The organism is Streptomyces sp. NPDC008079 (assembly GCF_042957385.1).
Lineage (GTDB): Bacteria > Actinomycetota > Actinomycetes > Streptomycetales > Streptomycetaceae > Actinacidiphila.
Genome location: NZ_JBIBIC010000005.1, coordinates 115,344 through 173,014, shown reverse-complemented (window position 1 = coordinate 173,014; position 57,671 = coordinate 115,344). Strand labels below are relative to the sequence as shown.

The 57,671-nt window shown below is 71.8% G+C and carries 38 protein-coding genes and 4 pseudogenes (1 of these 42 only partly in view); 22 read left to right on the top strand and 20 right to left on the bottom strand.

All coding sequences use genetic code 11. The features are described from left to right. Nucleotides 1-301: 301 nt before the first annotated feature. Complete coding sequence (locus ACFZAM_RS14225) at nucleotides 302-679, bottom strand: VOC family protein (RefSeq protein WP_188284292.1); 378 nt, start codon at nucleotides 677-679, stop codon at nucleotides 302-304. Nucleotides 680-802: 123 nt separating this feature from the next. Here ACFZAM_RS14225 and ACFZAM_RS14220 point away from each other — a divergent pair, with 123 nt between their 5' ends. From ACFZAM_RS14220 to acs, 6 genes are all read left to right on the top strand, one after another. Continuing rightward, nucleotides 803-1,993 (top strand): sensor histidine kinase, encoded by a 1,191-nt coding sequence (locus ACFZAM_RS14220; protein WP_223187657.1) that lies wholly within the window; start codon nucleotides 803-805, stop codon nucleotides 1,991-1,993. Continuing rightward, complete coding sequence (locus ACFZAM_RS14215) at nucleotides 1,990-2,745, top strand: response regulator (RefSeq protein WP_391045869.1); 756 nt, start codon at nucleotides 1,990-1,992, stop codon at nucleotides 2,743-2,745. The genes ACFZAM_RS14220 and ACFZAM_RS14215 overlap by 4 nt, the downstream gene beginning before the upstream one ends. Next, entirely contained in the window at nucleotides 2,742-3,299 is a 558-nt protein-coding gene (locus ACFZAM_RS14210) for a hypothetical protein (protein WP_391045867.1), read from the top strand. Before ACFZAM_RS14215 ends, ACFZAM_RS14210 begins: the two co-directional genes overlap by 4 nt. Further along, nucleotides 3,296-5,143, top strand: coding sequence for a cation acetate symporter (locus ACFZAM_RS14205; RefSeq protein WP_391045865.1), 1,848 nt, complete (start codon nucleotides 3,296-3,298; stop codon nucleotides 5,141-5,143). The genes ACFZAM_RS14210 and ACFZAM_RS14205 overlap by 4 nt, the downstream gene beginning before the upstream one ends. Before the next feature lie 183 nt (nucleotides 5,144-5,326). Next, nucleotides 5,327-5,974: an acetate uptake transporter gene (locus tag ACFZAM_RS14200; RefSeq protein WP_188284288.1), complete on the top strand. Its 648-nt coding sequence runs from the start codon at nucleotides 5,327-5,329 to the stop codon at nucleotides 5,972-5,974. Then, nucleotides 5,971-7,962, top strand: a complete 1,992-nt coding sequence (gene acs, locus ACFZAM_RS14195) for an acetate--CoA ligase (protein WP_355341642.1) — start codon at nucleotides 5,971-5,973, stop codon at nucleotides 7,960-7,962. The genes ACFZAM_RS14200 and acs overlap by 4 nt, the downstream gene beginning before the upstream one ends. 108 nt (nucleotides 7,963-8,070) lie before the next feature. Here the strand turns inward: acs and ACFZAM_RS14190 are convergent, their stop codons facing one another. Together ACFZAM_RS14190 and ACFZAM_RS14185 are read right to left on the bottom strand one after the other, a co-directional pair. Further along, entirely contained in the window at nucleotides 8,071-10,326 is a 2,256-nt protein-coding gene (locus ACFZAM_RS14190) for an alpha-L-rhamnosidase C-terminal domain-containing protein (RefSeq protein ID WP_391045862.1), read from the bottom strand. An 80-nt stretch (nucleotides 10,327-10,406) separates the two neighbouring features. Further along, on the bottom strand, nucleotides 10,407-12,614 hold the full coding sequence (locus ACFZAM_RS14185) for a hypothetical protein (RefSeq protein WP_391045860.1): 2,208 nt from the start codon (nucleotides 12,612-12,614) through the stop codon (nucleotides 10,407-10,409). A 277-nt stretch (nucleotides 12,615-12,891) separates the two neighbouring features. Between ACFZAM_RS14185 and ACFZAM_RS14180 the strand changes: the two are divergent. Then, nucleotides 12,892-13,035: pseudogene (locus ACFZAM_RS14180) on the top strand (transcriptional regulator); the annotation flags it as partial. A gap of 9 nt (nucleotides 13,036-13,044) precedes the next feature. Here ACFZAM_RS14180 and ACFZAM_RS14175 read toward each other — a convergent pair. The 3 genes from ACFZAM_RS14175 to ACFZAM_RS14165 all read right to left on the bottom strand — a co-directional run bounded on the left by ACFZAM_RS14175 (nucleotide 13,045) and on the right by ACFZAM_RS14165 (nucleotide 14,547). After that, nucleotides 13,045-13,947 (bottom strand): SAM-dependent methyltransferase, encoded by a 903-nt coding sequence (locus tag ACFZAM_RS14175; RefSeq protein WP_391045858.1) that lies wholly within the window; start codon nucleotides 13,945-13,947, stop codon nucleotides 13,045-13,047. Between the two features lie 62 nt (nucleotides 13,948-14,009). Beyond that, nucleotides 14,010-14,357 (bottom strand): VOC family protein, encoded by a 348-nt coding sequence (locus ACFZAM_RS14170; RefSeq protein WP_355341654.1) that lies wholly within the window; start codon nucleotides 14,355-14,357, stop codon nucleotides 14,010-14,012. Between the two features lies 1 nt (nucleotide 14,358). Beyond that, the gene (locus ACFZAM_RS14165) at nucleotides 14,359-14,547 is read right to left on the bottom strand and encodes a ribbon-helix-helix protein, CopG family (protein ID WP_355341781.1); all 189 of its coding nucleotides are present in this window, start codon (nucleotides 14,545-14,547) and stop codon (nucleotides 14,359-14,361) included. A gap of 97 nt (nucleotides 14,548-14,644) precedes the next feature. Between ACFZAM_RS14165 and ACFZAM_RS14160 the strand changes: the two genes are divergently transcribed. Further along, nucleotides 14,645-15,559 (top strand): EamA family transporter, encoded by a 915-nt coding sequence (locus ACFZAM_RS14160; protein ID WP_355341784.1) that lies wholly within the window; start codon nucleotides 14,645-14,647, stop codon nucleotides 15,557-15,559. Between the two features lie 94 nt (nucleotides 15,560-15,653). Here the strand turns inward: ACFZAM_RS14160 and ACFZAM_RS14155 are convergent, their stop codons facing one another. Further along, nucleotides 15,654-16,202 carry a DUF1062 domain-containing protein gene (locus ACFZAM_RS14155; protein WP_391045855.1) on the bottom strand — a complete coding sequence of 183 codons (549 nt, stop codon included), beginning with the start codon at nucleotides 16,200-16,202 and terminating at the stop codon, nucleotides 15,654-15,656. A 485-nt stretch (nucleotides 16,203-16,687) separates the two neighbouring features. Here ACFZAM_RS14155 and ACFZAM_RS14150 point away from each other — a divergent pair. From ACFZAM_RS14150 to ACFZAM_RS14130, 5 genes and pseudogenes are all read left to right on the top strand, one after another. After that, nucleotides 16,688-19,021: pseudogene (locus ACFZAM_RS14150) on the top strand (GH92 family glycosyl hydrolase); the annotation flags it as partial. Nucleotides 19,022-20,112: 1,091 nt separating this feature from the next. Then, nucleotides 20,113-24,024: a GH92 family glycosyl hydrolase gene (locus ACFZAM_RS14145; protein ID WP_391045853.1), complete on the top strand. Its 3,912-nt coding sequence runs from the start codon at nucleotides 20,113-20,115 to the stop codon at nucleotides 24,022-24,024. A 238-nt stretch (nucleotides 24,025-24,262) separates the two neighbouring features. Further along, a complete protein-coding gene (locus ACFZAM_RS14140) occupies nucleotides 24,263-25,798 on the top strand; it encodes a carotenoid oxygenase family protein (RefSeq protein ID WP_391045851.1) in 1,536 nt (511 codons plus the stop codon). 67 nt (nucleotides 25,799-25,865) lie between these two features. Further along, nucleotides 25,866-26,030 carry a hypothetical protein gene (locus tag ACFZAM_RS14135; protein ID WP_391045849.1) on the top strand — a complete coding sequence of 55 codons (165 nt, stop codon included), beginning with the start codon at nucleotides 25,866-25,868 and terminating at the stop codon, nucleotides 26,028-26,030. Between the two features lie 271 nt (nucleotides 26,031-26,301). Continuing rightward, the gene (locus tag ACFZAM_RS14130; RefSeq protein WP_391045847.1) at nucleotides 26,302-28,119 is read left to right on the top strand and encodes a hypothetical protein; all 1,818 of its coding nucleotides are present in this window, start codon (nucleotides 26,302-26,304) and stop codon (nucleotides 28,117-28,119) included. 109 nt (nucleotides 28,120-28,228) lie between these two features. On the opposite strand, the gene ACFZAM_RS14125 is transcribed toward ACFZAM_RS14130, so the two are convergent. Together ACFZAM_RS14125 and ACFZAM_RS14120 are read right to left on the bottom strand one after the other, a co-directional pair. Next, nucleotides 28,229-29,059 carry a M55 family metallopeptidase gene (locus tag ACFZAM_RS14125; protein ID WP_355341672.1) on the bottom strand — a complete coding sequence of 277 codons (831 nt, stop codon included), beginning with the start codon at nucleotides 29,057-29,059 and terminating at the stop codon, nucleotides 28,229-28,231. Beyond that, nucleotides 29,056-30,003: an isoaspartyl peptidase/L-asparaginase gene (locus tag ACFZAM_RS14120; protein WP_391045845.1), complete on the bottom strand. Its 948-nt coding sequence runs from the start codon at nucleotides 30,001-30,003 to the stop codon at nucleotides 29,056-29,058. Before ACFZAM_RS14120 ends, ACFZAM_RS14125 begins: the two co-directional genes overlap by 4 nt. Nucleotides 30,004-30,332: 329 nt before the next feature. Between ACFZAM_RS14120 and ACFZAM_RS14115 the strand changes: the two genes are divergently transcribed. The 4 genes from ACFZAM_RS14115 (at nucleotide 30,333) to ACFZAM_RS14100 (ending at nucleotide 35,658) form a co-directional block, all read left to right on the top strand. Further along, complete coding sequence (locus ACFZAM_RS14115) at nucleotides 30,333-30,992, top strand: TOPRIM nucleotidyl transferase/hydrolase domain-containing protein (RefSeq protein ID WP_391045843.1); 660 nt, start codon at nucleotides 30,333-30,335, stop codon at nucleotides 30,990-30,992. Nucleotides 30,993-31,122: 130 nt separating this feature from the next. After that, nucleotides 31,123-32,022, top strand: a complete 900-nt coding sequence (locus ACFZAM_RS14110; protein ID WP_391045841.1) for a response regulator — start codon at nucleotides 31,123-31,125, stop codon at nucleotides 32,020-32,022. 40 nt (nucleotides 32,023-32,062) lie between these two features. Further along, nucleotides 32,063-33,778 (top strand): ABC transporter transmembrane domain-containing protein, encoded by a 1,716-nt coding sequence (locus tag ACFZAM_RS14105; protein ID WP_391045839.1) that lies wholly within the window; start codon nucleotides 32,063-32,065, stop codon nucleotides 33,776-33,778. Beyond that, the gene (locus ACFZAM_RS14100) at nucleotides 33,775-35,658 is read left to right on the top strand and encodes an ABC transporter transmembrane domain-containing protein (protein WP_391045838.1); all 1,884 of its coding nucleotides are present in this window, start codon (nucleotides 33,775-33,777) and stop codon (nucleotides 35,656-35,658) included. Before ACFZAM_RS14105 ends, ACFZAM_RS14100 begins: the two co-directional genes overlap by 4 nt. A 34-nt stretch (nucleotides 35,659-35,692) precedes the next feature. On the opposite strand, the gene ACFZAM_RS14095 is transcribed toward ACFZAM_RS14100, so the two are convergent. Then, nucleotides 35,693-36,892 (bottom strand): cytochrome P450, encoded by a 1,200-nt coding sequence (locus tag ACFZAM_RS14095; RefSeq protein WP_391045836.1) that lies wholly within the window; start codon nucleotides 36,890-36,892, stop codon nucleotides 35,693-35,695. Between the two features lie 281 nt (nucleotides 36,893-37,173). Here ACFZAM_RS14095 and ACFZAM_RS14090 point away from each other — a divergent pair, with 281 nt between their 5' ends. Beyond that, entirely contained in the window at nucleotides 37,174-38,628 is a 1,455-nt protein-coding gene (locus ACFZAM_RS14090; RefSeq protein WP_391045834.1) for a SpoIIE family protein phosphatase, read from the top strand. 65 nt (nucleotides 38,629-38,693) lie between these two features. On the opposite strand, the pseudogene ACFZAM_RS14085 reads toward ACFZAM_RS14090, so the two are convergent. The 5 genes and pseudogenes from ACFZAM_RS14085 to ACFZAM_RS14065 form a co-directional block, all read right to left on the bottom strand. Then, nucleotides 38,694-40,238 (bottom strand): annotated as a pseudogene (locus ACFZAM_RS14085) (glycoside hydrolase family 3 C-terminal domain-containing protein); the annotation flags it as partial. A gap of 657 nt (nucleotides 40,239-40,895) precedes the next feature. Further along, nucleotides 40,896-42,242 (bottom strand): annotated as a pseudogene (locus ACFZAM_RS14080) (discoidin domain-containing protein); the annotation flags it as partial. Between the two features lie 279 nt (nucleotides 42,243-42,521). Then, nucleotides 42,522-43,373, bottom strand: a complete 852-nt coding sequence (locus ACFZAM_RS14075; protein WP_355341694.1) for an alpha/beta fold hydrolase — start codon at nucleotides 43,371-43,373, stop codon at nucleotides 42,522-42,524. Beyond that, entirely contained in the window at nucleotides 43,370-44,269 is a 900-nt protein-coding gene (locus ACFZAM_RS14070) for an acyl-ACP desaturase (protein ID WP_391045832.1), read from the bottom strand. Before ACFZAM_RS14070 ends, ACFZAM_RS14075 begins: the two co-directional genes overlap by 4 nt. Before the next feature lie 108 nt (nucleotides 44,270-44,377). After that, nucleotides 44,378-45,613 (bottom strand): hypothetical protein, encoded by a 1,236-nt coding sequence (locus ACFZAM_RS14065; protein WP_391045830.1) that lies wholly within the window; start codon nucleotides 45,611-45,613, stop codon nucleotides 44,378-44,380. A gap of 264 nt (nucleotides 45,614-45,877) precedes the next feature. On the opposite strand from ACFZAM_RS14065, the gene ACFZAM_RS14060 reads away from it, so the two are divergent. Then, nucleotides 45,878-47,500 carry an XRE family transcriptional regulator gene (locus ACFZAM_RS14060; RefSeq protein WP_391045828.1) on the top strand — a complete coding sequence of 541 codons (1,623 nt, stop codon included), beginning with the start codon at nucleotides 45,878-45,880 and terminating at the stop codon, nucleotides 47,498-47,500. Between the two features lie 93 nt (nucleotides 47,501-47,593). Here ACFZAM_RS14060 and ACFZAM_RS14055 read toward each other — a convergent pair whose 3' ends face one another. From ACFZAM_RS14055 to ACFZAM_RS14045, 3 genes are read right to left on the bottom strand one after another with little or no spacing between them, the layout of a single operon-like run. Further along, complete coding sequence (locus tag ACFZAM_RS14055) at nucleotides 47,594-48,514, bottom strand: ABC transporter permease subunit (RefSeq protein WP_391045826.1); 921 nt, start codon at nucleotides 48,512-48,514, stop codon at nucleotides 47,594-47,596. After that, nucleotides 48,511-49,515, bottom strand: coding sequence for a sugar ABC transporter permease (locus ACFZAM_RS14050; RefSeq protein WP_355341711.1), 1,005 nt, complete (start codon nucleotides 49,513-49,515; stop codon nucleotides 48,511-48,513). Before ACFZAM_RS14050 ends, ACFZAM_RS14055 begins: the two co-directional genes overlap by 4 nt. After that, on the bottom strand, nucleotides 49,515-50,816 hold the full coding sequence (locus tag ACFZAM_RS14045; RefSeq protein WP_391046202.1) for an extracellular solute-binding protein: 1,302 nt from the start codon (nucleotides 50,814-50,816) through the stop codon (nucleotides 49,515-49,517). Before ACFZAM_RS14045 ends, ACFZAM_RS14050 begins: the two co-directional genes overlap by 1 nt. A 677-nt stretch (nucleotides 50,817-51,493) precedes the next feature. On the opposite strand from ACFZAM_RS14045, the gene ACFZAM_RS14040 reads away from it, so the two are divergent. The 3 genes from ACFZAM_RS14040 (at nucleotide 51,494) to ACFZAM_RS14030 (ending at nucleotide 56,216) form a co-directional block, all read left to right on the top strand. After that, the gene (locus ACFZAM_RS14040) at nucleotides 51,494-53,542 is read left to right on the top strand and encodes an NB-ARC domain-containing protein (RefSeq protein ID WP_391045824.1); all 2,049 of its coding nucleotides are present in this window, start codon (nucleotides 51,494-51,496) and stop codon (nucleotides 53,540-53,542) included. Between the two features lie 490 nt (nucleotides 53,543-54,032). Then, the gene (locus tag ACFZAM_RS14035; protein ID WP_355341720.1) at nucleotides 54,033-55,034 is read left to right on the top strand and encodes a beta-ketoacyl-ACP synthase III; all 1,002 of its coding nucleotides are present in this window, start codon (nucleotides 54,033-54,035) and stop codon (nucleotides 55,032-55,034) included. Between the two features lie 261 nt (nucleotides 55,035-55,295). Continuing rightward, nucleotides 55,296-56,216, top strand: coding sequence for a zinc-binding dehydrogenase (locus ACFZAM_RS14030; RefSeq protein WP_355341723.1), 921 nt, complete (start codon nucleotides 55,296-55,298; stop codon nucleotides 56,214-56,216). A 76-nt stretch (nucleotides 56,217-56,292) separates the two neighbouring features. On the opposite strand, the gene ACFZAM_RS14025 is transcribed toward ACFZAM_RS14030, so the two are convergent. Continuing rightward, nucleotides 56,293-56,934 carry a hemerythrin domain-containing protein gene (locus ACFZAM_RS14025; protein ID WP_391045822.1) on the bottom strand — a complete coding sequence of 214 codons (642 nt, stop codon included), beginning with the start codon at nucleotides 56,932-56,934 and terminating at the stop codon, nucleotides 56,293-56,295. A gap of 184 nt (nucleotides 56,935-57,118) precedes the next feature. Next, nucleotides 57,119-57,671: the 3' portion of a phosphotransferase gene (locus tag ACFZAM_RS14020; RefSeq protein WP_391045820.1), read on the bottom strand. The gene runs 455 nt beyond the window's last position; the window shows 553 of its 1,008 coding nt (coding positions 456-1,008); the start codon falls outside the window, past its right edge — the gene reads right to left on this strand; its stop codon occupies nucleotides 57,119-57,121.

The following is a 57,671-nucleotide window of genomic DNA, read 5'->3' as shown; positions in this document are numbered from 1 at the left end:
CCGGCGCGTCCGCTACGCCTGATCACCACGGTACGTCTACTACAGACCCCTACCCGATCACGGCGGTTGCAGGGCTCACGTAAAGCGACGGCCAAGCCTGCCGGATCGCCGCGTGGCGTCTGTCACACAGGGTGATGCGGTGTCACCGGGCGTGTGCCCGGCGCCCGGACGCGCGGAATCGGCGCCCGGACATGCGGAATCCGCCCGGAGACGCGGAATCCGCGCCGAGACGCGGAATCAGCGGCCGGACACGCGGAATCCGTACTCGGACCCGCGGACGCGGTGTCCGATCAGCCGGGACTCAGTGCTTGATCAGGCAGAAGGGGTGCCCCGCGGGGTCCGCGTAGACGCGCCAGCTCCGGGTCCCGGCGCCGTCGTCGAGCAGGATCGCACCCCTGGCCAGCACCTTCTCCTCGGCCTCGGCCAGATCGGGCACGCCGAAGTCGAGGTGGAACTGCTGCGGGGAGGCGGGCTCCGGCCAGCGCGGCCTGCGGTATTCGGTGACCCGCTGGAAGGCCAGCACCAGCCCGGCCGCGGTGTGCAGTGTCGCCCAGCCGTCGCTCAACGACCAGCGCGGATCGGGCCGGTCGACCGTACCGCCGAGCAACGACTTGTAGAACCTGGCGAGTTCCGCCGGATCGGAACAGTCGAGCACCACGCACTGCAATTCGGCAATCATGAACAGAGCGTAGGGGGCACGGCGGCTCCGGCGCGCGACGGCGGGGCCGAAACCGGCGGTACGGCCCCCGCACGACGGAATCTTGCGAACGGAACCTGTCTCACGCCGTCACACCTGGCGATAATGCGGGGCATGGGGTCAGTGATCACCGTGGTGTCGGTCGCTCTGGTGGTCGCGGGCGCCGCGGCGGCCCTGTTCTGGCTGGTTCGCGGGCGCAGGGGATTCGGTACGCCCGCCGACCGGGCCGCCTTCGCCACCCTGCACTCGGCGTCACTGGCCGCGCCCCCGCTGCGCAACGGCCTCGACCCCGAGTCGGCCCGCAGCGCCGCCCGCCATCTGCGGGCGCTGCTCGGCACACCCGCGCTGGCCGTCATCGGCGACGGCGAACTGCTGGCCTGGGAAGGTCCGGGCCGCAGACACGCGGCGCAGGCCGTGGAACACGCGCGGGAGGCGATGGACGCCGGGCGGCCGTGGGTGGTCCCGGCCGAGGAGATCCACTGCGGCGACGACCGGTGCCCGATCCGCAGCGCCGTCGTCGTACCGCTGGTGGTGGACGGCCTGGTCGTCGGCGCGCTGTCGGTGTACGCGCGCCAGGTGTCGGCGGGCCTGGTCAGAGCCGCGGGCGAGGTCGCGCACTGGGTCATCTCGCAGTTGGAACTCGCCGAGCTGGACCGCTCGCGCACCCGGATGATCGAAGCCGAACTGCGCGCGCTGCGGGCGCAGATCTCCCCGCACTTCGTCTACAACTCGCTGACCGCCATAGCCTCCTTCGTCCGCACCGACCCCGACCAGGCCCGTGAACTGCTCCTCGAATTCGCCGAGCTGACGCGCTACAGCCTGCGCAGGCACGGCCAGTTCTCCACCCTCGCCGAGGAGTTGCGGTCCGTCGACCGCTATCTGCGCCTGGAACGCGCCCGGTTCGGCTCCCGGCTCCGCGTCGATCTGCTCATCGCGCCCGAAGTGCTGCCGGTGGCCGTACCGTTCCTCTGCCTCCAGCCGATCGTTGAGAACGCCGTACGCCACGGACTCGGACCCAAGTCGACGCCGGGGCGCATCACCATCAGGGCCGAGGACGCGGGCGCGGAGTGCCGCATCAGTGTGGAGGACGACGGCGTGGGCATGGACCCCGAGGAGGTCAGGATGCGGCTCGCCGGGGAGGACGACGGCGACTCGCTCGGCCTGGGCAATGTCGACGAGCGGCTGCGTACGGTCTTCGGCGACGAGTACGGCCTGGTGGTGGAGACCGCCCCCGGCGCCGGGACGAAGGTCAACGTCCGGGTGCCCAAGTACCGGAACGGAGTACGCGCATCGTGAAACCGTTGCAGGTCCTGGCCGTCGACGACGAACCGCCCGCCCTGGAGGACCTGACGTATCTGCTGCGCGGCGACCGGCGGGTCGGCCGGGTGCTCAGCGCGGGCAGCAGCGACGAGGCCCTGCGGCTGCTGGAGGACGAGTCGGTCGAGGCCGTCTTCCTCGACATCCGGATGCCGGGCCTCGACGGCCTCGACCTGGTCCGGGTCCTCGGCCGCTTCGCCCGGCCGCCCGCGGTCGTCTTCGTCACCGCCTACGAGGACTTCGCCGTCGACGCCTTCGCCCTCAAGGCCTGCGACTACCTGCTCAAACCGGTCGGCAGGGAACGGCTGGCCGAGGCGGTCCGCCGCGTCGCCGCCGTCATCGAGGGCAACACATCGGGAGCCGCGCCCGCCGGCCGCTCCGACGAGCGCATCCCGGTCGACCTCGGCGGAGTCACCCGCTTCATCCGCCGCGAGGACGTCGCGTACGTCGAGGCGCAGGGGGACTACGTACGCCTGCACGCGGGCGGCCACGCGCCACTGGTCCGGATAGCGCTCGCCGTCCTGGAGGAGCGCTGGGCGCAGCACGGCTTCGTCCGCATCCACCGCGGCTACCTGGTCTCGCTCCGCCACGTGGAGGAGCTGCGCTCGGACGCCGGGCACTGGACGGTACGCGTGGCGGGCGGTGAACTCCCGGTCAGCCGACGCCACTCCAGGGAACTGCGGGACCTGCTGATGCAGTGGTCGCCCGCGCCCGGCGAGGGGCCGTCATGAGCGGTACGCAACCGCCACCGCCGCGCCGGGTCGCGGTGACCGCGCCGCGCCGCGACCGTACCGGCGGCTGGTCCGCGCGAGCCGTCGCCGAGGACCTGCACGCGCAGCCGCGCCTCGGCCAGGTCTATGTCCGCTCCCTGGTCAGGGACCAACTGCGGCTCTCGCTCGGCGTGCTGGCCGTCCTCGCGGTCGTCATCGGCGGTCTGCCCGCCGCCTTCGCGCTCGCGCCGGGGCTGCGCACCGTGGACGTCCTCGGGGTCCGGCTCGCCTGGCTGCTGCTCGGCGTCGTCGCCTACCCGCTGCTGGTGGGCGCGGCCTGGTTCCACGTACGGCACGCGGAGCGCGTCGAGCGGGACTTCACGGATCTGCTCAACGCCCCGGACACGCCGCCGGGTTCGGCCCCGGCACCCGCGGCCCCGACGGACACCGCCTTTGACCCGGCGGCGCAGGCCGCGCCCACCGCCCCTGACCCGGCACCCGCGGCCCCGACGCCCACCGCCCCTGACCCGGCGACGGGACCCGCGCCCAGCGCCCCCGGCCCGGAGGCCGGATGAATCCGGCGCTCGGCTTCACCGCCCTCGTCGTCGTCCTCGTGGCGACCGTCGTGGTCGGCTTCTACGGCCTGCGACTGTCCCGCGCCACCTCGGACTTCTACGTCGCCTCCCGCGAGATCTCACCGCTGTGGAACGCCTCGGCGATCGGCGGCGAGTATCTGTCGGCCGCCTCCTTCCTGGGCGTCGCGGGCCTGTTGATGGCCTACGGCGTCGACATGCTGGCCTACCCGGTGGGTTACACGGCCGGATATCTGGTGCTGTTGCTGCTGGTCGCGGCGCCCCTGCGCCGCTCGGGCGCGTACACGCTGCCGGACTTCGCCGAGGAACGCCTCGGGTCCACCGCCGTGCGCCGGGTGGCGAGCGTCTTCGTCGCCGTCATCGCCTGGCTCTACCTCGTACCGCAGTTGCAGGGCGCGGGCCTGACCCTCCAGACGGTGACGGGCGCGCCGCGCTGGGTCGGCGCGGTGGTCGTGGCGGTGGCCGTCGTCGGCGTCTCGGCGGCGGGCGGCATGCGCAGCGTCACCCTCGTGCAGGGCTTCCACTTCTGGCTGAAGCTCACCGCCATCGCGGTGCCCGCCGTCTTCCTCGTCCTGGCCTGGCGGTCGGCGGGCACCCCCTCGCTGACCGCGCCCGACGTGCCGCGCTTCCCGCACACCACGGTCGTACGGCTCGACAGCCAGGTCCGCTTCGACGTGGCGACACCCGTGACGGTGACGGTCAGCGGCGCCCTCGACGGTACGGCCTACGGCGCCAAGGGGGCCTCGCACGCGGAGCGACACGGCGTGCCCGTACGGCTGGTGCGCGGCGAGCACACGGCGGAAGGCGGCACCGGCCTGACCTTCCCCGAAGGCGTCCCCGTACCGCACAAGGTCGGCCTCGCACCGGCGACCGGCGCCAGGTGGGCGAGCCCGCTGTCCGGCGCGGGCGGCAGATCCCACCCGCTGTACGCCGTCTACTCGATCCTGCTGGCCACCTTCCTCGGCACGATGGGCCTGCCGCATGTCCTCGTCCGCTTCTACACCAACCCCGACGGCCGGGCCGCCCGCCGTACGACGCTGCTCGTCCTGATCCTGCTGAGCGGCTTCTACCTGCTGCCGCCGGTCTACGGGGCGCTCGGCCGGATCTTCGCGCCGCAACTGCTGCTCACCGGGCAGACCGACACCGCGGTACTGGTGCTGCCGCAGATCACACAGGCCGGTGAGGCGGGGCGGCTGCTGGCGGCGCTGGCGACCGCGGGAGCCTTCGCCGCCTTCGTGTCGACCGCGTCGGGACTCACGGTGTCGGTGGCGGGCGTGGTCTCGCAGGATCTGCTGCGCGGCTCGACCCACGGCTTCCGCTGGGCCTCGCTCGCGGCGGCCGTACCGCCGTTGGCGATGACGGTCGCGACCCCCGGCCTGCCGGTGGCCGACGCGATCGGCCTGGCCTTCGCCGTCGCCGCCTCGTCCTTCTGCCCGTTGCTGGTGCTGGGCATCTGGTGGCGCGGACTGACCGACCTGGGCGCGCTGTTCGGCCTGGTGGCCGGGGGCGGACTCGCCGCCGTCGCGGTCGTGCTGACCAGCGTGCGCGGACCCGGCGGCGGCTGGAGCGCCGCGCTGCTCGAAGAACCCGCGGCCTGGACCGTCCCCGTGGCCTTCGCCGTCATGGTCGTCGGGTCGCTGCTGACCCGCGGCCGGATCTCGCGCGCGGACGTCGACCGGGTGATGCTGCGCATGCACCTGCCCGAAGAGGTCGGCGCGCAGCCGGAACCCGGTCAGCCCGGTCGACTCGGCGTCCCCGCGCCGCGGGAGACGCCCGGCGCGCCGGGACCCGCCGGTGAGCGGTCACCGACCGTTCGCCGTATCTGACCGACCGCTCACCGTATCTGACGGACCGTCCGTCGCCCGGACCCGACCGCTGGGCGACGCCCGCTGTGGGGCTGTGGCCCCCCGACGTCGGCGTTCCTAGCGTGGGAGCGGGCCCAGCACGGCCCGCGGCGGCGTACGTACCGCGCTTCGCGCCGCCATTCCTCACCGAGGAGGGAACCGCAGATGAGCACCCCCGTCACGACCGAACGGCCGCCCGTGGACGGCATCGCCGACCCCGGACCGCTCGGCCTCGCCGCGTTCGCCGCCACCACCTTCGTCCTGAGTTCCTTCAACGCCCACCTCATCGACCAGAATCTGCTCACGGTGGTCCTGCCGCTCGCGCTGTTCTACGGCGGACTCATGCAACTGCTCGCCGGAATGTGGGAGTTCAAGAAGGGCAACACCTTCGGTGCCACCGCCTTCGGTTCCTACGGCGCCTTCTGGCTCTCCTACGCGGCCTATGTGAAGTTCGTCGTCGGCGATCTGCCCCCGGACACGGCCAACCAGGCCACCGGCCTCTACCTGCTGATCTGGGCGATCTTCACCGTCTACATGACGGTCGCGGCCCTGCGGACCAACGCCGCGCTGTTCGCGGTCTTCGTGGCCCTGTCGGCGACCTTCATCGTGCTGACCGTCGCGGAATTCGACAAGTCCGTCACCATCACCAAGGTCGGCGGCTGGATCGGGCTGGTCACCGCCGTGTTCGCCTGGTACGCCTCCTTCGCCGTCGTCACCAACAGCACCTGGAAGCGCGCCGTCGTCCCCGTGCTCCCGCTGTCAGGACTCCCCGTCGGCCGCCGCGGCGGACCGGTGGAGGAGCCCCACTCATGACCGAGGAGACCCTCTCCAACCTGCTCAGAGAAGACCGGCGCTTCCCCCCGCCGCCCGAACTGGCCGCGCGGGCCAATGTCACCGCGGCCGCGTACGAGGAAGCCGCGGCCGACGTCGAGGCGTTCTGGGCCGCCGCCGCGGCCCGGCTGGACTGGGCCGAGCCCTGGACCCGGGTACGCGACTGGAGCCGGGCGCCCTTCGCCCGCTGGTTCGTCGGCGGGAAGCTCAACGTCGCCGACAACTGCGTCGACCGGCACGTGCGCGCCGGGCTCGGCGACCGGGTCGCCTTCCACTGGGAGGGCGAGCCCGGCGACACCCGCACGCTCACCTACGCCGACCTCCAGGAACAGGTCTGCCGCGCCGCCAACGCCCTGCTCTCGCTGGGCGTGCGGGCCGGCGACCGGGTCGCGCTCTACATGCCGATGATCCCCGAGACGGTCGTGGCGATGCTGGCCTGCGCCCGTATCGGCGCACCGCACACCGTCGTCTTCGGCGGCTTCTCCGCCGACGCGCTGCGCGGCCGGATCCTCGACTGCGACGCGCGGGTGGTGATCACCGCGGACGGCGGCTACCGCAAGGGCGCCGCCTCGGCCCTGAAGCCCGCCGTGGACGAGGCCGTGGAAGGCTGCCCCGACGTCCGCAGCGTCCTGGTCGTGCGCCGTACGGGCCAGGACGTGGCGTGGACCTCGGGCCGGGACGTGTGGTGGCACGACCTGGTGGACGCGCAGTCGGCCGAGCACGAGGCCGAGGCGTTCGACAGCGAGCACCCGCTCTACATCATGTACACCTCGGGCACGACGGCCCGCCCCAAGGGCATCCTGCACACCACCGGCGGCTACCTCACCCAGGCCGCCTGGACGCACTGGGCGGTCTTCGACGTCAAGCCGGAGCGGGACGTGTACTGGACGGCCGCCGACATCGGCTGGGTCACCGGCCACTCCTACATCGTCTACGGCCCCCTCGCCAACGGCGTGACCTCGGTGCTCTACGAGGGCACGCCCGACTCCCCACACCAGGGCCGGTGGTGGGAGATCGTCGAGAAGTACAAGGTGACGATCCTGTACTGCGCGCCCACCGCGATCCGCACCTTCATGAAGTGGGGCGACACGATCCCGGGCCAGTACGACCTGACGTCGCTGCGACTGCTCGGCTCGGTCGGCGAACCGATCAACCCCGAGGCGTGGATGTGGTACCGGCGCGCCATCGGCGGCGACCGCTGCCCGGTGGTCGACACCTGGTGGCAGACCGAGACCGGCGCGCAGATGATCAGCCCGCTGCCGGGCGTCAGCGTCTGCAAACCCGGCTCGGCGCTCAGGCCGCTGCCCGGCATCTCGGCGGAGGTCGTGGACGACACGGGCCGTCCGGTGCCGAACGGCTCCGGCGGCTACCTCGTGCTGACCGAGCCGTGGCCCGGCATGCTGCGCACCATCTGGGGCGACGAGCAGCGGTACATCGACACGTACTGGTCGCGCTTCCCCGGCTGGTACTTCGCGGGCGACGGCGCGAAGAAGGACGAGGACGGCGACATCTGGCTGCTCGGCCGGGTCGACGACGTGATGAACGTGTCGGGGCACCGGATCTCCACCACCGAGGTGGAGTCCGCGCTGGTGTCCCATCCGCTGGTCGCCGAGGCGGCCGTCGTCGGCGCCACCGACGCCACGACCGGGCAGGGCATCGTCGCCTTCGTGATCCTGCGCGCCGACGGCGAGAAGGCCGCGCGGGAGGCGGGCGGCGACGACGTGGCCAGGCGGTTGCGGGCGCACGTCAGCAAGGAGATCGGGCCGATCGCCCGGCCCCGGCAGATCCTCGTCGTCGCCGAACTGCCCAAGACCCGCTCGGGCAAGATCATGCGCCGACTGCTGCGCGACATCGCCGAACACCGCGACCTCGGCGACGTGACGACGCTGACCGACTCCACGGTGATGGACACCATCCGTGAACGGCTGCCCGGCGGCTCGTCCTCCGGCGCCCCGGCGGACGAGGAGTAGCGGGGAGCGGCGTACCGCCCCGGATCCGGTCCCGGCCGGTACGCGACGACGGCCCGCGGGGCGGTCTCCCCACCGCCCGCGGGCCGTCGTCACTCAACTCCCGTGCCGCTAGCGCGCCTTGTGCGAGACCAGCGTGTGGTGCCCGGCGCCGACCGCGTCCACGTACACGTTCACCCCGTCACCGCTCACGCGCGCGCCGCCGACCGCCCGCGTGCCGTCCCAGACGGTCCGCCCGTCCAGGGTGACCCGCACCCTCGCGCCGCCGGTCGGCACCGCGAGCCTGCCGGTGGTGCCGCGCGGCGCGTCGGTGGCCAGCGTGAAGCCGCCGCCGTTCGCGCGCCAGGACGCGCTGACCGCGCCGTGCGGCGTGGGCACCTTGCCCTGCGCCCACGTGAGGTCGCCGGGCGTGGGCACGACCGCGTACGAGGCGAAGCCCGCGCCGGTCGGCCGGATGCCCAGCACCTGGTTGGTGAGGCTGACCGTCGGCCCCGAAGCCCAGCCGTGCGCGAGGCTGGTGAACTGCGAAAGGGCGGGCTGTCCCGCCAGGTCGGCCTTCTCCCAGAAGGTGCCGCCCGGGTCCTTCGAGAGCTGGTAGCCCCAGAAGGTACGGATCAGATCCAGGCCGCCGGTCTGCTGCGCGCCGCTCGCGTCGGCCAGACCCAGCCGCGCGCTCGCCTCGAAACCGCTGGGCAGCGGCTCGTAGATCGGCCCGATCGACGCGTTGGGCGTGCTCGGCGCCATCGTCAGCGCGCCGTAGGGACCCCAACTCGTCCGCCGCAGATAGTCCATCGCGCTGCTCGCCTGCCGCTGGTCGGCGACCCCGGTGAGCGCCGCCGCCGCGTTGGCGTCCTGCGGATAGGCGCCGGGGATCTCCCGCGAGAGCCGGTACGCACCGACGGCCGCGTCCCAGAGCTGGTCGTTGACCGCCTTCTTCACCACGGTCGCGCGGTCCGCGTACACCCCGGACGCGGCCTTGTCGTGCCGGGCGGTGGCCAGCTCCGCCATCTCCTGGAGATTGCGCACATACAGCGCGTTCACATACGTCTCGTGCCCGCAGTCGCTGTAGCCGTAGTGGCCGCAGGAGTTGACCGCGCCGAAGGCGATCAGCCCCTGCGGGTCCTGGGCGCGCACCGACTCCAGCCACGCGGTGGCCTTCGTCAGCGCGGGCCACCACCTGTCGAGATAGCCGCGGTCACCGGTGTAGAGCCAGTGCTGGTACTGGTTGTAGACGAACCACGTCACGTACTCGCCGTACGTGCGGATCTCGTCCTGATTGTGCGGCCCCACCAGGCTCTCGCCGGGCATGTACCCGTCCGGCAACTGCTGCGCGGCCAGCGAGGACAGCGAATTGTCCACCGCGTCCGTGTCGTTGGTGCTCAGATACGTGACCGGGACCTGCACCGCCAGGTCGCCCTGCCACACGATGCGGTCCCGCTTGGCGCCGTCGAAGATGACCTCCTTGGCGGGATCGGCGTTCGGCACCTGACTGTCCGCGTGATCGCCCTCGCCCGTCGCGTACGGCCAGCTCTTGGCCGTGTCCGACATCCAGGTGTCGAGCTGCACGGTGTACGCGCCCGCGTACCAGATCTTGTTCAACTCGTCGTCGCTGGACAGGAACCAGCCCTGGTACGCGGCGGGCGACTTCTGCCGCGGCGCCGCGTCGAACTTCACGGACACCGCGCCGAGGTCCACCCAGCCGGGCCCGTCGAGGAACAGCGTCGCGTAGCGGAAACCGCCGCGCAGCTGAGTGTCCGTCAAGGTCGCGGGCAGCTTCGCCGTGTCCAGGGTGATGGTGTGGCTGTCGGCGTCGTAGGTGTACGGCTGGCCGGGATAGCCGTTCCAGATGTTCGCGGTGTCGCAGCCCGGCGCCTGGGCCGCCTCACCGTTGTTGTCGCCCGGAGCGGTGGCCGCGTACTGCACCGACTCGCTGAAGCACACGTGCAGTCGAGGCGGTGTCCTGGACGCGCCCGCCACCTTGACGCTGATCCGGCCGCCGACGTCCCTGCCGAAGTCCAGTGCCAGCAGCGGGGATTGGGTGCGGTCGCCGGTGCTGACCAGCCGAACGGCCCTGCGACCGTTGCCCAGCACCGCCTTCGGGTCGCCCTGGATCGCGCCGCCTCTCGCGGTCGCCGACAGCACGCGGACCGGGGTGACCGTGTGCCCGGCCGGCGCCAGGACGTACGGGCGCCAGTCGCCGGGGCGCGGGGTGTAGCCGTCCTGCGTCCAGGGGTCGTGCGCCTTCGCCGCCGCGGTCGTCGTCGGCGCGTCGGCGCCGATAGCCGAGCCGGGCAGCAGGCCCAGCATGACGGTCCCGGCCGCGACGGCAGCGGCAGCCGCGCGGCTCCTGCGGACATGAATGGGCATACGTCGTTCCCTCTCTGTGTCCCTCTGCGGAAGCGGGTGCGTTCCCGCGCGATCCCTGTGGGGCGCGGGCGGGCGGCCGGTCAGCGGCGGCGCACGGTCACCTTGCGGGTGCCCGCCGCCACGCCCGCGATCCGCACATAGCCGCCGGAGAAGGTCACCCCGGTGCGCCGCGCCGACCCCTGCCAGACCGTGCGGCCGTCGAGGCGTACGACGCAGGTGCGCGCGTCGGTCACCGGGACCGCGATCTCGTCCACGGCGCCGCCCGGCGCGTTCACCGTCAGGTCGAACTCACCGCCGCCGCGCTGCTGCCACGACGCGCCGATCACACCCTTCGCGGTGGTCAACTGGCCCTGTGCGAAACGCTGTTCGCCGGGGTGCGGCTCCACGCGGTGCCCCGCGCCCGCGTCGCCGGTGGGGGAGATGCCCAGGAAGCGGTAGGTCAGCGCCGAGGTCGGGCCCGTCGACCAGCCGTGCGCGGCGCTCATGTACGAACCGGAGTAGTCCGACGTGCCGTCGGTGCGGTAGCCCTCCCAGAACGTACTGGCCGTCCCCGTGGGGCTGTCGAGCATGAAGCCCCACTCGCGGCGGATCAGGTCGAGCGCGGTCGCGTCCTGCCCCGCGGCGAAGTGCGCGTGCACCTCCATGCCGCCGGGGAACGGGTGCACGGAGGAACCGCTCTTCTCCGGCGACAGCGCGCCGACCGCCGTCCAGCGCCAGGCCAGCGAGGCGCTGATGGTCCGCGCGCGGTCCGCGGAGTCCACCAGGCCGAACCACACGGCCAGCGCGTTGCCGTCCTGCGGATACAGCGAGGCGCCGCCGCCGGTCGGCTTGTCGCGGTACAGGCCCACGGCCTCGTCCCAGTAACCGCCGCTCTCCACCGCCGACTTGAGCGCGGCGGCCTTCGCCTTCCACGCGCCCGCCGAGGCCGGGTCGCCGAGCGTCGTGGCGAGCGCGCTCGCGGTCACCAGCGCCCGGTACATGATGGCGTTGGCTTCGAGGTTCTTGCCGTCAGCGTCCGAACGCGCCCAGTCCGCCGCGCTGGTGACGTTCAGCAGCCCGTCACCGTCGATCTTCGCGACGATGTACGTCACGGCCTTCTTGTACGCGTCGTACGCCGTACGCGCCCACGCGGTGTCGCCGCTGAGCTGGACGTAACTCGCCGTGCCGATGAGCGTCCACAGGTGGTAGGCGTCGGAGTTGCCGATGAAGTTCACGGCCGGCCCCGCGTACGGGAGCGCGCCGCCGGCGTCCTGGTGGTTGTAGAGCGTCTGGAGCGAGTCGCGCACGGTCACCAGGTCGCCCAGCGACACATAGTCGGTCAGGACGGAGATGCCGAGGTCGCCCGGCCACACCGTGCGGTCGCGCTTGGCGCCGTCGACCAGCACCGTGCCGCCCGCCTCGCCGACCTTCGCGCTGTTGTCCCAGCCGAGGTCCGGCGGGCCCCAGACCCGGCCCTGGTCGGCGGCGATGATGTTGGTCTGCACGGTGTAGGCGCCCGCGTACCAGACCCGGTTGAGCATGTCGTCGTCGCAGTAGAAGTAGTTGGGGTACGCCGACAGGTCGGCGGCGTTCGGCGCGAAGGTGATCCGTACCGAGACATCGGTCAGGTCCACGGAGCCCGAGGTCTCGTTGACCACCGTCAAGTAGCGGAAGCCGCCGCGCAGTTGGGACACCGGGTGCGCGGTCGCGGCGGGACCCGCGCCCGCGACCGGGGTGTCCTTGTCGGTGCTGATCCGCCCGCCGGGCGTCACCGCGTAGCGCACGGCGGGCTCGTTGTTGCTGCCGCCGTTGGACCCGTCGCTGGACGACGTGCTGACGAAGTTGGACAGCTCGGAGTACGTCAGCCCGACCGTCTGATTCGTTTCACCGCCCGGCCCGAAGCTGAGAGTGACGAATCCGCCGACCTCCTTGCCGAAGTCGAAGGTCACGGAGGAGCCCTTGCCGGTGATCCGGGTGACGGCCTTGGCGCCGCGCCCCTTGGTCACCAGCGCCTCGGGCCGCCGCACGACACCGGTGAGCGTGTAGACGGCGACCGGGCGCACCGTACGGCTGGCGGGGGAGAGGTTGAAGGCGTCCCACTTGCCCGAGGGCGCCTTGCCGCCGGGCCGCGAGGCGGGGACCGAGGCGCCCGCGGGCACCGCCGACGCGCCCTGCGGCGCGGCTCCCGCGGCCGGTTCCGCGGCGACGGCCCGGCCCCCGCCCGCCTCCGTCGCCGCGACGAACGCGGCGGCCAGCCCCGTCGTGACGAGTACGCGCCGTGTCGGTCCCTGCACTTCACTGTGCGGCATGTCTCTCCCGGATGAATCGTTTCAAGATCGCGGACGCGGAAACCCTCACTGATCTTCCTGGGCCGCCGAGCACACTACGTCGGTGTTTCGCGACCCGTCCATACCCGTGCGGGGAGTTGTTGCCCCGGCTGATCGCGGCGGATCCGGGCCGCGGAGCGGTCATGGGGGCTGTGACCAGGGAGGCGGTGGGGGCGGGGGAGGCGTCCCGCCCGGGGGAGAAGCGCGCCCTCTCAGCGGATCAGGCGGATCGAGTGCCGTGGCTCGTCCAGCCGGACCCTGGCACGCGGAGCTGTGGATCGACGACGCGGTGAGCGTAGAGACGTACCCGCGCACCTGGCGCATCCTGCGGGAATCCGCCGTGTACGGCGCCGACGCCCTTCGCGTCATCGGCGCGGCCCGGCGGGACCTGCGGGGGATCTGAGGGAGCCGGTCAGACCGTCGCGACCAGCAGCTCCTCGCCGTTGGAGGTGCGCAGGCCGTCCGGGCGGCCGGCGAAGTACCGCTCGTTGAGGGCGGCGGCCGAGACGTGGCGGGCGTCGGTGAACCCGGCGGCGCGGGCCAGGGCCAGGATCTCGGCGGGGGCGTAGAAGCTGATGAACGGGGTGCCGGAGCCGCGGGCGCCGTTCTCCGCGGCCTGGCGGACGGCGCGCTCGTCGGGTTCCATCAGGTCCAGCGGCGGCATGAACGTCATGACGACGGTGGAGCCGGGCGCGAGCGAGGCGAGGGTACGCAGGGTGGCGGCGTTGGCCTCCTTCGTGAGGTACATGCTGACCCCGGCGGAGGCCACCACCGCGGGCCGTCCGGCGTCGAATCCGGCCGTCCTCAGTCGATCCCACCAGGAACCGGCCGTCTCGAAGTCGACCGGCACCAGGCGCAGCCCGTCGCCGACGCCGTAGCCGAGTTCGGTCAGCCGCCGCCGCTTCCACTCCTGCGGCTCCGGCCGGTCGACCTCGAAGATCCGCAGCCGGTCGGCGAGATCCGGCCTGCGCTGCGCGAAGGTGTCGAGCCCCGCGCCCAGCAGCACGTACTGCCCGACGCCCTCGTCCAGCCGCTCGACGACCAGGTCCTCCACGAAGCGCGCGCGGGCCACGACACCCGCCCGGAAACGGCTGGTGCCCTCCGGGTGCATGTCCCCGCGCTCCCGCCAGCCCGCCTCGGGGTCGGCCAGCCGCAATCCGATCTCGTCCGCCAGCACATGCGGCGGTGGGTCGTGCAGTACATGGACCGCCCGCCACAGCGCGACCCGTACGGCGGTGCTGTCGGGCTCGGCCGCCGCGCCGTCGGCCTCCGGGACGGCGCGGCCCGCCGTCGATCGCTCGTGCCGCTCGCTCATGTCGCGCTCCCTGTCGGTGCTGCCTGTCGCCTGGTGTGGTGCACGGCCCGCCGTGCGGACGGTCAGCTCTTCGCCGGGGCCTGGAGGCTCCACAGCCGGCCGTCCGGGTCCCGTACGGTCATCTCCCGCGTCCCGAAGTGGGTCTCCTCGAACGGCGTGACGACCTCGACGCCCGGCGCGGCCTCGAAGGCGTCCGCGTCGGCCACGGTCAGCACCATCCGCGGCGCCCGCGGCTCCTGGCTCTCCGGGATCTCGGCGATGAAGAGATACGGTCCTTCGCCGTTGCGCAATTGCCCCGAATTGTGATCGGTCGAGAACTCCAGCTCGTAGCCGAGCCCTTGGAAGAACTTGGCCGCCTTGCCCCAATTGTGCGTTTCCAGGAACACGGCCTCGATGCCCCGCGTCGTCATCTCAACTCTCCTTGTCACTCGCTCGCCGCCGCTGGTCGCGGGGCTCCGCCGCCTCGTCGAGATACGCGCGCAGCGCCTCGGCGACCAGCGCCGACAGCGACTTCTCCGACTCGATGGCGTGGTGCTTGACCTGCTTGATCAGCCCTATCGGCAGATACACGTTGAACTGCTTGACGTCGTCGTCGCCCACATCGCCCATGCTAGCAATCTAGTTCCCTAGGTCAAGCTTCCGGGAAAAACCACGCGACGCGCGGCGCCCGATCGTCGATACTCCGCGCGTGGCCACCATGAACATCGGCAGGACCGAACGCGCCCCGTACCTCCGCTTCTCGCCGGCCGCGCGGGCCCGACGCGGCTTCGGCGCGATCCCGCCGACGGCGCTGGTGCTGCTCGGCACCCTCAGCGTCCAACTGGGCTCTGCGGTGGCCACGCACCTGTTCAGCGCGGTGGGCAGCCTCGGTACGGTCGCGCTGCGGCTGTTCTTCGCCGCGGTCGTGCTGACGGCGCTGTGGCGGCCGTCGCTGCGGATGGACCGCCGGGCGTGGGCCGTGGTGATCGGCTACGGCGTCACGATCGGCGTGATGAACCTCTGCTTCTACCAGGCGCTGACCCGGCTCCCGCTCGGGATCGCGGTGACCACCGAATTCCTCGGACCGCTGACGGTGGCCCTGGCCGGGTCTCGGCGGTGGCTGGACGCCTTCTGGGCGCTGCTCGCGGCGGCCGGTGTGCTCCTGCTGGTCGGAGGACGCGGCGACATCGACCTCGTCGGTTTCCTGTTCGCGCTCGCCGCCGCCGCGTGCTGGGCCGCGTACATCCCGGTCGGCGCGGCGCTGGGCCGGCACACCGCCCACGGCAACGGTCTCGCGCTGGGCATGGTCGTCGCGGCCCTCGTGGCCGTCCCGTTCGGTGTGGCCGGCGGCAGTACGGCGCTGGTCCACCCGTGGGTGCTGGCCGCCGGATTCGGCGTCGCGCTGCTGTCGTCGGTGGTCCCGTTCTCGCTGGAACTGGAGGCGCTGCGCAGGATCCCGCCGCGGGTCTTCGGCATCCTCATGAGCCTCGAACCGGCGATGGCCGCCCTCATCGGCCTGATCGTGCTCCAGGAGGCGCTGCGCTGGACGCAGTGGATCGCGGTGCTGTGCGTGGTGGCGGCCTCGGCGGGCGCCGCGCGCGGTGCCCGCCTCGACGTCACGGACGCCCCGTAGGGCCTGCCCGGCGGACCCGTAGGCTTGTCCGGCGGCCCCTGGCGCCCCGTAAGGCCTGCCCGGCGGACCGCACCGAACAGGCCCCCGGCAGGGTTCAGAGCTTGAGCAGGAAGGTGAAGTCGCCACCCGCCTTTCCGCTCAGGCGGTGCGCCGAGACGATCTTCCCCTCGTCGATCAGCCGCTTGACCTCGGCGCGTGAGACGCCGAGCCCGTCGGCGATCAGCCGGACGGGCCGGAGCGGGATGTGCGCCGCGAAGCGCACGGACACCTCCAGGGCCTCGTCGTCCGCGTGACCGGGGCCGGTGATGTCGAGGCGCCAGGCGTCGGTCCAGTCGAGGGCGACGCCGTTGCGGTGCCGGACGGCCGGGTGCCGGAGCAGTTCGGCCGTCAGTCCGGGGTCGTTGGTGTGGAGCCTGTCCAGCAGGTCGGGGCGCAGGGAGCGCACGTTGACCCGCTCGAAGACCGTGAGCTTCGCGGTCTCCCCGCATCCTGCGCACAGGACGAGGAGCCAGACGTCGAGGGACTTGTGGTGCGCGTTGACCCGGAATCTGCCGCTCGCCCGGAAGCGATCGGACGGGCACGAGTGGCAACGGCGCACGACAAGAGGCGGGCAGGTGGGAGCGACCACCCAGGTTTGTGACACGAATGAACACCTGTTCGGTGAGAAAAACCGCAGCGAAAAGGGGCACGGCGCCCGGGGGCGACGTGCGACAGATCAGCGCCAGGGGTGTCTCAACAGGTGTACAACGGGGTTCCTTTGCCACGGCGACAGGTGCGGCAGCACGATAACCGTGCGTGGCGGCACGGTTCCACGGGTTTTCGCGGCCCGGCTCCCGAGGCATCCAGCCACACCGCGAATTCGCCCAACTCGGTACAAAATGCCCGCAAGGCGACCGCGTCCTCTGCCGAGTCGGTGCCGATTCAAGGGATTTGACGGACAAATACCCGCCATTGTGGGGGTATGCACCCCGTCCTTTGATCATCCTGCGCTGCGCCATTGACGCCAGGGGCTCTTCGGGCAAAGATTCCTGACGTCTCATTGGCATGTCCCCGTGCCTCCCACCACCTGTATCCCAGGTGTGCTCTGACAACGTTGTCAAACGAGTAGAGGACAAAATGACTCCACGGATGCCGCGTCTGCGCTCCGCGGCGCTGGCCGCGCTCACCGCGCTGCTCGCCGCCGGAGCGGCGACGCTGCCCGCGCAGACCGCGTCGGCCGACGGCGGTTCCGCCGCCGCCGGCGGCGATCTCACGCACCTGGTCAACCCTTTCATCGGCTCGCAGGACGACGGGAACACCTACCCCGGCGCCGCCGTGCCGTTCGGAATGGTGCAGCTCTCGCCCGACACCGGCCACAACACGGGTTACGACTACAACCAGGACCACATCCGCGGCTTCAGCTCCGTGCACCTGTCAGGCGTGGGCTGCGGGCTCGGCGGCGACCTGCCCGTACTGCCGACGACCGGTGCGATCACCGCCACCGACGACGCCGCCTACGCCGCGAAGTTCAGCCACGCCGACGAGACCGCTTCCCCCGGCTACTACAAGGTCGAGCTCGACACCGGCATCACCGCCGAACTGAGCGCCACCACCCGCACCGGCTGGCAGCGCTACACCTTCCCGGCGACCGACCAGGCCAACGTGCTGCTCAACAGCGGCCAGGCGCTGCACAAGGTGACCAGCAGCACGGTGACCGTGCTCGACGACCGTACGGTGCTGACCGCCATCACCGGCCGCGGCTTCTGCCAGGACACCCAGCCGTACACGGTGTACACCGAGACCCGCTTCGACCGGCCCTTCCAGTCGTACGGGACGTGGAGCGGCAAGACCGTGACGGCGGGCAGCCGTACCTCGACCTCCACCGGGCTCGGCGGCGCCTACGCGCGCTTCGACACCACGAAGGACCAGCAGGTCACCGCGGTCACCTCGCTGTCGTGGGTGAGCCAGGACGGCGCCGCGAAGAACCTCGCGGCCGAGGGGCGCGGCACCTTCGACACGACGGCCGCCGCCGCGCGGCAGTCCTGGCAGGACCGGCTCGGCCGGATCCGGGTGCGGGGCGGCAGCCAGGAGCAGCAGCGGACCTTCTACTCCTCGCTCTACCGCTCCTTCCTCGCGCCGAACGTCGGCAGCGACGTCGACGGCCGCTACACCGGCTGGGACGACAAGGTGCACCCGGCGGGCGGCATCACGTACTACCAGAACTGGTCTCTGTGGGACACCTACCGCACCCAGCAGCAACTGCTGTCGCTGCTCGCGCCGAGCGAGTCCCGCGACATGGCGCTGTCGCTGCTGCGCGTCGCGGACGAGGGCGGACAGCTCCCGCGCTGGGGGTACGCCACCGCCGAGACGAACATCATGACCGGCGACCCGGTGACCCCGTTCCTGGTGGACGCCTACCGGCAGGGCCTGCTCAAGGGCCATGAGGAGGAGGCGTACCGGGCGCTGAAGAAGCACGCGGACACCGTGCCGCCCGCCTCTTCGCCGTCCGCGGGCCGGCAGGCCGACGTCGAGTACCTGGCGAACGGCTATGTGCCGTACGACCCGGCGCGGCCCGGCAAGCCCGGTGACAACGACTTCCAGCACGGCCCGTCCGCGACGCTCGAATACGCGCTCGCCGACGCCGCCCTGGGCGGGATGGCGCGGTCGCTCGGCCACACCGCGGACGCCCGGCGCTATCTGACGCGAGGTCAGAACTACCGGAACATTCTCGACCCGAGCACCGGCTTCTTCCGGGCCAGGAACACCGACGGCGCCTTCGTCGGCCCGGCGGACCCCGCCTCCAGCGTCGGCTTCCACGAGGGCACGTCCTGGCAGTACATGTGGCTCGTCCCGCAGGACGTGCCGGGGATAGTGGATCTGATCGGCGGCAACGCGACCGCCAACGCCCGGCTCGACTCCTTCTTCGCCTACGACCAGTTGGTGAAGGACCCGGCGGGCACCGCGCGCGATGTCTGGGTCAACGGCCCGTACTCGTACTACAACCAGGACAAGTACAACCCGCAGAACGAGCCCGACCTCAGCTCCCCGTACACGTATCTGTCCACCGGGCAGCCGTGGAAGACCACCGACGTGGTGCACGCCGGGCTGACCCTCTTCACGGACGCGCCGAACGGCGTCACCGGCAACGACGACCTCGGCACCATGTCGTCGTGGCAGGTGCTCTCGGCGATCGGCATTTACCCGATGACGCCGGGCACCGACCTGTGGGGGCTGTCCACGCCGGTCTTCGACCGGGTCGACCTGGCCCTCGACCGGCACTACTACCCGAGCGGCAGGATGACGATCACCGCGCCGGGCAGCACCGACACCAACCGGTACATCCAGTCCGCGCGGCTCGGCGGCAAGAGCCTGCGGACCACGTACATCAGCACCCGGGACATCAAGGCGGGCAAGGACCTCTCGCTCACCGTCGGCGCCAAGCCGTCGAGCTGGGGCACCGGCAAGAACGACGGGCCGCCCGCGCCCGCCCACGTGGCGGCGCCCGTACGGCACACCGCCGCGTCGCTCTCCCCGGCCGCGCCCGGCGTCCTCGCGGGCGGCCCCGGGACGGACGTGGACGTCTCCGCCGTCCTCACCGCCCCCGGCAAGGTCTCGGGCACCGTCACGGTCAGCGCGCCGCACGGGCTCACCGCGAGCCCGCGCACGAGCGGCTTCCGCGTGGACTCGGGGACGCTGCCCACCACCAAGGTGGTGCCGGTACGGATCTCCGCCCCGGCGGGCACCCCGGACGGCACCTACCAGGTCACCGTCAAGGTCACGCAGTCCGGCGGCCCCTCGGTGACCAGGACCGTGCCGGTCTCGGTCGCCACCTCGACCTGCCAGGGCGGCAGCGGGTACTGCCCGCAGGACCTGTCCGCGCAGTACGACGTGGACGGCGTCGGCACGGCGGGCGCGACCGGCGCCGACTTCGACGGCACCGGGACCAGCTTCCCCGCGGAACAGCTCCCGGCGCCGGGCCCCGGCGTGCTCGGCGGGCGGGCCTACACCTTCCCCGACACCACCGGCGCCGCGGCCAACTTCGCCACCGCGCACGGCCAGAGCGTCGCTCTCGTGCGGCGCTCCTACTCCGCGCTCGACGTGCTGCTCACCGCGCACCACGGCGACGTCACCGGCGCCGCCACCGTGCACTACTCGGACGGCACGTCCGCGCCCGTCACCCTGACCGCGACCGACTGGGCGGCCGGCGCTCCCCGGCTCGGCGAGGACGCCGCGATCCACGCCGACTCCCGCTACGACAAGCAGGGCGCGCCCGACGGTGTCGGGGTCGACATCTGGCACATCGCGGTCCCGCTGGACAGCGCGAAGACCGCCGTCTCCCTCACCCTGCCCGACGACGCCCGGCTGGCGCTGTACGCGATCAGCGGACGTGACGCGTGACGAGCGACGCCCCCGAACCCGTATCCGAACCCGCACCCGTACCCACAGCGGCACCCGCACCCGTAACAGAACGTCCCGGAGCACGACCCGGAGCCGCAAGCAGAAAGGCAACACCCATGAGACGTGGCCCACTTCGCCGCACCCTCACCAGAACATTGCTGGCAGGCGCGGTATCGATGACCCTGACCGTGCCCGCGTCCGCCGTGGCGCACGCGGACGCGGACGCGGCCAAGTCGGGCGGCGCCCCCGCCTTCACCACCTCCTTCGAGTCCGGCGACACGCAGCCCACGTGGAGCAGCACCGCCGAGACCGACGCCAAGGGCAACCCCCTGGTCTCCGGCGTGACCGCGGGCACCCTCCCGGTGCTGGCCGGCAGCGTCAAGGACAAGATCGCCGAGGTCACGGCCAGTTCGGACAATCCGCCGAACGAGGTCGCGAAGAACGCGGCCGACGAGGACGCCAACACCAAGTGGCTCACCTTCGCGAACACCGGCTGGCTCCAGTACAAGCTGTCCGAGGACGTGACGGTCAAGAAGTACGCGCTGACGTCCGCGAACGACTCGCCCGAGCGCGACCCGAAGGACTTCACCCTCCAGGGCTCCGACGACGGCAGCACCTGGACGACGGTGGACACCCGTAGCGGCGTGAAGTTCAGCGGCCGGTACAAGTCCAACATCTACGACGTCGCCGACCCCGCGCCGCACCGCTACTACCGGCTGAACGTCTCGGCCAACAACAGCGGCGACATCGTGCAGCTCGCGGACCTCATCCTGTCCGACGGCTCCCCGGCGCCGACGCCCGTCGCGGGCATGACCACCGAGATCGGCAAGGGCCCCGCCTCCGGGCCCAACGTGAAGCCGAGCGTCGGTTTCAGCGGCCTGAAGGCGCTCCAGTACTCGGGCACCCACACGAAGTCCGGCGCCGTGCACGCCTATAACAAGCTCTACGACGTGCGCATCCCCGTCAGCCGCAACACCCAGCTTTCGTACGACATATTCCCCGAGCTGACCGGCGGCGACCTGAAGTACCCGAGCACGTACGCCTCCATAGACCTGCACTTCACCGACGGCACGTACCTGAGCAAGCTGCGGACCCCGGCGCTCGACGAGTACGGCACCACGCTCAGCCCGCAGGGCCAGGGCGCGGGCAAGATCCTCTACGCCTCGCAGTGGAATGCCGTGGTCTCCGCGATCGGCAAGGTCGCGGCGGGCAAGACGATCGACCGGGTCCTGCTCGGCTACGACGACCCGGCCGGCAGCTCCGAGGCGGGCGCGTCCACCCAGTTCAAGGGCTGGATCGACGACCTGACGATCGGCGCCGCCCCGGCGCCCACCGCCAAGAGCTACGCCGAGCACGTCGACACCCGGCGCGGCACCAACGCCTCCGGCTCCTTCTCGCGCGGCAACAACCTGCCGCTGACCGCGGTCCCGAACGGCTTCAACTTCTTCACGCCGGTCACCGACGCGGGTTCGACGAGCTGGGAGTACAGCTACGCGGCCCAGAACAACGCCGACAACCTGCCGACGCTGCAGGCGCTCGGCATCAGCCACGAGCCCAGCCCGTGGATGGGCGACCGCGACACCTTCCAGGTGATGCCGTCGGCGGTGTCCGGCACCCCGGACCTGAACCGGAGCAAGCGGGCGCTGGCCTTCGACCACAAGGACGAGGTCGCGCAGCCGCACTACTACGGCGTCACGTTCAAGAACGGCGTGAAGGCCGAGATAGCACCGACCGACCACTCGGCCGTCTACCGCTTCACCTTCCCCGGTGACAACGGCGACCTGCTCTTCGACAACGTGAACAACAACGGCGGCCTGACCTTCGACGCCGCCAAGGGCACCCTGGACGGCTTCTCGGACGTCAACATCGGCGGCGGCGAGGCCGCGACGCGGATGTTCGTGCACGCCGAGTTCGACCGGACCCCCGGCACGGCCACCAAGGTCACCGGACAGGGCCGCGACAACGTCACCGGCTACGCGCAGTTCGACACGTCCAAGAGCAAGACCGTGACGATGCGCCTGGCCACCTCGTTCATCAGCGCCGACCAGGCGAAGAAGAACCTGGACCTGGAGATCCCGCAGGGCACGTCCTTCGACAGCGTCAAGAAGAGCGCCGAGCGGCTGTGGAACGCCAAGCTGGGCAAGGTCGAGGTCCAGGGCGCCAGCGACGACCAGCTCACCACGCTGTACTCGAACCTGTACCGGATGAACCTGTACCCCAACTCCGGTTCCGAGAACACCGGTACGGCCAAGAAGCCGGTGTACAAGTACGCCAGCCCGTTCTCCAAGGCCACCGGCAGCAACACGCCCACCGAGACCGGCGCGAAGATCGTGGACGGCAAGGTCTACGTCAACAACGGCTTCTGGGACACCTACCGCACCGAGTGGCCCGCCTACTCGCTGCTGGAGTCGAAGACCGCGGGTGAACTCGCCGACGGCTTCGTGCAGCAGTACAAGGACGGCGGCTGGATCTCGCGCTGGTCCTCGCCGGGCTACGCCGACCTGATGACCGGCACCAGCTCCGACGTCGCCTTCGCGGACGCCTTCGCCAAGGGCGTGGAGAACTTCGACGCCAAGGCCGCCTACGAGGCCGCGGTCAAGAACGCCACCGTGTTCCCGACCGCGGGCGGTGTCGGCCGCAAGGGCCTGGACACCTCGGTGTTCACCGGGTACACCAACACCTCGGTCGACGGCAGCGTCTCGTGGTCGCTGGACGGCTACATCAACGACTACGGCATCGCCACCATGGCCGCCAAGCTCGCCAAGGACCCGCACACCTCCAAGGCCGACCGGCAGCGCTACCAGGAGGAGTCCGCGTACTTCCTGGGCCGCGCGCAGAACTACACCAACCTGTTCAACGCCGGTGTCGGCTTCTTCGAGGGCCGCAAGGCCGACGGCTCGTGGCGCGTCCCGGACGCCCAGTACGACCCGCAGCAGTGGGGCAACGAGTACACCGAGACCAACGCCTGGAACTACGCCTTCACGGTGCCGCAGGACCCGAACGGCCTCGCCGCGCTCTACGGCGGCCAGAAGGGCCTGGAGAAGAAGCTCGACGCGTTCTTCAACACCCAGGAGACCGCCGACGGTGACGCGGGCGGCTACGGCGGCACCATCCACGAGATGCTGGAGGCTCGCGACGTCCGGATGGGTGAACTCGGCCTGAGCAACCAGCCGTCGTTCGCCATCCCCTACATGTACGACTACGCGGGCGACCCGGCCAAGACCCAGGCCGTCGTGCGCGAGGCCACCCGGCGGCTGTTCACGGGCAGCTCGATCGGCCAGGGCTTCCCCGGTGACGAGGACAACGGCGCCACCGCCACCTGGCAGATCTTCAGCGCGCTGGGCTTCTACCCGCTTCAGGTCGGCAGCGACAACTACGTGATCGGCTCCCCGCTGTTCACCAAGGCGACGGTCCACCTGGACAACGGCAAGAGCATCGTCGTCAACGCGCCGAACAACAGCAGCAGCAACATCTACGTGCAGTCGCTGAAGGTCAACGGCAAGGCGTGGAACAAGGTGTACCTGACGCAGAGCCAGCTCTCGTCCGGTGCGCGCCTGGACTTCACCATGGGCTCCAAGCCGTCCAAGTGGGGCACGGGCAAGAACGCGCTGCCCGCGTCGCTGACCCCGGCGGGCAAGGCGCCGCAGCCGCTGGCGGACCTGACAGGGCCCGACCTCGGCACCGCGACGTCCGCTGACGGCACTGATGTCGCCGCGCTCTTCGACAACACCTCGAAGACCGGGGTGACCTTCCCCGCCGCCGACCCGACGGTGCAGTACGCCTTCACCGGGGGCTCGGCGAAGAAGCAGGCCGGTTTCTACACCCTGACCTCCGGCAGCACCGCGGCACAGGACCCGAAGAGCTGGCAGCTCCAGGGCACCACCGACGGCAAGCACTGGAGCACGCTGGACTCCAGGAGCGGCGAGAGCTTCGACAGCCGCCTCCAGACCCGGCCGTTCCAGATAGCCCACCCCGGCGCGTACTCCACGTACCGCCTGGTGGTGACCGCCAACAACGGTGCCGCGTCCACGACGCTGGCCGAGGTGGAACTGCTGGCACAGCAGGGGCAGGGAGGCCACGGGCACTGACCCGCGAGTCCGTACGACCCGTGTGAGACCGGGGGCCGCGACACCATGTCGCGGCCCCCGGCCGCGTCCCCGGCCCCGGTTCTTCGGCGCCCGCATCAGGGATGTCCCGGTGGGGCTGCCCCCACCCCCGTTCGGGCGCGGGCCGCAGTGACCCGGAACCCCGCGGCGCGGGAGGGTCGTTGAAGGCGCCGCGGTCGCGGCGACCTGACCGGAGAGCGGGAGACGGGGAGTCGGACCGATGACGGATTTCACGCGGTGCACGCGACGGACGATGTTGCGCGGGGGCGCGGCGGCGGCGATCGGCGGGGCGGTCGCCCTGGGCGGCGCGGGCGTCGCCGAGGCCCGCTCGGACGGGCGGCGGACCGGGACCGGCGCCGCGCGCCGCGGCACCGTGCCCTACCCCTTCCTCAAGGGCGCGTTCGCACCGGCCACCGAGGAGGTCACCGCCTTCGACCTGCCGGTGACCGGCCGCGTCCCGGCCGCACTCGACGGCCGCTATCTGCGCAACGGCCCCAATGTCCTGGGCCTGGAGGACCCGCGGACCCACCACTGGATGCTCGGCCAGGGCATGGTGCACGGCGTACGCCTCAGGGACGGCCGCGCCGAGTGGTACCGCAACCGGTGGGTGAGGTCGGCGGGCGTCGCCGCGCAACTGGGGGAGCCCTACCACGGCCCCGTGCCCGACGACGACTTCGCCAACAACACGCACGTGATCCCGTACAAGGGCAAGGTCCTCGCGGTCCAGGAGAGCGGCCCGGCGCCGTACGAACTCGACGAGGAGCTGAACACCGTCCGCCCGTACGACTTCGGCGGCACGCTCAGCGGGGCGTTCACCGCGCACACCAAGTACGACGAGCGGGCGGACGAACTGCACGCGATCACGTACTACCCGACCTGGGACCATGTGCGGCACCTGGTGATCGACCACACGGGGAAGGTCGTACGGACCACGAGGATTCCGGTCGCGGACAGCCCGATGATGCACGACTTCGCGCTCACCGAGCGGTATGTGATCATCTTCGACACCCCGGTGACCTTCGACGCGGCGGCGGCCGAGGCGGGCGCGATCGTGCCGTACGTCTGGAACGACAAGCACCCGGCGCGGGTCGGGGTGATGCCGCGCCGGGGCGGCCGGGTCCGCTGGTTCGAGGCCGACCCCGGCTCGTACTACTCGCACACGCTCAACGCCTACGACGACGGTCACTCGGTGGTCGTCGACTTCATCACCTTCCCCGCGCCGTTCTTCGCGGCGGGCCGCGGCACCCTCGGCGACGGCCCCTCGGCGCTGGGCACCCCCCGGCTCGACCGGCTGACGATCGACCTGGAGCGCGGCCGGGCCCGCCCGCGGCGGATCGACGACCGCCCGCAGGAGTTCCCCCGCATCCGCGAGAGCCTGGTCTCGCGCCGCCACCGCTACGGCTACGCCGCCACGGCCGCCGCGATGTGGACGGCGTACGAGACGCTGGACGGCGTGCCGCCCGACACCCACTTCGGCAACGCGCTCATCAAGCACGACCTGCTGCGCGGCACCACCCAGACGCACCGCTTCCCGAAGGACGCGGCCGCCAGCGAGCCGGTCTTCGTCCCCGCGCACGAGCACGCGAAGGCCGAGGACGACGGTTACGTCCTGTCCTACGTCCACAACCCCGACCGGGGCGCGGCCGACCTCGTCATCCTGTCCGCCCAGGACTTCACGGCCGCCCCGCTGGCCAGGATCCACCTCCCGGCCACCATTCCGCTCGGCCTGCACGGGAGTTGGGTGCCGACTGTCTGACGGGGGAAAGCGGCGCGCGGTCCGCACCGCCGCTCTCGGCTATGCCCCCACGCTGGCGTCCGCCGTCGTGCTCGGCGCGGTCGTCGGCGTCGGCAGCGGCCTCACCGTCGCCGCCTGGGGCTCCGGGGTTCTCTTCGCGGCCTTCGCCGCCGTCTGTCTTCTGGCCGCGGTCGTCGCCCTCGCGTCCACGACGCTGCGCCGCGTCGGCCTCGGGACCCCGCACGGGGTGTGATCCAACTCGCTTGTGGCGTATGCCCCCGGCCCCCGATACTGGCCGTACACGGAGCGGCACGTACAGCAGCACGCGGAGCTGTGCGCGCACGCGCAGAAGAGCACGCATACCGCACGGGCGGGTACGCGCATGTCCCGCGCCGAGCGGGAACTGCCGCGTCGGCACCCGCGTCTTGTCCTCCAGCGGCCGGACGCGCGGGCGCGCCCGCGGTGGGGTGGGGAAGCGCGACGGGCGGTGATCCCGTCCGCGCAGGAGCAGGGGGGAATTCGCCATGACCTGGGACCAGCGGGACGGAGCGGACGCCAGCGGTACGCCGGGCGGCGGCGGGAGACCGGACGGCGCCGACGCGCCGGGCGTTGACGGCACACCAGGCGCGGGCAGTACGCCGAGCGCCGGCGACACGCCGAGCGGCAGCGGCACACCGGGCAGCGGCGGCACACCGGAGGGCTTCGGGCCCCCGCCGCCGCCCGCGCCACCGGCCTGGCTGCCGCGGCAGCCCGCCGCGCCGCCCGGCATCCCGTCCGGATATCCGTCCGGCTACGCGCCCGGGTTCCCGGACGGCCCGCCCGCGCCACCGGCGCCGCCGCCCGCCCCGGCGAACGCGCTGCGGGCCGTCGCCGTCGGCCTGCTCAATCTCAGCGGCCTCGGCATCGGTTACGCGCTGACCCGCCGCTGGTTGGCCACGGCGGCCTGCCTGGTCGCGACCGGCGTCCTGCTCTTCGTCGCGCTGCCCGCGACGGCGGACGGCGTGTCCGGCGGCGTCGTCGTCGCCTACGCCGTCTTCCTCGTCCTCGCGGCCGCGCACGGCGCCTATCGCGGCCTGCGCACCCCGCTGTCCTGGCCGCCGCGGACGCCCGTCGCGATCGTGCTCGGCCTCGTGCTGCTCGCCGCGCCCGTCGGCGGCGTCGTCTACTACGACGGCGCGCGCGACGAGGCCACCCAGAAGATGCTGCTCGACCGCCTCGACACCGCCGACCAGCTCGTCCAGGCGGCCAAGAGCAAGCCGTTCGACGAGGCGCGCACCGACTACACCACGGCGCTGGCCGCGTACCGCGACCTCAGCGACCACCACGGCGGCTCCCGCGCCGCCAAGCGCGTACCCGACCGGCTGACCACGTACTACACGGCGGTCGGCACGCCCTACGAGCAGAAGAGGTACTGCGACGCCATCGAGCCGCTGAAGTACCTGCGGACCGTGCCCGAGCACTTCGACAAGAAGGCCCTCGGCACGCTGACCGGATGGCCGGACGACCGCCTCGCGACCTCGCTGTACGCGTGCGGTACGGCCGACCTGGCCGACGCGAGCGGCGCGGAGGCGAAGGACGGGTACCTGAGCGACCTGCTCTCCACGTACCCCAAGTCGCCGCAGGCCGCGAAGGTCGAGCCCGCATTCAAGTCGACCATCGACGCGGCGGCCAGGGACCTGAACGGCGGCGACCCGTGCGCGGCCACCGACAAGGTGCGCGCCCTCGGCGTCCGCGCGGGCAACCTCAAGGGCGGGGACGCGGGCGTGGCCGCGGCCTTCGACAAGGACGCCCGCCGGGCCGACACCTATGTGCAGTCGGGCAGTTACACCTGCGCCGTCCACGAGTACAGGGGCGGCGACTTCAGCAGCGCGCTGGACAAGATCCGCGACTTCGTGAAGAAGTACCCGCGCGACAAGAACACCGCGTACGCCAAGAAGCTCGCCATCGCCGCCGAGGTCGCCGTGACGGTGCCCGCCGCGGGCAAGCGCATGCCGACCAAGGACTCCGGCGGCAGCATCTCCGTGACGGTCAGCAACGACAGCCCCGACCAGGTCGAGGTGCTGTTCACCGGACCGGTGACCGGCAGCTTCACGCTCAAGGGCTGCGGTGCCTGCAAGACGTACTCCAGCCAGGCGTCGGCGCAGACGTCGGCGTGCAACAACAGCGGCAGGAACTACCCGAAGAAGACGCTGAATCTGCCGGTCGGCACCACGTACTTCCTGCACAAGTCGACCAGTTCCGGCGACTCCGCGACGCCCGGCAGCGACACGGTCAAGCTCCGCAGCGGCTACATCTACACGGAGTGCGCCTATGTGGTGCGCGATTCGGCGCTGAGTTTCTGAGGCGCCCGGTTTCCGAGGCGCGGGTTTCCGAACCAGTAGGCCGTGGGCGGTTGACGGCCCGCTACCCGCGCGGACACGGCGGGGCCCGGACGACCGGGCCCCGCCGTCGTCACTCCGCGATGCCGCGCGTCAGCAGCACGACGGTCACGAAGGTGCGGTAGAGCCGCACCGGATCCTCGTCGGTCATCCGTACCGTCACCGCGTCCGCCGGGTCCCGCTCGACGCCCGTGATCCAGGTCGCCATCTCCGCCAGGTCCGGATTGCGCATCCGCACCGTCAGCGTCGCGGGCAGCGCGATGTCCGGCAGGGCCGCCGACGGCAGCCCCTCGACCGCCCTGCGGGCGGCGTCCCGGATCACCTCGCGCGCCTCCTCCGGGTGCAGGCTGTCGGCCGCGAACCGCGACACCGACGACTTGACGACCGCGCCCACCGCGCCGGGACAGAACGGCTCCAGCTCGGCGGCCGTCGTCGCGTCCCCGGTGACCAGCAGCACCGGCACCCCGTGCCCGAGCGCGACCAGCGCGTTGATCCCGCTCTCGCCCGCGACGACCCCGTTGAGCCGCACCTCGCTGATCGCCGCCGGGTTGTACGTGTGCGACAGCGTGGCCCGCTCGCCCGACATCGAGCCGTGGTACGAGACGAAGAAGACCCCGTCGTACGAGGAGTCCAGGCCCTGCATCATGTACAGCGGCTTGTGGCGGCCGGACAGATAGCGGGCCCGCCCGGCCAGTTCGTCCGGGCGCAGATTGGCCATCGTGGAGTGCGAGTCGTTGACCAGGAACGCGTTCGCGCCACCCGCTTCCGCGCCCTCGATCGAGGCGTTGACCTCCGCCTGGAGCAGCGTGCGGTAGTACGCGTACTCGGGCTGCCCAGGACGGCACTGCGACCAGTCGACGACGCCCGCCGTGCCCTCCATGTCGGAGGAGACGAAGATCTTCACAGCACGGTCCGGGGGCGGAATTCGGGCTCGGTCGACGCGTCGGTCATCAACGCGTAGACGCTGCCCTCCTGTCCGGCCGCGCCGCCGTGCCTGCCGTCGGGGGTCAGGGCCAGCGCGCGCAGCTCGGAGCGGAACTCGTCCGGCAGGGTGGCCGCGTCGGCGAGCGCGTCCCGGCACGCGTCGGACGGGTCGAGCCCCGCCGCCAGCAGGTCGACGATCGTACGGGCGGTGCCGCCGCGCATGCTCAGCTCGCCGCGGCCGGTGCAGGCGGCGCCACCGGAGCGCAGATCGCACCAATTGCCCGCGCCGGGCAGCGCGGAGTCGCCGACCCTGCCGGGGTACTTGTACGGATAGCCGGAGGTCGAGACCCCGACGCACATCTCGCCCGACGCGTCCAGCGCGATGATGTTGATCGTGCCCCAGGGGCCGTCGTGCGGGGCCAGCCGGCGGATCAGGGCGAGCGCGCTCTCCCGGTAGCGCGCGTCGCCGTCGGTCGCAGCGGTGTTCTCACCCTCCACCGACTCCTGGGAGTCGGCGACCTGCTTGCGCCACTGCTCGCGCGAGGCGTCCGTCAGCAGGTCCGCGGTGTCGAAGCCGCACTCCCGCGCGAACAGCGCGGCGCCCTCGCCGACCAGCAGGCTGTGCTGCGGCAGTCTCTCCAGCACCGCGCGGGCCACCGAGATCGGGTTCGGGTACCCCTTGAGCGCGCCCACCGCGCCGAACTGCCGCCCGGAGCCCAGCATCAGGGAGGCGTCCAGCTCCACCACGCCCTGCGCGTTGGGCAGTCCCGCGGTGCCCACGTAATGGTCCGCCGGATTGTCCTCGCAGCGGCGCATCGCGGCCTCGACCGCGTCCAGCGCCGAGCCGCCGCGCCGCAGCACGTCCATCCCGGTCGGTAGTCCGACCTCGCTGCGCTCACTGCCGATGATCACCGCTTCGGGCATGTTCCTCCTGTCCGGTGCCTGACCGGCCGGAGCCCCCGTCGTATGGGGGTTCCCGCCGCTTCGCCCGTCCGACCTGCGTAGACGCGCCCGCGTCTACGCAGCGCCGGACGTCTGCGCAGTCTGGCACCAGCCGCCCGCGCCGCGGTACCCGGCCTCGCCGGGACCGGTGAAGGGACCTTGGGCGGGCCCCGGTCCCACGCTCCGCCCGCGCTCCGACCGGGGCCGCGCCGGTCGCTCCGACCAGGACCGCGCCGGGACCCCGCCGGGACCGCCGTCCGCCGTGAAAAACCATGCGGGGCCCGCCGCGCACCGGGGGGAGACTGGGCCGCGTGGACACGATGACGCGCTTCGGCCTGGCGGTGGTGGAGTGGGCCGCGGGCGGTACGGGAGCCGCGGCGGCCGAGGCGGCGGCGCGCGAGTTGGCCGCGGCCACGCACGTGAGGACCGCGGTGCTGGTCGAGGGGACCAGCGACCAGGCTGCGGTCGAGGCGCTCGCGGTCCGGCGCGGCCGGGACCTGGCCGCCGAGGGAACGGTCGTCGTGCCGCTCGGCGGCGCCATGAGCATCGGACGCTTCTTGAGCCTGGTCGGCCCCGAAGGGCTCGACCTGGCGCTGGCGGGCCTGTGCGACGAGGCGGAGGAGGGTTACTTCCTGCGCGCCCTGGACCGCGCGGGCGTCGGCTCGCCCCGCGACCGTCCGCAGATGGAGGCGCTCGGCTTCCACGTCTGCGTCGCGGACCTGGAGGAGGAGCTGATCCGCTCCCTGGGCACCGACGCGGTACGGGAGGTCGCGGCCGAACTGGGCGAGGCGCGCTCCTTCCGGATCTTCCAGAAGCAGCCCGCGCAGCGCGAGCGCCCGGTCGACCGCCAGCTCCGGCGCTTCATCGGCACCCACAGCGGACGCAAGTCGCAGTACGCGCACGCGCTGGTCGACGCGCTGGAGCCGCACCAGGTCCCGCGCCCGCTGGACAGGCTGCTCGCGCACATCTGACCGCGCACCGCCCCTGCGGACAGAGCCACGCATACGGTGACGGATTCGTCGCGTCCGCACGCCCTCCGCGCCCGCGCCCCTCGACAACCAATGTTGTCATGATGTCGATCTCCTCCCTAGGATGCGGAGCATGCCGATCCCCGTGACGGCCACCGAACCAGGCGGCCGGGAGCAGTCCGCGGCCGTCCCCGCCCCTCCCGCCGAGGCCGCGGGACCCGGTCGAGCCGCTGAGCCCACCGCTTCCGTCGAGCGGGCCATGACCGGCCTGACCGACGCCGCCGTACGCGACCTCGTCGGTGAACTGGCCGTGCGATTCGACGAGTTGGCGCCGGGCGACACGTCGTGGGGGCAGGACCCCGAGCCCGCCGCCGCGCCGCTGAACCGGCTGCGCGTGCTGGCCCATCTCATGCGTGCCGTCGACCGGTGCGCGGCGCAGGAGGCCGCGGCCGCGGTCCGGCTCGGCGCGAACTACCCGCGGCTCGGCCAGGCGTGGGGCATCACCCGGCAGGGCGCCCGGCGGCGCTGGCCAGGACTCGTCTTCACCTCGAATCCCCCCTCGAGGCCCCTCATGATCAGGAGCGACCCGATGAACGCCCTCACCCCGCGCCGCACATACAGCGTCCTGCTGGTCGAGGACGACCCCGCGGACGCCCTGCTCATCGAGGACGCGCTGTCCGAGGGCGGCATGACCCGGCAGCTCTCGCACGTCGGCGACGGCATCGAGGCGCTGGAGTACCTGCGCGACCCGGAGCACGAGCGCCCCGACCTGATCGTGCTCGACCTCAACATGCCGCGCATGAACGGCCGCGAATTCCTCGCCGTCCTGCGGGACGACGACGAATTGGGCTCCATTCCGCTGGTCGTGCTGACCACCTCGGCGGCGCCGGACGACATCGCCGACGCCTACCAGAAGCACGCCAACGCGTATGTGACGAAGCCGGTCAATCTGGACGATTTCCTTGAGGCCGTGCAGCGCATCGACGCCTTCTTCCTGGAGACCTCCGCCACGCTGCCCGCGCCCGGCGAATAACCGCTCGGACCCGTCCCGCACCCCCGCATAGGGTGCGGGAATGGCCGACACTTTCTCCCCACCCACCCCGGGGGACATCCGAAGCCCTGTCCGCTTCCTGCTGTGGCTGGTCAGAAACCAGCCCGGCCGGGTCGCGGCCGGGGCGACCCTCGGCACCGTGTGGATGCTCGGCCTGGCCGTACCGCCCTATCTGCTCTCCCGCGCCGTCGACGACGGTCTCCGACCGCGCGACCACACCGCGCTGTTCGGCTGGGCCGCGGCGATGTTCGGCGTCGGGGTGCTCAACGCGTTCATCGGCATCGCCCGGCACCGCACCATGACCAAGGTGCGGATGGACGCCTCCTTCCGCGTCGTACGCGCCACCGTCCGGCGGGCCACGGAACTGGGCGCCACGCTGCCGCACCGGATGAGCGCGGGCGAGGTGGTGGCGATCGGGATGGCCGATGTCATGGTGATCGCCCAGTCGTTGACCGTCACCGGGCCCGGAATCGGCGCGGCCGTCTCGTATCTGGCGGTCGCCGCCGTGCTGCTGTCCATCTCGCCGCTGCTCGCCCTCGTGGTGCTGGCCGGTGTGCCGTTGGTCGCCGTCACCGTCGGCCCGCTGCAACGCCGCCTCCAGCGGGTCGGCACCGGCTACCGCGACGAGCAGGGCGAACTGACCGCGCTGCTGGTCGACGTGGCGACCGGGCTGCCCGTGCTCAACGGCCTCGGCGGCAAGGACGTCTACGCGGCCCGCTACCGCCGCCGCTCGCAGGCGCTGCGCGACCAGGGCTACCGGGTCGGCTCCGTCACCAGTTGGGTCGGCGCGCTCGCCGTCGGGCTGCCCGCCCTCTTCCTCGCCCTGGTCACCTGGCTCGCCGCGCGCATGGCGGCCGACGGCTCGCTCGCCATCGGCGAACTGGTCGCGGTGTACGGCTACGCGGCCATGCTCGTCGTCCCGGTCTTCTTCTTCATCGAGGGCGGCAACGACGTGGCCCGCGCGCTGGTCGCCGCCCGCCGCGTGACCGGCTTCCTCGCCCTGACGCCGGAACAGTCCGACGGCGCGCACCCGGTGGCCGCCCCGCCGTCGCCCGCCGCGCTGCGCGACCCGCTCTCCGGCGTCGTCGTCCGCCCCGGCGTCCTCACCGCACTCGCCGCCGCCCGCCCCGCCGACACCGCCGCCGTCGTGGAACGGCTCGGCCGCTTCGCCGCCTCCGACGCCGAGTGGGGCGCCCTGCGGCTCGACACCGTCGCGCTGCGCGAGACACGCGAGCGCGTCCTGGTCGCCGACAACGATGCCGCGCTCTTCAGCGGCACCGTCCGCGAGGCCGTCTCGGGCCGCGCCGACCCGGACGACGCCACCGTGCGCGCCGCGATCCGCACGGCCGCGGCCACCGACATCGTGGACGCGCTGCCCGCGGGCCTCGACTCCTCCCTCAGCGCGGGCGGCCGCAATCTCTCCGGCGGCCAGCGCCAGCGGCTCCGGCTGGCCCGCGCGGTCTGCGCCGACCCCGAAGTGCTGCTGGCCGTCGAACCCACCTCCGCGGTGGACACCCACACCGAGGCCGCGATGGCCACCGGGCTGCGCGCCGCGCGCACCGGCCGGACGACGGTGGTCACCACCACCTCGCCGCTGGTGCTCGACCGGGCCGACGAGGTCGTCTACCTCGTCGAAGGGCGCGCGGTCGCGGTCGGCCCGCACCACGAACTCCTGCACACCGAGCCCGGCTACCGCGCGCTGGTCTCGCGCGGCGCACAGGAAGAGGCGATCCGATGACCGCGCCGAGCGACCCGCCCGCGGCGGACACCGAGCCGTCCCGGCGGGACGGCGTCCCCGTCCCGCGCCCTGCCGCCGGTACCGAAGTCCTGACCGCGCCGGGGGAGCCGCCCGCCGGGCAGGCGCCCGCCGCCCTGTCCGCCGCGCTCCCCGTCGCCGACCGGGAGCGGGTGCGGCGCGCCGCCGTCGGCGAGCTCGCCGCCGACAAGCGCGCGTTCTCCGCGGTCCTCGGCCTCAACGCGCTGGCCGCCGCGGCCGGCCTCGTCAGCCCGTGGCTGCTGGGCCGGATCGTGGACACGGTCAGGGGCTCGACCGGCCACGCCGCGGTGTCCACCGTGGACCGGCTGGCGGTGGCCATCGTGGTCGCCACGGTCGTCCAGACGGTGCTGTCGCGCTACGCGCTCAACCTCGCGGCCCAGTTCGGCGAGCGCGCCGCCGCGCGGATCCGCGAGCGCTTCGTGGACCGTACGCTCGCGCTGCCCGCCGCCGTCGTGGAACACGCGCCGACCGGCGACCTCGCGGCGCGCGGCACCACGGACATCGACGTCGTGGCGACGACGCTGCGCAGCGACGTGCCGACCGTGCTGATCGCCACCATGCAGGCGCTGTTCATCATCGTCGCCGTGCTCGTGCTCGACCCGCTGCTCGGCCTGTGCGGGCTGTCCTGCCTGCTGGTGATCGCGGTCGCCACCCGCTGGTACCTGCGCCGCGCGCGGACCGCGTACCTCGCCGAGGGCGCGGCCAACTCCGTACTCGCCGAAGTCCTCGCGGCGACCGCGGGCGGCGCCCGTACCGTCGAGGCCCTCGGCCTCCAGGAGCGGCGGATCGCCACGGCGGAGGCGGCCATCGCCGGCGCCGGACGCGCCCGCCTCGGCACCCTGTGGCTGCGCTCGGTGTACTTCCCGAGCGTCGACATCTCGTACGCGCTGCCCGTCCTCGGCGTGCTGCTCGTCGGCGGCGCGCTGTACGACCACGGCGGTGTCTCGCTCGGCACGGTCGTCGCCTCCGCGGTCTACCTGCGGCAGCTCGTCGGGCCGCTGGACACGATCTTGATGCGGGTCGAGCTGTTGCAGAGCAGCGGCGCCTCGTACGCGCGGGTCGAGGGCCTGGACATGCTGCCGCGTACGCGCACCGACGCCGACGCGGTGCCGGCCGACGACCGGATCGAGGTCAGCGGCGTCCGCTACTCCTACGACCACGTCGGCGACATCCTGCACGGCGTGGACCTCGACGTGCGGCCGGGGGAGCGGCTGGCCGTCGTCGGTCCCTCGGGCGCGGGGAAGTCGACGCTCGGCCGGCTGCTGGCCGGGATCGACCGGCCGCGGGCGGGCTCGGTCACCGTGGGCGGGGTGCCGGTCGCCGACCTGCCGCCGGACCGCCTGCGCCGCCAGATCGTGCTGGTCACCCAGGACCACCACGTCTTCCGCGACACGCTGCGCGACAATCTGCTGATCGCCCGGCCCGCCGCCACCGACCAGGAGCTGCGCGCCGCGCTGGACGCGGTCGACACCGGCTGGGCCGACGACCTGCCCGACGGCCTCGACACCCGCCTGGGCGGCGACGGCCGCCACCTGGACGGCGCCAGGGCGCAGCAGCTCTCGCTGGCGCGGGTGATCCTCGCCGACCCGCACACGGTGATCCTGGACGAGGCCACCGCCCTGCTGGACCCGGCCACCGCCCGCAGCACGGAACGCGCGCTGGCGACCGTGCTGGAGGGCCGCACCGTCATCGCCATCGCCCACCGGCTCCAGACCGCCCACGACGCGGACCGCGTCGCCGTCATGGAGGCCGGGGTCGTCACCGAGCTGGGCACCCACGACGAGCTGGTCACGGCCGGCGGCGGCTACGCGGCGCTGTGGCACTCCTGGCACGGCGAGTAGCCCGCCGTCACCGGCGGGCCACTCGGGGGCGGTGTCACCAGCGCACCGGCAGCCGCTCGGGACCCCGGATGAGCAGGCCGCCGCGCCATTGGAGCCCGGCCGGGTCCGCGTCGAGCGCCAGGGCGGGGAAGCGGTCCAGCAGGCCGCGCAGCGCGATCCTGGCCTCCAGGCGGGCCAGCGGCGCGCCCAGGCAGTAGTGGATGCCGTGCCCGAAGGCGATGTGGCCCCGGGCGTCGCGGCGGATGTCGAAGCGGTCGGGGTCGGGGAAGCGCGCGGGGTCGCGGTCGGCGTCGGCGAGCGCGACCAGCACCAAGCGCCCGTCACCGGGGATCACCGTGTCGCCCACCTCGACCGGAGCGGTCGAGAAGCGGTAGGTGGGCGTCTCCACCGGGCCGTCGTAGCGCAGGATCTCCTCGACCGCGCCCTCCATCAGACCCTCCGGGTCGGCGCGCAGCGCGGCGAGCTGCTCGGGGTGGGTGAGCAGCGCCAGGACCCCGTTGGAGATCAGGTTGACCGTGGTCTCGTGGCCCGCGACCAGCAGCACCCAGGCCATGCCCAGCAGCTCCTCGGCGTTGAGCCGGTCGCCGTCCTCGTCCGCGGTGTGGATCAGGGCGCTCATCAGATCGTCGCCCGGCCGCTCGCGCTTGTCGGCGACCAGGCGGACGAGGAAGTCGTTCATCGCGTCCGCCGCGTCCGCCCTGGCCCGCGCCGACGAGGTGGACAGCGCGATGTTCGACCAGGTCCTGAACTGCTCGCGGTCCATGAAGGGCACGCCGAGCAGATCGCAGATGACCGAGATCGGCAGCGGGAAGGCCAGCGACTCCACCAGGTCGCCGCGGCGCGAGGGCTCCTTCGCCATCGCGTCCAGCATGCCGTCCGCGAGCGCCTGGACCCGCGGCGCCATCGCGTCCACCCGGCGGGGGGTGAACTCCCGCGCCACCAGCTTGCGCAGCCTGCTGTGCACCGGCGGATCGGTACTGAGCATGGACAGGCCGGACGCCACCGTCCGCACGCCCAGTTCCGGCGCCGCGTTGGACCACACCTTCGACAGCCGGGCGTCGTTGAGGAGCGCGCGGCCCGCCTCGTACCCGACGACCAGCCACGCCTCGTGGCCCTCGGGGATCACCACCCGGTGGACCGGCCCCCGCGCGCGCAGCTCCGCGTAGACCGGATACGGGTCGCGTCTGAACTCCTCGCCGAGCGCGCCGAGATCGACGACGGCGTCCGTGGTCATACGTGTCCTCCCCGGGGGACAGCGGCCGGGAGTCCGGCCGGAGGCTGGGCAGCGTGCCGAGGGGACGTTACGGCGTCACGGGCCGTCGCACCGCGTGTTCGGGGCTTCCCGCCGGGAGATCGGCGCGATCCCGCCCCTGGCCCCGGCGCGCGCCTCATCCGTATCCCGCGTGTTCTCCCGCCCCACCGCTGTCCAGGATCACCGGATACGTCTGTGACGTAGGCTTTTGTCATGGGCTCGGGCTGCGGGACAGCGCCGTGCCGAACCGAAAGTGGGCCGGAATGGACGTCGTGTACGCAGGGGGGCCGCGCGTATCCGGCCGCCTGCTCGCTCGCGTCGCGCGTGTCGTGCCCTCCGCCGTGCTGGTCGGAGCGGGCTCCGCCATCGTCGGCACCGCCCCCGACGGTCACTTCGGGCTGGCCCTGGCGGTCGTGCCCTTCCTGGCCGCCGCGGTGCACTCGGTCACCGTCACCGCCGTCCTCGGCGCCCTCACCGTCGCGATGTACGCCTCGCTGCGGCACTGGCTGACCGAGGGCACCGACCTGTGGCTGGTCAAGCTGGCGTTCCTCGCCGCCTCCGCCGTGGTCGCCGTCCTGATCAGCCAGGCCAGGGTCAGGGCGCAGCAGCTCACCCGCAGCCGCGACATCGCCCTGGGGCTCCAGCAGGGTCTGCTGCCGCACAAGGTGCCGCGCAACAGCGCCGTGGACGCCAGCTACCGCTACGTGCCCGCCGACACCGCGGCGGGCGTCGGCGGCGACTGGTTCGACGTGATCCCGCTGTCCGGCACACGGGTCGCGCTCGTCATGGGGGACGTGGTGGGCCACGGCATCCACGCCGCGGCGATGATGGGGCGGCTGCGTACCGCCGTGCACACCCTCGCCGACCTCGACCTCGCGCCCGACGAACTGCTCTCCCGCATGGACGACCTGGCGGTACGCCTCGCCGACGACGACGCGGACCGCGAGCTGGGCGCCACCTGCCTGTACATGGTCTACGACCCCATCTCGCGGCAGTGCACGGTGGCCAGCGCGGGCCACACCCCGCCCGCGTTCGTCCACCCGGACGGCCGGGTGGAATTCCAGCGGCTCGCGGAGAATCCGCCGCTCGGCGTCGGCGGCACGCCCTTCGAGAGCAGCACCCTCACCCTCGACGAGGGCACGGTCGTGGCGCTCTACACCGACGGCCTGCTCGACCTTCGCCACCAGGGCACCGACGCGGCCGTCGCCGCCCTCGCGCGGGCCCTGCTGCCCGCCACCGACAGCCTCGACGCGCTGTGCGACCGCGTCTGGTCGGGGCTGCCCGCCGAACACGACGACGACGTGGCGCTGCTGCTGGCCCGCACCAGGACCCTGGACGGCGCGAACGTCGCGAGCTGGGAGTACCCCGCGCTCCCGGAGAGCGTCCCGGCCGCCCGCGCCGCTGTCATGGCCCGGCTGGAGGAGTGGGGCCTGTCCGACCACGCCTTCGCCACCGAACTGGTGGTCAGCGAACTGCTCACCAACGCCGTCACCCACGCCCGCGGCCCGGTCTCGCTCCGGCTGATCAGGGACGCGGGGCTCATCTGCGAGGTCTCCGACGGCAGCGACACCTCGCCGCACATGCGGCACGCCCAACTCCTGGACGAGGGCGGGCGCGGCCTCTACCTCATCGGGCAGCTCGCCGACCGCTGGGGGACGCGCTACAGCGAGGACGGCAAGACGATCTGGGTCGAGCAGCACGTCCCGGCCCGGGCCTGAACGGGCAGCGCCCCCCGTCGGCCGGAGCCGACGAGGGGCGCTGCGATCTCACGAACCGGTGCGGTCTACCAGCTCGTCAGACCGGCACCGTAGGGGTAGAGCGGATTCCCGTACGTCGTCGGCACCGTCTGACCGGCGTCGATCTTCGCCCGGATGTCGGCCCGCTCGGCCGCGGTGGCGCCGAGGTCGTAGGGCAGGTCCCACGCCTCGTTGGCGTCCGCCTGATTGTCGCCGCCACCGGGCTTGAGCACCTGGTCGAGGCTTCTGGGCAGCTGCCAGGGCAGCTTGCCGCGCGGGGTGTAGTCGCCGAAGAGCAGGCTGGCCGTCGCCGGTCCGACCTCCTCACCGCCGCGGTAGGTCACCACGATGGCGTCGGCCAGGTTGTTCCAGTCGCTCATGACGATGGGTCGGGGCAGGGTCAGCACGACCACCACCGGAATTCCCTGGTTCTTGAAATTCTGGATGAGGGCGAGCTGGTCCGCCGGGAGATACGGCTGGGTGTCGGGCCACGAGGTGGCGTGGGTGTACGACGGTTCGCCGACCGCCACGACCGCGAGCTTCGGGGCCGGTCCGGTGTCCTGGTAGACGTTGACACCGGCCGTCGCCGCTCTCGCCTTGATCGCGTCGAGCACGGTCAGCGAGCCGTAGTCCGGGTGGAAGTAGCTGGACCAGATGCAGCACGCGGCGCCGTCGGTCGCCCGCGGACCCGCGACCACGATGTTGTCACCGGAGTTGAGCCTGATCGGCAGCACGCCGTTGTTCTTCAGCAGCGTGTTGGACTCCCGCGACGCCTGGTTGGCCAGCGCCGTGTAGCTCGGCTGGTGGAAGCGGTACGGGCCGTTGACCGGGTCGCCGTACGGGTGGTCGAAGATGCCCAGCTCGAACTTGAGCTTCAGGATGCGCGTGACCGCGTCGTTGATCCGGGCCAGCGGCACGCTGTTCTCGAAGCTCGCCATGGTGAAGTCGGCAGCGCCCGGGTCGGCGCCGCCCATCACGTCGGAGCCCGCGTTGGCCGCGTTGATCCAGGCCGTCGACGGCAGCCAGTCCGTGGTGATCAGACCGGTGTAGCCGAGATTCTGCCGCAGGTAGGTGAGGATCTTCGCGCTGTCGCCCGCGCCGGGACCGCCCGGGTCGAGATACGAACTGCCCGCGTAGCCGGGCATGATGTTGACCGCGCCCGCCTCCATCGCGGCCTTGAACGGGATCATGTGGTACTTGATCGTGACCCCGTCGTAGACGATGCCGGCCTCGCCGCCCGCGCCCTCACCGGGCCAGTGCTTGACGGTGGCGAGCACCGAGCCGGGGTTCAGCTCCGGGCCGCCCTGCAAACCGGCCACCAGCGCCCGCAGTTGGGCCGCCGCCACGTCGGCGTTCTCGCCGCCGCCCTCCTGGATCCGCGGGTACAGAACCTTCGTGCCGACCTCGGCCAGCGGGGACAGCGTGCCGCGCGCGCCGACCTCCAGCTCCTCCTTGCGCTGCATGTCGCCGAGCTTGTAGTCGAGCGGATAGTCCTTGCCCGCCGCCAGGGTGCTCTGCAACGGATACGTGGTCTGGTAACCGGCGGTGGTGTCACCGGCCGAGACCGGCGGGATGCCCAGCCGGGTGGCCGCCGTGGACTTCAGGACGTTGTCCAGGTCGGCGGGTTGCGCCGGTCCGAAGTGCCAGCCGGACATCGGGTACGACTGGACGTTGTAGAACATCTGGAACGCCTTCTCCTCCAGCGTCATCCGCCCGAGGAGATCACCGACCCGCGTGTCGACCGGCAGCCGCCAGTCCTCGTACGGCTCGATGGAGCCGTCCTTGTTGAGGTCCCGCGCGCCGTTGATGATGCTGATGCCGTCGGCCGCCTGCTTGACGTCGGGCAGGTAGACGCTGAACGTGCGGATGTTGGACGTGGTCTTCGCGCCCGAACCGCTGACCGAGACGACGAACCACTTGTACGTCCAGCGGTCGGTGATGTCCCAACTCGGCGTGTAGGAGGTGCCGGTGGGCTCGGCGACCTTGGTGTAGAGGTCGAGCAGATTGCCCGACGCGGTGAAGTCGTAGTCGGTGCGGCTGATGTTGAGCCACACCTCGTAGTGCGCGGCGCCGCCGACGGCCGCCCAGCTCAGCGCGGGACGCCGGGTGTTGGTGACCATGGCCTTGTCGGCCGGTGCGGACAGCGCGAACTGGTTGAGCGTGGCCGGGGCCTTGGTGGGCGCCGAGAGCAGCGGCGGGGTCGCGGTGGAGTTGTCCACCGTGCCGTAGACCTGGAACTCCCAGAGCGAGTAGCCGTATCCGGTGGCGCGGGCCGTGCCGGTCAGCCGGACGTAGCGGCCCTGGCCGGTGACGGGCAGCCGCTCGATGCCGCCGGGGCCGTTGGCCGTGGTGTAGATCGGCGTCCACGCCGTGCCGTTGTCCGAGACGTCGATGTGGTAGCCCTTGCTGTACGCCGACTCCCAGTTGAGCACGATGCCGCTGATCTTGCCGATGTTGCCGAGGTCGACCTGGATCCACTCGTTGTCCGTGGAGAGGCTGGACCAGCGGGTGGTGGTACGGCCGTCGAGAGCGGCGGCCGGGGCGTTGCCGCCCTCGTACGACGAGGCCGACACCTGCTTGTAGGCGGAGATCACCGTGCCGGAGAAGTCACCGCCGCCGCCGTTGGTGGGCGGGGTGGTGGTGCCCCCGGTGCCGCCGCCGGTCCCGCCGCTCCCGGTGGTGTACACCTGGAACTCCCAGAGGGAGTAGCCGTATCCGGTGGCGCGCGCGGTGCCGTTCATCCGGACGTAGCGCCCGGTGCCGCTGACCGTGAGGTTCTGGGTGCCGCCGGTGCCGGTGGTGGTGGAGTAGACGTCGGCCCAGGTGGTGCCGTTGTCCGAGACCTGGATCTTGAAGGCGGTCGCGTAGGCCGCCTCCCAGGTGAGACCGACCTTGCAGACCGCCTGCGAGGAGCCGAGGTCGACCTGGAGCCACTGCGGGTCACCGGCCGCGCTGGACCAGCGGGTGCCCGCGTTGCCGTCGACGGCCGCGGAGGCGGGGGTGCCCGCGTTCTCCGTGGAGGACGCCGTGGCCGGGTGGTTGAGCGCGGCGTTGGTGGTGCCGCAGGTGCCGCCCGCGGCTCCGGTCGAGCCGTAGACCTGGAACTCCCAGAGGGAGTAGCCGTATCCGGTGGCGCGCGCGGTGCCGTACATCCGGACATAGCGCCCGGAAGCGTTTACGGAAAGGGTCTGCTTTCCGCCGGGTCCCGTCGTGGTCGAGTAGGCGTCGGTCCAGGTCGTGCCGGTGTCGGAGACCTGGATCTTGAAGGCGGTGGCGTACGCGGTCTCCCAGTTGAGGCTGACCGAGCTGATGGTCGCCGACGCGCCGAGGTCGACCTGGAGCCACTGCGGGTCACCGGCCGCGCTGGACCAGCGGGTGCCGACGTCGCCGTCGACGGCGGCCGAGGCGGGGGTGCCCGCGTTCTCGGTCGAGGAGGCGGTGGCGGTCTTGCCCTGGGACAGCAGGGTGTCGGCCGCGTGCGCGGTACCGGTCGTGGTGCCGATGGCACCGCCGGTCGCCAGGGCCGCCGCGAGGGCGACGGCCACCAGCGGTCTGCGCCGTCTGACGGACCTCAGAAATGTGGACAGGAGGCTCATGTGCATCTCCACGTGGGGGTGTGATGACTCTGATCACCGTGGAGGCCGTCGCCGGACGGGCGACGGGCGGCAGGCGGCGGCATCCACGGTGGCGGCTGCGAATTGCTCCGGACTCGTCGCACAATGGCCGGAGATGACGGCGGAGAGCGCTCTCCGTGGGAGTCTCTTGCAACGCCTGAACAGTGTCAATCCCCGTGACAGCGCCGGAGCCAACGCCCGTATGGATAACGGTTTTTGGGGTCGGAGTCGGCCTGTTTTCCGGATCGCGGCGGGTCCGGTTCAGCGGGCGGCGGGGTGGTTCGCGAGCTGTCCGAGGATCAACTCGGCCAGCAGGTCGGGACGTTGCTCCGGCAGCCAGTGCGTGCCGCCGACGAGCGGGTGGAAGGCGTAAGGTCCCGCCGCCCAGCGCTCGGTCAGCCACGCCGACCGGGCGCTGATCACGGCGTCCGCCGTACCCCACACGAACAGGGTGGGAACCGACACCGGCGCGGCCCGCAGCCCGCGGGCCGCCTCGCGGGGGAGCGCCCGGTACCAGCCGAGCGCGCCGGTCAGCGCGGCCCGGTCGGTCACGAACCGCCGCGCGTACCCGAGGGCCGTCGCCTCCTCCAGGCCGAGCCGGCGCAGCCAGCGCGCCCCGGTGTGCCCGCGGTCGTGGGTGATCACCGCCTCGGGCAGCCAGGGGAGTTGGAAGAAGAGCAGATACCAGGAGAGCAGGGCCTGACGGCTGGTCAGCAGCGACCGGCCCAGGGCGGCCGGGTGCGGCATCGACACGGCGGTCAGTGACGCGACCCGGTCCGGCGCCCGCTCGGCGAGCGCCCAGGCCACACTGCCTCCCCAGTCGTGCCCGACGACATGCGCGCGCTCCAGGCCCGCCGCGTCCAGCAGGCCGAGGACATCCTCGACCAGCAGCGGCAGCCGGTAGTCGCGCGCCCGGCGCGGGCGGGCGCCGGGAGCGTACCCGCGCTGGAGCGGGGCGAGCGTCCGTACACCCGCCGCGCCCAGCGCCCGCGCGACCCGCGTCCAGCACGCCGGGCCCGCGGGGAAGCCGTGCAGCAGCACCACCGGCTCGCCGTCGCGCGGCCCCGCGTCGCCGACCGGGAACTCCCAGCCGCCGGAGCGGAACGACCTCATCGGCGCCGCCCGCCGACGGACCGGTCGGCGGCCCCGACGAGGGGCAGGCGGACCGCGGTGCTCCAGGCGGGCGCAGGGGCGGTGTCCGCCGCCGCGTGCAGCCGGGGTCCGGCCTTGGCGAGGAAGGAGGTCATCGGCGTCACCGAGTGGTCCTCGATCAGGTCGCCGAGCACGGCGTCGGCCCGCGCGAGCCGGTCGGCGTACACCGGGTCGCGCAGCAGCGGGCCGAACACGTCGAGCCACTGGCCGAGGCCGAGCAGGTCGATGCCCGGCGGACGCCACAGCGTGGGCATCGTCAGCCGCGCGGTCCTGCGCGCGCCCGGCTCCTCCAGCAGGATCAGCGCGCACTTGCGGTAGAACTTCATGTGGTGCGACTCCTGGCGCGCGATCGCCTTCAGCAGATCGTCGAGTGCCGGATCTCCCACCAATTCGCCGATCCGCCGGTAGGTCGTCAGCGCGATGTACTCCTGCATCGCGCCCAGAACGCAGTACATCGCCTGGATGTGCGGCATGAGCAGACCGGCCGCGTACAGCGTCGGCCAGGTCACCAGTGCGCGGATGTGACGGGTGTTGCGACGCACCGCCGACGGTTTCCTCGGAGTGCCGAGCGCCGAAGCGGCGGCGCGCAGCGCGTAACCGTGCTCGGCCTCCTCCGCCAGCCACAGGATGTTGAACTGCGCGAGCGCGTTCGCCCGGTCGCCCCGGATCGCGTGCACCTTTCTGCGCATCAGCGCGGAATCGGTCTCGACGGCCGCGAGCGCGTACAGCATCGAGGCGAAGGTGTCGTTCCCGGTACGGCGGACGGCCGCGACTCGCGAGCGCCATTGCACCGGTCCCCAGGTGAGCGCGTAGGCGTCGAAGACTTCCTGGAGCTGGTTTTCCTGGTCTTTGCGCATGAATCCCCCAGACGGATGTGGAGCGGGCTGTTCGGTGCGACCGAGTCCGTGCGAAGTGACGTCGGGCCGGCGCCAAGTGATGGCGGGCCGACGAGAAGTGACGCCTGGTCAGTACCAGACGAGGAAAAGGGAGTAGACGCCACCGGCGGTGGCGAGGAGATTCGCGGCGGCCAGCACGATGTCGCGCGGCCGGTTGAAGGGAAAGGACCGGATGTCGCGGACGCGGGCCAGGCGCCCGCTCAGCGCCTCGCACTCGGTGAAGTAGCGGCCCGCCGCCAGCAGAGCGGCGCGGTCGGCCTCCAGCCGCCGCAGCGCGATCCGCAGCCGGGCCTCCTCGCGCCGCTTGAATCCCCGGACCCAGCGCCGGGTGAGCAGCAGCGGCAGCCCGGTGTAGACGGGCAGCGCGAGCAGCCACTGGCCGACCACCGGGATCAGCACCACGACGCTGCACGGGAACGGCAGTGAGATGCCCACCGCGATCAGGGCGAAGCCGTGCAGGGCCATCGAGGTGTAGGTCGGCACCAGGACGGCGCGGGCGCGGCCCCAGCCGAAACTGCCGTCGGCGTTGGCCGGGTCGACGCCGTAGTGCAGGTCTCCGCGGAGCCGCCACAGGCACAGCAGTACGCGGCTGCCCGCGCAGTTCATGACCGCGATCCAGTAAACGCCCGCGGTGCCCACCGTGAGGTAGACGATGGCGCCGACCGGCGAGGTCTGCCAGCTCGCCCACCAGTTGGCGTACGCGGCCCTGCCCCAGGCGTGCGCCTGTCCGGCGGGCGCCAGCGCGTAGTAGATGCCCAGGCGTTTCTCGCTGAGCGAGATGACGAAGACGCAGACGAACGAACCGACGATCATGATCGGCGCCAGATTCCTTATTCGGCGAAATCGCAGATTGGTCCGGTCGATCTCGGCGTGGATCCGCGCCCGCGCGGCGGCGTTCGCCGGGACGGTGAGCGATCCGTCGCGTTCCATTCCCGGCAGCAGGTTCTCAAAGGCGGACCACTGCCGCTGGACGAGGGCCGGGGTGATCAGCAGGATGACGATCGCGCTCAGCGAGAGCAGGTCGCGCAGGAGCGGAAACCGATTTCCCGCCGACGCGTGCCGTCGGCAGTCCGGCCGGTCGAACCTGAGGAATTGGGCCAGGTCGGAACAGAGCTGCCCGCCCAGGTGCGGCATGGTCACCGCGCCGTACAGACCGGAGAACTCGAAGAGCAGGACGATGGTCACGACGGGAATTCCGCAGAGCCAGAGCCACCGGCGAGGGCTCGCGTTGATCCGTGACAGCAGAATGGGTTCCGCGGTGAAGATGTCGAATGTCTTTCCGGCAAGAGCCAGGCTGGTAGCCATGGGCGTCCCTGTCTCGGGTGGTGCGTGGCGCTTGTTGCGTGTTCCTGTGCGAAATTCCGTGCCGAATTGTCGGGTGAGGCGCTGTGCGCACAGCGTGTTCCGGGCGCGCGCCCCCTTTGTGCGCCCCGGCGATCCGGCTCGCCCTCCCGCGACTGGCCGGATTATGGCGACAGTACGGTCGGCCGGGTCTAATGTGACTGCGCGTTGCGCGGGCCGGGGGGCACTGCAATAAATACGCGACGCGTAGGGATCACCGGGGTGGCGATGGCGAACAGCACGCGTGGGCGGCCGTACGGATCGGTCGGACGGCGGCGGTCGGCCGTCCCCGCGCGTGCCCCGCTGCCGACGACCCAGGACCGCGCCGCGTGGCTGCTGCGGGTCAACCGGCTCTACGGCCGCGAACCGCGCTGGGCGAAGGGCGACTCCTTCGCCCGCTCCTTCCACGGCGGCTCCTGGCCCGCGCAGGTGAGCGTCAGCTCCATCTCCCGCTGGGAGACCGGCGTGACGAGGGTCGGCCATTCCGCGGTCCGCCGCTACGAGCAGTTACTCGGCCTGCCGCCGGGCCAGTTGACCGCCACCATCGACATCCTCCACCGGTACGCGGCCCCGTCCGCCGGAGCCGTACCGCTGCTGGCCCGCGCGCCGGGCGATCTCGGCGCGGCGGAACGGCGGGTCGACACCCTCCTGGACCGCGCCCTGGACGACGCGCCGGTCACCGGCGCCGATTGGGACGAGTTGACCGTGCTGCTCGTCCTCCACCCCCAACTGCGGCTGCGCTCACGGGACTGGACGGCCCTGGCCGAACGCCTGCTCACCGAGTCGCTGGTCTCCGACGGCCTGGCCTGGCAGCAGCGGCACGAGGCGCTGAACCGGGTGCTCGGCCACCCCTCGGGTCAGGTGGCGGCGGTCTCGGCGTGCATCGCCTGGGCGGCGGACGCCCACAACCAGGTCTTCCTCGAACCGGTCTGCCTCCTGGACTCCAGCGCGCACCCGGACGCGGCCTCTGGCGTGCTCGCCCAACTGGCCAGGCCCACCAACGACAGCGCCTTCCTCGGCGCGCTGCTGGCCTGCGTCCGCAAGGTCCGGCTCCAGCACTTCGACCGGCCGCAGTCGGCCGTGCTCGCCCGGCTGGTCAAGCAGGTGGCGTACGACGCCGACGGGCGCCAGGCGGAGGAACGCGCGCTCGCCGCGGTCGTGTCGCGCATGCTGGACGGCGCGCCGCCGTCGCTCCCGGCCCGCACCCGTACCGGTGCCGGGGAGCGGTACGGCTCCGACATCGCCGCCCGCGTCACCGCCTCCGCCCTGTCGGCCGTCTCCCGCGAGATCCCGCGCTTCACGGACCCGCTGCTGCCCCTGCTGGTCCGCGAGATGCTGCTGCACCCGGTCTTCGACATGCGCCTGTACGCGGCCATGATGGTCGCGGCCACCCCCTACCGGGCGCCGGTGGCCGCCGCGATGTCGTACGAGCTGTCCCGGCTGGCCGTCGCCCGCGATGTCACGCTCGCCGGGCGGCTGCTCGAAGCCCTCCGGATCGTCGGGGGTACGGCGGAACGGCCGCTGGTCCAGCGGCTGGCGCTCGCTCCCACCCTGCCGGAGGCGGTGGTCAGGGCCGCCACGTCGGCGCTCGCGCACATGGGCGGGGTCAGCCCGCGGTCCTTCTGGGAGAACGCGCTGGCGCTGACCCCCGCCGCCGGCGGCGCCTCCCGCCCGGCCGGTGGGCGCGCGGCCTCCGCCGCCGTCTACGGGCTCGGCATCAGCGGCGAGACCGATCTCCTGCGGCGGGTCTCCGGCGACCTGCGCATCCCCTCCAAGACCCGTGCCGCGGCGTCCTGGTGGCTGCGGCTGCCGTCGCGGGTCAGGGCCGGCGGCGCCGCGAAGCGGGCGTGACCGCCGCCGCGACGGACGGCCGCCGCCGGGAACGGGGTTCCCGGCGGCGGCCGTTGGGGGACGGGAGCGGAAGCGTGGCCCCTGCCCGTGTGCTCAGCCCTTGCTGGAGCCCAGCGACAGACCGGCGATGAACTGCTTCTGGAGCAGGATGTAGACCACCAGCGTCGGCACCGCCGCGATCATCGCGGCGGCGGCGATGAGATTCTGGTTGGAGACGAACTGCCCCTGGAGATTGGCCAGCGCCGAGGTGACCGGGCGTTTGTCGCCCGACGACATCAAGGTGATGGCCCAGAAGAAGTCGTTGTAGATCCAGGTCGTCAGCAGCGTCGCCAGCGCCGCGAGCGCCGGACGGCACAGCGGCAGGGTGAGCTTCCAGTACCGGGTCCACAGCCCCGCGCCGTCGACCAGCGCGGCCTCGTACATCTCGTCGGGGATCGACTTCATGTAGTTGCTCAGCACGAAGACGCAGAAGCCCAGTTGGAAGGCCACGTTGATGACGATGAGGCCGAAGACCGAGTTGTACATCAGGCCGCTGCCGCTGAGGAAGCCGGGCAGCGAGATCTTCAGGTAGATCCGGTACAGCGGGGTGATGATGACCTGCTGGGGGAGCAGGTTGCCCGCCGTGAAGAGGATCAGCAGCGCGATGTTGAGCTTGACGTTGACCCGGGTCAGCACGAAGGCCACACCGGACGCCAGCGCCAGCACGACGATCACCGCCGGAACGGTGATGAGCACCGAGTTCCAGAAGAAGTGCTTCATGTCCGACTGGGTCCACGCGTCGGTGAAGTTCTTGAACGTCAGGTGGTGCGGCAGCGAGACATAGCCGTACTTGCGGGTGTCGGAGTACGGGCGGACGGCCACGTACAGCGCGAAGGCGATCGGCAGCAGCCAGAGGACCGAGGCGCAGATCAGGAAGACCTGCGAGGCGATCTGGCCCCAGGGGCGCGGCTTCCCGGGGCCCGGGGGCCGCGCGGCGGGTTCGGTGTGCAGCCGCGGCAGGGTATCGGTGGTCATCGCGATTCCTCACGGCTGAACGTCTGGTACAGGAAGACGCTGATCGGCACCAGCGAGATCACCAGCAGCACCACGCCCAGCGCGGAGCCGAAGCCGACCCGTTGGGTCTCCCCGACGATGTTGGAGGTGACCAGGACCGAGAGCAGCTCCAGGCCGTTGATGCCCTTGTTGGTGATGTACACCAGGTCGAAGGCGCGCAACGACTCGATGACGGTGACCACCATGATGACGATGTTGATCGGACGCATCACGGGGAAGATCACCCGCCAGAAGGTCTGCCAGGCGTTGGCGCCGTCGACCAGGGCCGCTTCGCGCAGCGTCGGGTCCACGGCCTTGAGCCCGGCCAGGTACAGCACCATGACGTATCCGGCCTGCCGCCAGGTGGCCTCGACCAGGACCGACCACAGGTTCAGGTGTGGATTGCCGAGCCAGTCGATGGCGTTGTCGTTGCCGTTGCGCCCGATGACGGTGTTGATCAGCCCGAAGTTCTGCGAGTACATGAACTCCCAGATGATGCCGACCAGCGCCAGGGAGAGCATCACGGGCAGGAAGAGGATGCTCTGGTACATCCGGCTGCCCCGGATGCCGCGGTCGATGAGGACGGCGAAGAGCATGCCCAGCGGTGTGGCGATCAGGACGAAGACGGCCAGCCAGATCAGATTGTGCCGGACGGCGGGCCAGAACTCCGGGTAGATCGTGGCGGCCTGGTGGTAGTTCTGGACGCCGTACACACAGCCGTTGTTGAGGATCGACGGCAGATTCGGCTGGCAGGTCTTGGTGTGCAGACTGCCGACGCCGTTCCACTTGGTGAACGACAGCAGCACCGTGCCGAGCGCCGGGAACCAGACGAAGACCAGGTCGAGCAGGAGCGGTATGCCCAGCAGGAGCGCGACGACCACGCGGTCGCGCGCGCTCAGCCTGCGTATGCCCCGGCGGCGGCGGACCTTCGGCGTGGCCGTGGTTTCCGCCGCCGCCGGGGCGGGCGTCTGGGGGGAACTCATCAGGAGTAGATCGCCTTCGCCTGGGCCTCGGCGCTCTTCTGGAGGCCGGCGATGTTGCCCGTGCTCGGGTCGTCGATGAACTTCTGGATGATCGAGATCATCGCGGTGGCCATCGCCGGGTCGGCGTCGCGGTCCATGAACTGCGCCACCGCCTTGCACTTGGCGATCTCGGCGACCGACTTCTTCTGGATCGCGTTGTACGTCGGCACCTGGAGGCCGGTGGCCAGGCCGACGTCCCACTGGTCGGTCTTGAGGAAGTCCGACTCGGCCTGCCCGGTGCCGATGTACTCCAGGATCGCCTTGGCCGCGTCGGGGTTCTTGGCCTTCTTGCTGAGCATGAAGCCGTCGGTCGGCGCGTCCATGTAGTCCTGGCCGTAGGACGGGTTGATCGCGGGGAAGGTGAAGAAGTCCAGGTCGGCGAGGTCGGCCTTGTCCGAGACGTACTGCGCGGCCACCTGGTTGGTGCCCTGGAACATCATCCCGGCCTTCTTGGTCTCCAGGGTCTTGGCCGCGTCCTGCCAGATCCGCCCGTTGGCGCCGGTCTGCGTGTACGGCAGGATCTCGGCCCAGTGCTGGAAGACCGTGTGCACGCCCTGGTCGGTCCACGGGATCTCGTGCTTCATCAACTTGGTGTGGTAGTCGTACCCGTTGATCCGCATGTTCAGGATGTCGAAGGTGCCGAGGGCGGGCCAGCCGTCCTTGTCGCCGAAGGCGATCGGGATGATGCCGTCGCCCTTCATCTTCTTGGCCAGCGCCACGTAGGCGTCCCAGGTGGTGGGCACGGAGTAGCCCTTGGCCGCGAACTGGCTCTTGTTGTAGAAGACCACCCACGGGTAGTTGTACAGCGGTACCAGGTACTGGTGGCCGTCGAGGCCGGTGGAGAGCTTCTTGGCCGCGTCGCCGAAGTTGCCGCCGATCTTGTCCCACACGTCGTCCAGCGGCTGGGCCAGGCCCTGCGCGGCGAAGTACTGCATGCGGTAGCCCGCGAACCAGGTGAACAGGTCGTCCGGGGTGCCCTGGAGATAGCTGGTGATGTTCTCCTGGAACGTGTTGTGGTCGACCGTGTTGATCTTGACCTGCGCCTTGGTGCTCGCGGCGGCTGCGGTGGTGAGGGCCGCGAAGGCGGCCTTCGGCGCGGAGTCGGAGTAGTTGGACCCGAAGGTCACCGTGCCGCCGACCTTGCCGCCGGAGGCGCTGGGGCTGCCCTTGTCCTTGGAGTCCTTGGAGTCGCTGCCGCAGGCGGTCAGCAGGCCGCCGGAGACGACGGCGAGACCGGCCGCGCCCGCGACGCCTCTGAGCACGTTTCTGCGCGACGGCGACGTACCGCTGTCCAGGCCGCTTCCCGCTGTGCTGCTTCCCGTTGATTCGACGTCCGACATGGTGCCTCCATGTGTGTGTGGCCGTTCCGGGTGCGGTAGGCGAGCGATGGCGGAGTGGACGTTTCTGGAGGGCCTGTAGCCTATCGATTTCCAACAGAAGTCACCAAGATGAAACGCCATCTCAACCGCAGGGGTAGTTCTACGCCAGATACCCAGGAGCGTCAACGCCCCATTACGGATGCGTTGCCGGACCGTGATGTGCAGGTAGCGTGCTGATTGGCCGCCCAATTCCGTTGCCGCCCCGCATGAGAGGGACGGTTCAGGGTAGCGGTCGGATCGTGGCAGCTCGGAGGCGGTCCGAGCACGATCGAACCGGATGGAACAACATGCACCAAAGGGGCAACGGGCCCTGAAGATCCATCTCTTCTAATGTTTGATATTGCGTGCTTCCGACGCCATGGCCGAGTCGCGGGGGCGCGCCCCCGGTGAACTCGACATCCGCGCGCCCGAATTGCCGGAGATAGCGGTAAAGTTCGGGCATCACGCGATGATCGGCAATGATCGCCAACACCGGACGAGATCGTTCCGGAAGTCCACCGGCCCGTTTTGCTCCGGTCGTGTGGCTGCCCTGTGTGGCCGGACGATGCCAGGCTGTCCCCATGATGGGCTACATCCCCGAGGAAACGACCAGCTTCGAGGGGCGACAGGAGGAGTTGGCGCGGTTGGACACCGCGCTCGCGACCCACCGGCTGGTCACACTCACCGGTGCGGGCGGCGTCGGCAAGACCCGTATCGCGCAGCGCTCCGCCGCCCGCACCGCGCAGCGGGCCGCGCCGCGGTTCCCCGACGGGGTGTGGTGGGCCGACCTGTCGGCCCTGGAGAACGCCGAGTTGCTGCTGGCCACCGTCTCGGACGCGGTCGACCTCTCCGATCACTCACCGCGCATGCCGGTGGAAGCGCTGTGCGAATGGCTCGCGGACAAGCGCCTGTTACTGGTCCTGGACTCCTGCGAGCACCTGGTCGAGGAGTGCGCGCACCTGGTCGGCGAACTGCTCACCTCCGCGCCGGGGCTGACCGTACTGACCACCAGCAGGCGCCCGTTGAACCTGGTGGGCGAGGAACTGACCGAAGTGGGGCCGCTGGACGGCGACGGCGCCGACGCGCTCGCGCTGTTCACCCGGCGCGTGACCGACTCCGACCCCGACGCCCTCGCGGGCCCCGGCGCCGCCCGCGCCGCCGCAGAGATCTGCCGTCGCCTCGAAGGCATCCCGCTGGCACTGGAGTTGGCCGCGGCCCAGGTCGGCCCCTCCACCGTCGAGGACGTCTCCTCCCGGCTCGGCTTCCGCTTCGACGTGCTGGCCCGCGCCGACTTCGTCTGGCCGCCGCGGCACCGCACCCTGCGCACCACCATCGGCTGGAGCCACGAACTGTGCGCGCCGGTCGAGCGGTTGCTGTGGGCCCGGCTCACCGTCTTCCGCGGCTCCTTCGACCTCACCGCCGCGCGCGCGGTGACCTCCGGCGGCCCGCTGGCCGAACACGCCGTCGCCGCCACCCTGGAGCGCCTCGTGGCCCAGTCCGTGGTCCGCAGGGACGGCCACCGCTACCGGATGCTCGACACCATCCGCGAGTACGGCCAGGAGTGGCTGCGCGAGCTGGGCGAGGAACACGCCCTGGCCGACCGGCACGCCGGGCACTTCCTGGAGCTGGCCCGGCGCGCCGACGCCCTGTGGTCGAGCAGCGAACAGGCCCGCTGCTACCGGCAGATAGACGACGTCCACACCGACCTGCGAACCGCGCTCGACCACCTGCTGGCCACCGAGCCCGCCCGCGCCGCCGAACTCGCCGGACTGCTCTGCTTCTTCTGGACCTGCTGCGGCCATCTCAAGGAAGCCCGCGGCTACTTGGAGCGCGCGCTGATGGCGCACGACACCCAGGGCCCCGAACGCACCCGCGCGCTGTGCGCGCTGGGAGTGACCATCACCCTCCAGGGCGACTACCCCTCGGCGCTCCAGGTCAGCGAACTGGCCACGCGGGCCGCCGCGTACGACGGGGACAAGGAGGCGCAGTTCGCCGCCGCGTACCTGTCCGGGCTGCTGGCCCTGCTCACCGGCCGCGCCGAGGACGCCCGCGACACCGTGGACGCGGCGCTGGCCGCCGTACCGGGCTGGGCCTTCGACTCGCCCTCCCGGCTGCGCTGCCACCTCGTCGCGGTCTTCGCGCTCACCGGCCTCGGCCGGCTCCCCGAGGCGCGGGCGCGGGCCCGCGAACTGCGCCAGCACTGCGCGCAGCTCGGCGAGGTCTGGACGCTGTCCTACCTGGAGTACCAACTCGCGCTGATCGCGCTGTTCCAGTCGGCGCCGCACGAGGCCGCGGGACACGCCCGCACCATGCTGGAGAGCAAGCGGCTGCTCGGCGACGCCTTCGGGATCGCGCTCGGCCTCGACCTGCTGGCCGCCGCGCTGGCCGCCGAGGGCAGGGGCGAGCAGGCGGCCACCGTCTACGGCGTCGGCGAGTCGTACTGGCGCAGCGTCGGGCACCCGCAGCGCGGCACGCCGGAGTTGCGCGGGGTGCGCGAGCAGTGCGAGGCGACCGCCCGCGCTCTGGTCGGCGACGCCGCGTACGACAGGGCGTACCGGCGCGGCGCCACGGAGTACGGCCGCACCGCGCTGGCCGCCGCTCTCGCCGAGGAGCCCCCGGCGCAACGCTGACCGCCGTGACCCGGCGGGTGTGACGCGTGACACGGGTCGCCGCCGTGGAGACGGCGCGTTGGCCGATACTGATCGGTAACGAATATCGTGTGTTCCCGGAGCCGACTCCGGCGCTTCACGTTATCGCATTGATGTCAATTGCCCTTTCGGCGGAACCACTGTGCGCCTTTTGCCGTTTACCGTACGGGATTAGATCCGCAGGACGCGCCGCAAGGGGGGTGATCCGGCCGTGCGAGTGACGGCGCCGAAGCGGGCTCGGACGGAGAAGCCGCAGGTCGGGGCGGTTGGTCTCGGACAGGTGTGCCATACCTGCGTCGATTCCAGGCCACCTCTCGGCGTGGAGGAAGGATTGGTCTTCTTTCCTGCTGAATCGCGGGATCATTCGTATGGCGACCCTGCGTTGAGCGACGTACACCACGTCGAGGACGATGGGTCACTGCCTGATGCAAGGTCTGACCCCCATCCATGGCCGATGGCCTGAAAGGCTCCCATGAAAGCTGAGATCGCCGTGCCCGACGGCGCACGGCACACCCGAATTCTCGGTGTCGGCGCGTATCGCCCCCGGTCGGTCGTCGACAACGCCGAAGTATGTCGATACATCGACTCCTCGGACGAATGGATCCGCTCCAGAACCGGCATCGTGACCCGCCGCTGGGCCGGTCCCGACGAAACCCTGGGCGTGATGGCGGAGCAGGCCGCCAGCAAGGCCATCGCGGCAGCCGGGCTCACCCCGGACCGCATCACCTGCGTGATCGCCGCCACCTTCACCCACCTCATGCAGACACCCGCGGTCGCCACGGAGATCGCCCACCGGATCGGCGCCACCGAGGCCGCGGCCTTCGACATCACCGCGGGCTGCGCCGGATTCGTCCACGGCGTGGTGCTCGCCTCCGACGCCGTGCGCGCCAGAGGCGGCCACGTCCTGGTCGTCGGCGTGGAGCGGATGACCGATCTGCTCGACCTCAGCGACCGTTCGACGGCATTCATCTTCGGCGACGGCGCGGGGGCCGTCGTAATCGGCCCGTCGGACACGCCGGGCATCGGCCCGGTGGTCTGGGGCGCGGACGGCTCGCAGGCCGACGCGATCGAGCAGACGGCACCCTGGGACGTGCTCAAGGACGACCCCGGCCACGCGTTCCCCGCACTGCGCCAGGACGGGCAGCGGGTCTTCCGCTGGGCGGTCTACGAGATGGCCAAGGTGGCCAAGCAGGCGCTGGACGTGGCGGGCGTCGGCCCGGCCGACCTCGACACGTTCATCCCGCACCAGGCGAACGAGCGCATCATCGACAGCATGGCCAAGTCCATCGGCCTGCCGCCCGAAGTCACCGTCGCCAAGGACATCGTGACCAACGGCAACACCTCCGGTGCGTCCATCCCGCAGGCCATGGAAGCGGTGCTCGCCTCCGGCGAGGCCAACTCCGGCGACACCGCACTGCTGCTCGGGTACGGCTCCGGCCTGTCCTACGCCGCGGTGGTCGCCACCCTGCCCTGACCCACCGCACTCCAGCACAGCGCGCAGCGCGACCACTTGGCACCGGCCGCCGCCCCGGCACACAGGGGCGGCGGCCGGCGCCTTTTCCGTCCGCGACACCCGCCGTTCCGAAATGAACGATCATCGGCCGTCACAGCTGCCGGAGTTAATGACTCTACGTACCAGGAGGAGAACGGGACCCGCCCGGAATCTCGCGCGACCGGGCGCGCACCGCTCTCCCTCTCCCCACTGGTGACGTGTGACGAAGAAGGCGGGTAGCTGATGAAAGCCCTGGTCACAACGGACAACGCGGACGGCCGACTCCGGCTCGACCCGGTCGACGAGCCGGAACCGCTGCCCGGACAGGCCCTGATCGCGGTCAGCGCGGTGGCCGTCAACCGCGGCGAGCTGTCCGTGCTCGACGAGCTGCCCCCCGGCTCCCGGATCGGCTGGGACGTCGCGGGCACCGTACTGCGCCCGGCGGCCGACGGATCGGGCCCCGCCGCGGGCACCCGCGTCGTCGGCCTCGCCGACCGCGACGGCTGGGCGGAGCGCGTCGCCCTCGACACCCGCAGGCTCGCCCGGCTGCCCGACGCCGTCGACTGGGCCGCCGCGGCGGCCCTTCCCGTCGCGGGCCTCACCGCTCTCTACGCCCTCCAGCGGGCCGGCCGTCTGATCGGCCGCACCGTACTGATCACCGGCGCGGGCGGGGGAGTCGGCCGGGCCGCCGTCCAGCTCGCCGCCGCCGCGGGCGCCCACGTGATCGCCTGGGTCGGCTCCCCTGACCGCGCGACCGGTCTCGCCGCCCTCGGAGCCGATGTCGTCGCGACCTACGGCACCGACCCCGGCGTGCCCGTCGACATCCTGCTCGACAGTTGCGGCGGCTCCGTCCTGACCTGGGCCTTCGAGTCCGTCGCCCCCGGCGGCAGCGTGGTCGTCTACGGCAACACCGCGCGGGCCGAGTTACGCCTTCCCCGCGACTGGGGGCGCGCCCGGCCCGGTGTCAGCCTCCACTACGTCTTCCTCTTCGACGAGATCACCCGCCACGACGTCGGCCACGACCTGGCCTTCCTGCTCCAACTCGTCACCGAAGACCGGCTGGACCCCCAGGTCGCCCTGGTCGGCTCATGGACCGATCCGACGCCCGCGCTGCGGTGTCTGGACCGCCGTCAGGTCAACGGCAAGGTGGTGCTGGCCCTTTGACCCGGGCAGCTCCCGGATGTTCACCGCGCGAAGGGATCGTGCGACCTCCGCGCGGTGAACGCGTCAGCGGCAGGGGCTACTTGGCCCAGGGGGACTGCTTCTCGTAGCGGGGCCGCCAGGTCTTGCGGAAGAGGAAGCGGACCGGCGGCGGAACGAGCGCCAGCACCTTCTGCTCGGTCGCGGCCGGCGCCGAGTCCAGGAGCCAGGGGAAGAACGTCGCCGCCCCCTTCGTCCCCACCTGCCTGCGCTGTTCCGCCCCGAAGGCGTCCCACTGCTTGGCGGTCACCACGGCCCCCACCAGCGGCAGCCCCGCGTCCTCCTCGTGGTCGAAGTGCGCCGTCAGCGCCTCCCGCAGCCGCTCCACGTCCTGGCTCAACCCGGCCGTGTCACCCGCCGTGAGCCGCGCATCGACCGCCGCGATCAGCGGATCGAGCACCGCGTGCTCGGCCTCCATCGCGTCCAGCAGCGCGACCCGCTCGGGGTCGCTTCCGATCCGCCCGCGCATGGCGGGCCACAAGGTGGTGTCCTCGGCGGTGTGGTGGATGTCCAAGTAGTAAGTGAAGTTCTTCCAGCCCTCTTTGAAGGCCCGCGGACTCCCGGCCTTGTGGTCGGCGGCCGTGACCAGCCTGCCGATGTCGCGCCGGAAGGCGTCGTGCACCGCGTACATCATGGTGAAGTCGAGCCGGGACTGCGCATCCGACGGGGTGTAGGTACTCATGCGTGCCTCCTGATGAGTGCGTGCGCGGGTACGTGGTCAGATGGTGGCACCGACGCCTGTCACGGTGCTTCCTCCTCAGGAACCCCGAGGCCCGCGGCGGCGGCGACTTCCGCGCCGATCGGGGCGAACCCCGCGATAAGGAGGCCGGGTTCGGCCGCGGCCCCTCGTCGCGGGGCCCGGCACGTCACCCCGCCGCGGTCCGCAGCGCCGCCTCCAGCCGCGGTCCCGTGTACTGCCTCACCCATGCCAGATGCTCGCCCCCGGTCCCTCGCGGCACCACCTCGACGAGCATGATCAGGAAGAGGTAGCAGCGGTACAGCGCGATCCGCCGCCGGGCCGCCGCGTCGAAGTCCGTACGCCCGCCGCCCGCGCCGTATCCGGCGAGGAAGGCGGAGTCGCGCTCGATGTCGTCGCGCCCGATCGACAGCGACGCGAAGTCCGCCAGCGGGTCGCCCCAGAACATCCGCTCGCCGTCGATGAGACCGCTGACCATACGGGCGCCCGCGGGACCGTGGAGCAGGATGTTGCCCGGCCACAGGTCGAAGTGGACCAGCGCGGGCTCGGTGACCTCGTCGAGTACGGGCGCCGCCGTCGCCAGCGCGGCGCGGATCTCGGCGACCGGGAGCGGCAGCCAGGGTCCGTACCGCTCCGCGTCGGCCAGGACGGCGTCGGTCATGGCCGTGAAGGCGGGCCGCCAGCGGGAGTCGAGCGGGGCGAGGGTCTGCGCCGGGTAGCCG

Bases quoted from the DNA above. Each gene is read 5' to 3' on its own strand.
- ACFZAM_RS14095 (WP_391045836.1), bottom strand. From the start codon at position 36,892: ATGACCACGGACGCCGTCGTCGATCTCGGCGCGCTCGGCGAGGAGTTC.
- ACFZAM_RS14105 (WP_391045839.1), top strand. From the start codon at position 32,063: ATGGCCGACACTTTCTCCCCACCCACCCCGGGGGACATCCGAAGCCCT.
- ACFZAM_RS14220 (WP_223187657.1), top strand. From the start codon at position 803: ATGCGGGGCATGGGGTCAGTGATCACCGTGGTGTCGGTCGCTCTGGTG.
- ACFZAM_RS14090 (WP_391045834.1), top strand. From the start codon at position 37,174: ATGGACGTCGTGTACGCAGGGGGGCCGCGCGTATCCGGCCGCCTGCTC.
- ACFZAM_RS14030 (WP_355341723.1), top strand. From the start codon at position 55,296: ATGAAAGCCCTGGTCACAACGGACAACGCGGACGGCCGACTCCGGCTC.
- ACFZAM_RS14075 (WP_355341694.1), bottom strand. From the start codon at position 43,373: ATGAGGTCGTTCCGCTCCGGCGGCTGGGAGTTCCCGGTCGGCGACGCG.
- acs (WP_355341642.1), top strand. From the start codon at position 5,971: ATGACCGAGGAGACCCTCTCCAACCTGCTCAGAGAAGACCGGCGCTTC.
- ACFZAM_RS14070 (WP_391045832.1), bottom strand. From the start codon at position 44,269: ATGCGCAAAGACCAGGAAAACCAGCTCCAGGAAGTCTTCGACGCCTAC.
- ACFZAM_RS14065 (WP_391045830.1), bottom strand. From the start codon at position 45,613: ATGGCTACCAGCCTGGCTCTTGCCGGAAAGACATTCGACATCTTCACC.
- ACFZAM_RS14120 (WP_391045845.1), bottom strand. From the start codon at position 30,003: ATGCCCGAAGCGGTGATCATCGGCAGTGAGCGCAGCGAGGTCGGACTA.
- ACFZAM_RS14225 (WP_188284292.1), bottom strand. From the start codon at position 679: ATGATTGCCGAATTGCAGTGCGTGGTGCTCGACTGTTCCGATCCGGCG.
- ACFZAM_RS14190 (WP_391045862.1), bottom strand. From the start codon at position 10,326: ATGCCCATTCATGTCCGCAGGAGCCGCGCGGCTGCCGCTGCCGTCGCG.
- ACFZAM_RS14160 (WP_355341784.1), top strand. From the start codon at position 14,645: ATGAACATCGGCAGGACCGAACGCGCCCCGTACCTCCGCTTCTCGCCG.
- ACFZAM_RS14060 (WP_391045828.1), top strand. From the start codon at position 45,878: ATGGCGAACAGCACGCGTGGGCGGCCGTACGGATCGGTCGGACGGCGG.
- ACFZAM_RS14175 (WP_391045858.1), bottom strand. From the start codon at position 13,947: ATGAGCGAGCGGCACGAGCGATCGACGGCGGGCCGCGCCGTCCCGGAG.
- ACFZAM_RS14140 (WP_391045851.1), top strand. From the start codon at position 24,263: ATGACGGATTTCACGCGGTGCACGCGACGGACGATGTTGCGCGGGGGC.
- ACFZAM_RS14205 (WP_391045865.1), top strand. From the start codon at position 3,296: ATGAATCCGGCGCTCGGCTTCACCGCCCTCGTCGTCGTCCTCGTGGCG.
- ACFZAM_RS14130 (WP_391045847.1), top strand. From the start codon at position 26,302: ATGACCTGGGACCAGCGGGACGGAGCGGACGCCAGCGGTACGCCGGGC.
- ACFZAM_RS14170 (WP_355341654.1), bottom strand. From the start codon at position 14,357: ATGACGACGCGGGGCATCGAGGCCGTGTTCCTGGAAACGCACAATTGG.
- ACFZAM_RS14050 (WP_355341711.1), bottom strand. From the start codon at position 49,515: ATGAGTTCCCCCCAGACGCCCGCCCCGGCGGCGGCGGAAACCACGGCC.
- ACFZAM_RS14035 (WP_355341720.1), top strand. From the start codon at position 54,033: ATGAAAGCTGAGATCGCCGTGCCCGACGGCGCACGGCACACCCGAATT.
- ACFZAM_RS14145 (WP_391045853.1), top strand. From the start codon at position 20,113: ATGACCCTGACCGTGCCCGCGTCCGCCGTGGCGCACGCGGACGCGGAC.
- ACFZAM_RS14100 (WP_391045838.1), top strand. From the start codon at position 33,775: ATGACCGCGCCGAGCGACCCGCCCGCGGCGGACACCGAGCCGTCCCGG.
- ACFZAM_RS14025 (WP_391045822.1), bottom strand. From the start codon at position 56,934: ATGAGTACCTACACCCCGTCGGATGCGCAGTCCCGGCTCGACTTCACC.
- ACFZAM_RS14185 (WP_391045860.1), bottom strand. From the start codon at position 12,614: ATGCCGCACAGTGAAGTGCAGGGACCGACACGGCGCGTACTCGTCACG.
- ACFZAM_RS14055 (WP_391045826.1), bottom strand. From the start codon at position 48,514: ATGACCACCGATACCCTGCCGCGGCTGCACACCGAACCCGCCGCGCGG.
- ACFZAM_RS14110 (WP_391045841.1), top strand. From the start codon at position 31,123: ATGCCGATCCCCGTGACGGCCACCGAACCAGGCGGCCGGGAGCAGTCC.
- ACFZAM_RS14210 (WP_391045867.1), top strand. From the start codon at position 2,742: ATGAGCGGTACGCAACCGCCACCGCCGCGCCGGGTCGCGGTGACCGCG.
- ACFZAM_RS14200 (WP_188284288.1), top strand. From the start codon at position 5,327: ATGAGCACCCCCGTCACGACCGAACGGCCGCCCGTGGACGGCATCGCC.
- ACFZAM_RS14040 (WP_391045824.1), top strand. From the start codon at position 51,494: ATGATGGGCTACATCCCCGAGGAAACGACCAGCTTCGAGGGGCGACAG.